Origin of the sequence: Muriicola sp. SD30 (genome assembly GCF_041205185.1) — a bacterium.
GTDB lineage: Bacteria > Bacteroidota > Bacteroidia > Flavobacteriales > Flavobacteriaceae > Muriicola.
On record NZ_JBGEWB010000002.1, the window covers coordinates 692,057 to 749,727 of the forward strand.

Below are 57,671 nucleotides of genomic sequence, written 5' to 3' on the forward strand. Positions count from 1 at the left end.
CCGGAGATCATCTGCAACTTTACCGCTCGGATAATTTATTGGACTGGACGTATATGAGTCGGTTTGGCTCAGAACAGGGTGCCCACGGTGGGGTATGGGAATGCCCGGATCTATTCGAATTGCCGGTTGCAGGGACCGATGAGAGCAGGTGGGTTTTGTTAATCAGTATCAATCCCGGGGCTCCCAATGGAGGAAGCGGCACACAGTACTTTATAGGGGATTTTGACGGAACCAGCTTTACTTCCGATCAAGAAGAAGCGAGATGGCTTGATTGGGGAACCGATAATTATGCGGGGGTTACTTATAATAATGTGCCAGATGACGATCGTATTTTTATAGGGTGGATGAGTAACTGGTCATATGCCAGGGATACGCCTACTGAAGTTTGGCGAAGTGCAATGACCCTGCCCAGGAAATTAAGTCTGGTAAAGATAAATGAGGAGTACACTTTAACGAATTATCCAATTTCAGGAATTGAAGAGCTGTTAAACGAACAGTCGGGCCTGAATATTGAGATCCCTCCGAATACCAGTGAGGCCATCGTTCTCGAAAATGGGAATCAGAGCGCTATTCACTTTGTTAGCCCGCTGACAGATTTTTCGTTATCATTTAAGAATGAGGCAGGGGAGGAATTGCTTTTAGAATTAGACAGTGAGGAAGGCCTGCTTGTGCTCGATCGTTCAAAAAGCGGCGTTGTTGATTTTCAGGAAATGTTTGCCAACATTCAGCAAATGCCCCTGGATAATTTGCCGGAAGGGGATCTAGAATTTGATATTTTCCTCGATGCTTCCTCTGTAGAGGTATTCGTAAATAAAGGACAGTTTGTGATGACCTCCCAACTGTTTCCCACCACAAGTTTTGACGAATTGGTTATCAGCAATGACGGAAACAAAGTGTCACTAGTTCCTGAACTCAGGACGTATAGTGTAAAAAGAATATGGAGGAGTGGTGACTAGGAAATAGTCTTTTTGATTTGCCCAATTTGATAGACAGGGGTTTCTTCCCAGCTGATCATCGCATTGATGCATTTGAACTGATGGAAATTGAATATCTCATTGTCCCTGATAATTCTTTCTTTAATAATACTCGCTTTTAACAATCGGGCTCTTCGTGTTCCTTGCAGCAGGGGGTGTTTAGGTGTTACCCATTGGTCGCCATCAAAGAAAACCAAATTAGCATAGGAAGAATCATTAATTTCTCCATTTCTGCACATGATTATTTCATCCTCTTCCGATTTGTTTAATAAATCCATTATCCATTGCCTGTCCTCAAATTTGTAGGGGTAGTCGGCAGATCCAATGTCAACAAGACAAAAAGTACTTAGCTTTTTAATACGATAAGGGACAAATTCTACTGAAACCTTTCCATGCAAGTCGTAAACAACCCTGCATTTAAAAATACCATTGAGATATTCTTCAGGTACGGAGATGACTTCATCCAGTATGAAGGGATTAAAGTGGCCAAAATGATTAAAGGTTTTGCTCAAACGAAGTTGATGTTCTTCGAGTAAGGGAAATTTGCCATTTTCCAGGCGTATGGATTCAATAAACCGGTACATATACTTTGTCTATCATTTCCTGGTATTCACTTTCCAATGTACTCTGGGCCGTAATCCCCCCTCCGCTTTTAAATATACCATTCTGATCTATAAAGCGTATAAGAACGCAACTATCCAGGGCTGTGCCATCAAAGATACCTGCTACACCTGTATAATAACCCCTGGGCAGTCCTTCAATTTCCTGAATTAGCTCGCAGGTTTTTGGTTTGGGTGCGCCTGAAATGGAGCCTGCAGGCAGCATCTCCTGCAAAAGATCGCCTATGGAAGTCCTGAATTCAGGTAATAGTTTACCCCGTATTTCAGAACTCACCTGCCCTATCTCCTTTCCTTCAGATCGAAGTACTTCGTAATATCTGTATTTAGTAACCTCTACACTTCTTGCAACTTTGCTGAGATCATTTCTCATCAGGTCAACGATGGTGGCGTGTTCCGCTGCTTCCTTGGCATCGGCCAGGATAAGCTGTTTCGCTTGTGGAATATCCGCATTGATGGTGCCCTTCATGGGATAAGTGTAAATATATCCGTCATCTATCTTTATAAAAGTCTCCGGACTGAAGCTAACAAACTCATTTTCGAGGTATACGGCGTATTTTGACCTCGAGCTGTAGAACACGGTTTTCAGGTCTGTATCAGTTTGAACAGGGGTAGAAACTGTCAGGTTGAGAAGATAACTATTACCCAGTCTGAGTTCCTTCTGAACAGCTGAAAATTTTTGCTCGTAGGCTTCAAGGGAAATGGGATATTTTTGAAGGGCAAACATTTCTGAGGCCGGAAAATCAATGCGGTTTGCATTAGACCTTCCATTAAAGTCGTACAACACCTCCCGGGGAAGCCTGTCGAGCGTCCATGCTAAGGGATGCATTTGTTCAAAATCGATTATAAATAAAAAAGGAATGCCTTCCTTACCCCAGGCATTCATCTTTTCCCATATTGATTTCATCAGCATGATTTGAATTCACAAAGAAAAGAAAAGCAATCTAAGGTTAGAGGATGAGTTGTCAAATATTGCTGGCGAAGAACTAATAATTCCTTTAAATTCAGTAAATTAGGGTAATAACCAAAACCAACCATAAAATGAAAAAACTGTCAATACTCATAATTCTATTTGTTGCTATTAACGTCAGTGCTCAGGAGGCGTATTTTACTTCCTATAATTTTATTGTGGAACCCTCTCAGCAAAATACCGTTGTAAAATTGATTTCCGACTATTTCACCGCAAATAAAACGGAAGGAGTTACTGTGTCTTTGTGGGAAAACCATTTTAATGATCCGGGGAATAATTTCACCCATATGATTGTCTTTTCCGGGTCCCTTGATGCCATGGGAAATCAGTATTCCAATGATGGGGGAGCAGAGTGGATGCTATTTATGACTCAGATCAACCAGCATATCAAAGATGGTTTTAGTTCATCCATGGGGAGAAGACTGGCCAGCTGGGGAGATATGGAGGCTTCATATCCTGTTCAGAATTATTATATCATACAGGTTGAAAATTCAAATGCATTCAGATCAGCCTATGAAAAATACCAATCCTCGGCAATGCGGAAAGGTTGGATGAATATGTACGGTGCATTTACTACCGGTGTAGGCCCCGATGGTGGCTCACATTGGGCCATAACCGGGCATAAAGATTTTAAAAGTGCCATGGGAGGCTCCAGTGCAATCCTGACGGAGTCTGAAAAAAAGACAAGAGACAAGGCCTGGAATACTTTTAGGGAAACCAATGGTGGCGCTAAACTGGTCAGATCAGGAACCCGTGTCATGTTAGGCATGTGGTAAAATTAAAAACCCTCTCCAAGAGAGGGTTTTTAATTTTAATTAGTAAAGGGATCGTTCCACTTTGTTTTTAACCGGATCAAGAGATTGAAGGTAGTCATAGATTGCACCGGCTTCCTTATCCGTAAGTTGGGTGTAAGGCATCATGGGATAACTCAGAGCTGGTTCCCCTTCAATTTGCCCGTACTTTACTGCCAGGACAAATTGTTCCTTTGTCCATTTTCCGATTCCGGTTTCATCATCAGGGGTCAGGTTGGCAGTTAGTTTAACACGGCCTTCGAGATCAAGGGGTTTGTTCCCTCCAGCAAAATAGCCTTCACTCAATTCTGGTTTAAGGAAATTATTCGTCTTAAAATCAGCAGAATGACATGAGAAGCAATCCAGGTTATGGGCGAGGTATTTACCCACGGCTATTGAATTGGTTGAATCTGGTAAAGGGATACTCTTATCCGGCATTGGCAGGGGTTTCCATTCCAAACGACTCAGCATTTTAGTGAGAAAGGATGGTTTTGACGGGGTATCAGGAGTAGGATCAGGGTTTACCAATGGATCATCCGACCTTAAAAAAGCGATAATAGCATTCAGGTCCTTGTCAGCCATCACAGGGAGTTTGGCCATATAAGGCGGACTGTATTGTCCGTCTTTTTTAATTCCAGTTCGCAAGAGGTATAGCAATTCGGCATCCGTCCAGTTGTCAATACCTGCATTTTCGTCCTGGGTGATGTTCTGGGAGTAGATTTCCCCAAATTCCGGCGGGGCATCCAGCATTCTTGTACCTGTTAGCTTTCCTGTGCTTTTATTCATATGACAGTTGGCACATAACATAGTGGTTAGCTTTTTACCGCGCTCTAGGGCCTCAGGGGTAGCAACTGCAGTAAATTCAATTTTCTCAATTTCATAGGTGGGAATATCATTGGCACCGATATAGAGGCCAATAGCGATCAGAACCAAAATGAGGATTCCCATGGTCATACCGAAATACTTTAATATTCTTTTCATTTTTTAGTTTGATTTATATGGTTGTTGCAAGTGTGATTAACGGTTTAAACTTTACTTGGTAAAATCCCGAATTTATCCTTAAAGCTTTTTGTGAAATAGGACATATTGGAATAGCCCACAGAGTAAGCAATTTCCGATACGGTTCCCGCCTTATGTTCGAGCATATGATGCGCCTCATTTAACCGAATTTCAGTGATAAGTTGGTTAGCCGATTTGTTGATCAGGGCTTTTAATTTTCTGTGGAGCTGGGATCGACTAAAACCGACTTCCCGACTGAGGTCTTCTACGGAAAAACCCTCATTATCCAGATTTCCTTTGATAGCCTCAACAACTTTGTGCAGAAATGAATCATCCATAGACGTTAATTTCAAATCCTTGATAAGCAATAAATCTGATGCCTTAAAATGCTCCCAGATCTTTTTTCGCGCCTCGATTAGATTCCTCATTTGAAGAAGTAACTCTTTTTCATCAAAGGGTTTTGTTATATAGGCATCCGCACCCTGGGTAAGACCCTCAAGTTTGTTAGTCTGGCCGACTTTGGCAGTAAGCATGATGATGGGAATATGGCTGGTCTTGGTATTATTTTTAAGGCTATGGCAAAGTTCATATCCATCTTTTCCGGGCATCATTACATCACTGAGTATGATATCAGGTATATGTTCAATAGCCATTCGTTCCCCCTGTAATCCATCCTTTGCCGAGAGCAAGGAGAAACTATCTTGTAGTATATCCTTGATGTAAGACCTCAGGTCTTCATTGTCTTCGACTACCAGAGCCACAGGCTTATCATCCTGATTTTGAGATTCTAGAATATTTGTTTCCAGTGGTTCTTTTTGTAACTCTATCTCCTCGTTTTTAATTGAATCTTGGTTTGCAGAAACAGGTAAGAGTTTGAGGGCTACAGGGAGTCTTACCGTAAAGGACGTTCCTTTACCTTTGGTACTCTGAACCCTGATCGTACCATTATGAAGGTCTACCAGTTCTTTGGTTAATGCCAAACCGATTCCGGATCCCTTTTCTTCCGATCCTTCTACCCGGTAAAATCGCTCGAAGATTTTGTGAAGCTCATCGGTTTCTATCCCTTCACCGGTATCCCGAATATCGATTTTAAGGTAGTCATTATCATTCTGAACAGACACAGAAACCGCACCGCCCATAGGGGTGTATTTAAATGCATTGGAAAGTAAATTGGTCATAATTTTTTCCAATTTATCCGCATCATACCAGGCATGGGAAAGATCTTCGGGAAAACTGGTGCTCAGGCTTATGTTCTTCCTTTCTGCAAGGCTTTCAAAAGAATATACCAGGGTGCGTAAAAAGCCAATCAGATTACCTCGTTCAAGCTGAAGCTGGAGCTGGCCACCTTCCAGTCTTGAAAGGTCGAGAAGCTGGTCAACAAGGGTTTGTAATCTTAGGGCATTCTTTTTAAGAAGGTGAAAGTCTTTGTTTTCAAGGGCAGTTTTTGGTTCCTCAGGGGAATTCCTTTCGGCTTTATTCAAGGGCCCAAGGATGAGGGTAAGGGGGGTCCTGAATTCATGGCTGAGGTTGGTGAAAAAACGTGTTTTTATTTCAGCCAGATCTTTAACTCTATTCATCTCATTCCTGGATTCCTGCATGGCGAGTTGCTGTTTCTGTGCTGCTATTGTAAGTTGTTGTTGCCTGTAAGCTATCCCGAAAGAGTAAGCGATGGTCTGGAGCAAAATGCCCACGGTATATGGAGCAAATGAAAGTCTTATATAGCCTTCAGACCAAAGTCCTCCTAAAAGTGTAAAAGAGGTAGCTATTATAGCTCCTATACCAAAATATCGTGCAAACCTATCTTTTTGTAAAGCAAGGATAACAGAAAGTATTAAGCCAAAGAATGAATAAAGGATAATGAACTGAAAATGGAAGGAGATGTTCTTGTTCATTACTGCTGGTGTTCCTACAGCAGCCATTATCAGTGACGCCACTATAGCAATGATCATGATAATGGGCAGTGCCAATATAATCTTATCTAATCGGGGGAATTTCCTTTTGGTATTGGCAAACTCCCGTCCAAAGAACCAGAACGTAAATAGCATGGAATTGGGAATTAGTAACCAGACAGGAAAGCGGAGCGATGGGGCATTGCCCAATAGGTATTCTGTATCCAGGCCGATAGCCATGGCCTGAGTGAGTGTGCACAGTAACAGCCAAAGGGAAAACCAAAAGAAGATCCGCTGACGCAGGTAGAGGAATTGCAGAAAATGGTACAGGAAAATGATAAAGGTTACTCCAAAAACCAAAATGTCGAAGGAAGTAGGAAACGCAAATAAGGGATGATAGTTCTGAAATGCGGGTTTTCTCAGGCTGGGGTTGAAATAAGGAAACCAGCCGAAACTGTTTCCCTGTACCCGTATGTACAGGGTTACTTTTGATTCGGCAGGGATATCTAAATTTACCCTGTTCAGGATCCATTTTTCAGGGATATCCCGCTCTGATTTGGGATAGCCAACTCCGGTCTTTTTATGATATAACAGCTCCCCGTTTACGACAGTATAAACATCCACTTTACCATTGCTGCGAATCTATGCGATGTCGCGGGGTCTGGGATCTTCTAAGTGCAGCTGCCAACCTTCAAGTGCCGCCTGTGTTTCAAACGCAATCTTACCCCAATAAGTAGTGCCAATGTCAAGATTTTTAGGAAAGTTTTCACGGGGTCTGAACTGCAGGGAAGTATCTCTGAGGATTTGGGTTAACTCATAGCTACCATCCTTTTCAGGGAGTACAAAAAGATATGGTTTAAGATCATGTACCGGGTGAATCGTATCCAGTTGATAAAATTTCTGATCTTGTGCCTTTGTGGCAAGACTCAGCAGGAGTATAAGTAGAGGAATAAACGTATGCGCTACTCTCATTTTTGTCTTGGTCAGGTTATTTTAGTTCGGGCCGCACCTCAGGGATGACAGGCAACGGCCCTCGCTAAAAATAAGGTACTAAAATTTTGTCATTTCCTTTAATATGATACTATATATCTCTGTGCTGGCATCATAGCTTATTGTATATCGCTTCGGATAATACCCTGCTTGCTGCCAGGATGCCGGCTGCCTGATTTCCTGATTTACGGAGGCCTGACTTTCCAGGAATTCCATGGTTACCATAGGCTCCAGGAAATTTACCTGGGCATCATATTTACCATAGATGAAGGTGTGAGTGAAAATGTCGGTTCCTGCAATCTCAGGAGAGAGCAGATCAATAATATGCGCGCCCATTCGCGGTACTCCACCGGGAGTTTCCAGGTACATGGGAGGCAGGTAATCTGCAGCTAAAGGAGCATTGAATTGTATACTATCTGTAGGACTGATCAGATTTCTCTCAGCCATCGACATAAAATAAAAGTGTATATCGAAGTGTGGTCGGTCATAAACATTCATTGGCTCATGGCCATGCTCATTCCAGTCGAGGGTGACATGGTCATAAGGAGCGACAGAGATCTCAGATGGAAGGTCGAGCACAAACTCATCTGCATGCATGCTTCCGGTAGGCAGATTCACCAAGGCACTGGCATTAAATTGTACTCCAATTTCCAAGGGATTTTGGCTGGCGTCGGTCCTAATATAGGTCCACGCTTCTCCATTTCCTACAGGAACCCTGCTACCTGTAAACTCGGTTGCTTGAACAGGTTCCTGTAATGAGTTGTCGTCTTTGTCACAGGAAAAGCATAATCCTGCAATTACGAATACTAAAAGTTTTTTTGATGGTTTCATTTAATTGAGGTTTTTGTTTCCTCAAAACTGCCTTTAAATAATTGATAGCAGTTAAAATATTAACTCAATAAATAACATTTTTGTGTCACTGGGAAGTGAGTGCAACAATTGTGTTAGAGGGTGCAAGAATAGTGACAATTGCCTGTGGGCAATGATGGTTTGTACTTTGAACTGATGTGGAGTAGGGGCCGGAGAATTAACCTAATTTTATCGCCAAATAGGCTCTTTTGAAAGCCGATCTTTCTATCGGAGGAAGATCAGGCGTTTAAATGTTTTAAAACGGCCTCTTTAATTTCGGGATACCTTGTTTGTATAAGCCAGTGGCCCGCATCCAATTCCAGGAAGGTATAAGGGCCTTTGCAATATTGATGACCTTCGCCAACCCCATAGGCCCCAATTGCCATATCCTTATTACCCCAAATAAAAAGTGTGGGAACCCCTATTTCTCCTATTTCTCTTGTGTTGGATTTTCCCAAATTGGCCCGGTAGTAATTCAGGGCAGCAGTTAGTACTTTTCTCTTTCTAAAAACAGAAAGATAATCATTGAGCTCTTCTTTAGTGCTGGATTTCCAAAGCTTTCTAAACGCCTCAAAATCATTCTTCCTGATTGCGTATTCTGCTATGAAGGGAACCACGAGTTTTTTGATGTACCGACTTCGATACTGCTGGTCTTTATCAGTTTGTAACGCCTTGTAGAATCCTTTTAAATGAGGAACGGAAAGAGCCGTATAACTAATGAGGCTATCCGAAAACGTATAGGCAAGTTGCCACCCTATGACTGCGCCCCAGTCATGTGCAATTAAGTGAAATTTGCTTTTTCCTAAGGCATTGGCCAAGTCCAGTACATCCTGAACCAGCATTTCAATGTGATAATTCTTTTTCCCTTTTGGACAGGCATTAACACTATAGCCTCGCATATTGGGCGCGAGGCAGTAGAATCCTTCGGAGGAGAGATCAGACATAAGCGATCGCCACATAAAGGAGGTTTCGGGGAATCCATGGAGCAGGACCACCAGATCGTCCTTTTTATTCCCAGCCAACAGGCAGTCGAATCGCAACTTACCCAGGGCAATTTCTTTGTGTTTAATTTTCGGGCCTTGTGGTTTTTCTATTTCCGACATTTACCTGGGTTTAAGATGTAAGGAACCAGTATACATAACCACAGGAATCGCAGATATAATTATCAGCTTCCTTGTTGGCCCAATCGAGTTTAAAGAAGGTCATTCCTTTGGTATTCATAAGGGTTTTTCGCATCCAGAAAGTATCATTTTCACAGACCGGGCATTTAAGCTCTTTCCCCTTTATAGTTCTTTTAGATGCAACAGGTCGGTCTTTCATATTTTTTAAATCTATAGTTTGATCAGCAGGTCTATCCCGCATTTTCATATGCTTCTTTAATCCAGTCTTTTAGTTCTGTATCCACATCGTCGGGCTTTTCCAATCGAACCCTGTGCGTGCACATGGTGCCGAAAGGTCCCGAATTTTCAAGTCGGTCTGTAGTAGGCTTCCCCTTGATCTTCAGGCCGAGGTCGAGGCGGGATTTGGTTGCCGGATTTACCAGGGCGAATTGTTTTTTTCTGATAAAACTTACGGTAGTCTTTTTTGGTGTGATGGTAACATCATCCCCTAAAGAAGTGACAAACACCTTTAACTGGTCGTAAATGGGCAAGAGGTGTTCTTTTCCTTTATACTGAGTAGTTAAAAGGTCGTCAGGGGATGAGCCCTGGTCCTTGGATAGGTGGACAATAGTGTTTGCAAATCCATGGGTGACACCGTGTTCTTTTTTGAGAAAATTAACCGCTTCAGAATGTTTTCCAAAAGATTTGGCTTTCAGTAATTTTATCCATTCTTCCAGCGTTTTGCCTGTCTTTTCGGGCATATTCGCAATCATGGTTTTAAGAGCCGGATCCATAGGAATTAAGTTTGTTTTAATTCGTATTTAACTTAAAAATAAGCTATTTGAAATTAAGCAGGGAAGAGTAATTCCAGAAAGAGCTGAAAAAAAATAGGGACACGGAAGATTGCTCTATCCGTGCCCCATAGGGTAACCAAACTAACTCAAACCAACTATGAAACTCTAAAGAATGGGTCCCCGTTTATTTTAATGCTTTTGCGAGCTTTGATCAGGCTCAGATCATAACCTCCGAAAAGACTCAGATAATCTTCAATGGATGTTCCGTAAGCGTCTTTGACTACGGCTGTACCCTGAGTGCGCAGGTATTTTTTTACGTTTCCCGGACCCGCAAGGTGTGCAGCGGCAAGAAGGCCCGATTCTGTAATTAGTATTCCATTGATCTTTGTGCCCGAAAAATTCTTAATTTCTCTTCTGAGGACCCATTTGTTTCTGGCTAGGTTGGCAGCGAACACTGTTTCCTGTAGTTCAGCCGAATGAAGGAATTTGATGGAATCTCTAATTCCTAAAAGAGCCAGGGTACCCGAACCAAACTGGTATTTTCCCATATACCCAAGGGTATTGATGCTACTGTAATTCCCACGAGACTCTTTAAAGCCAACCGCTTCTTTAAATCCTGTGTATTTCCGCCAAACAAGTGGGGCACCGGAACCCATGTGATCTGTTGTCAAAAGTTGCGGATGGTGTGTGTCCGGACCTATACACTTATCCAATACGCCCAGCTGAAGGGAAAGTGGAATTATTGCCAGTTGAATTTCCGGTCTGACTTCAGTATCAGAATACGAATTGAAGCCATACCCCAATAGGATCACAAACATCAATATACCTACAGAAAATATTTTTCTCAATTTCATAATATCCATCTTAGAAGAATGATAGCACTACCTATGATGCTCAGAATCAGCAATATATTTTCAAAGGTCCTTTTCATTGTAAGATCATTGTGCTTTTGTACTTGCATCGGATTAACGTATTAAGTTTTTGACTAATGATTTTTCAGATTTGGCCTCAGATTTCCTGATATCGCCGCAAAAAGAGGCTCCTATAAATAGTTGTTCATCTTTCTGCGAATTAATTTTTTCAAGCAGAGAAGTTTTACTTTTTTTTCTTCCCCAGAATTCTCTATTCCAGTCATCAATTTTTCTTTTCATTTTCCCGAATGTTGTTATAATAGGTTCAGGGTGCCAAGCAGCCCTCTTTGTTTATTTGAATCAAAAAGAGAGCTAAAAACTTTTTTAAGCTTTCGTTTTAACCTGTGAAACGGTAAATGCCAGTTTTTGACCGACTTGTTGGCTCGTTTCTCCAATCGCCTTGCCTCAATTATTGTTGGTACTATAAGCACCACGGCAAGGAGAAAAACCAGGATACTGATGATAAAGAATATTGGTGCCAGGTTAGTGTATTCCATTCAATTTTGATCTTAATTTATAAAGGGGTATTCCATTTGTTTTTGGAAAACGGTCAAAAATAGAAGCGGAATTGTTCAGGGAAAGTAATTGAAGAAGGAGGTTAAGAAATAACGATAAAACGTTCGATTATATCGATGAAATACACTAAAATCAGAAAAATCCTACAAAATATATAATTGATAAGGTTGGAAACTCAAGGCCAATTCCTATTGACGAAGAAAGGAATAGAGTGTATTAAGCAGCTCCTCTTTGTCAAATGGTTTTGCGAGAACCTGGTTCATTCCGGCTTCTTTGTACGCCCTTAGATGGTCTTCATAGGCAAAGGCGGTAATCCCGATTATGGGAATCTGTTTTACCTTCTTAAATGGAAATTCTCTTATAATACGCGTAAGCTGATCACCCCTTGTATTAGGAAGGTTGATATCCATCAGGATAAGGTCGTACTGATTCTGAATCACTTGTTCAAGGACCTGCGCACCATCGCTGAGAATATCGAGATAAAAATGCCCCGTATCCATCAGCATTTTAAAAAGAACTGTCAGTACTCTCTCATCATCTTCTACCAGTAAAATCCTGTACTTTTTACCCGATCCAACTATTTTTTGGGAAGTTGCCGATGTAGTTGTCCCGGTGGACACTTTCATGTCTGATTCCATGGGGATTCTGAGATCGAGATCAAAGGAAAAAACCGAACCTTTTCCAGTTACAGAGTTCAGTTGCACCTCACTTCCCATCAGAAAAAGCAAGCCTTTGACCAGAGCAAGCCCGAGCCCGGTACCTTGTTCCTTTTCAGGTGATGTGAGTTGCGAAAATGTTTCGAATATAAGCTCGTGTTTGTCTTCGGGAATGCCTCTTCCGGTATCTGAAATTGAAAAGTGCAGATTCGCTTTTCTCGCATATTGCTGATTAAAACTAACTTCCAGGGATACTGAACCTTCATCGGTATATTTTATGGCATTATCAAGGAGATTGGTCAGAATTTGGAACAAGCGCTTTCTGTCTCCTTCCACCCACTTTGGCACACGTTGATCCTGAGTATAGGTGAAGCTCAGGCCTTTTGCCTTTGCCTTTGTTTTATAAGTAAATGAAAGCAACTCCAGCATTTTACCGAGATCAAATATAGCCGCTCGGATTTCAAGCTTTCCGGAAGCGATCATACTCAGGCTTAGGGTATCTTCCAGTAAAAGTTTTAAATGCGTCTGTGAGTCACGCAAAACTTCTACCATTTGTTGTTGTTCATTAGACAGCGAGGTATCTCCCAGTATCTGGGTGATGGCCATACTACTCATAAGGGGATTGCGGAGTTCGTGACTAAAATTCTGTATAAACAGGTTTTTAAAGCGTTCGCGTTCTTCCAGTTCTGCATTTTTAATAAGGATAAGCTCTTCATTGATAATCGACTCATTCCTTGCCTGAGCTACCTCCTGATAACTGTTGTAATGCGTGGTAAGATCCTGGATCAAGATCATACTGCCCTGTTCCAGCCTGGTAACTTTTATGTCAGTGATGAATTCCTGTTCCTCTGCAGAAAGATGAATACAATAAAAATGATGTTCTTTTTCCGGTAGGGATTTCAGACTTTCCAGGCTTTCAAAAAAGGGGTATAGGCTGAAGAGAAGATCTCCTTTTTTAATGGGGAGGAAAGACCGATTACATTCTTGAATTACTCCATCGGTATCGAGAAGGATAAGCTGAAAGTTCGCTTTAAAATATTCTTTTTGATACTGATCAGGCCTCATCGTTCAAAAGAATTGCGAGATCATGAAATGCCTCTTCCACGGAATCTCCTGTTTTGGCGCTCGTAAGATAGTTGTATGATATATCGTTTTGTTCCAAAATGTGTTTGACCTCCTCTTCCTGCATAAGATCCTTCTTATTGCCAATAACGAGCAGGGGTCGTTGAGGAATTTTTTTTGCAACGATCTCAAGGTCTCTGTTCAGATGCTGGAAAGTAGAAGGCCTGCTGATATCAAATACAAAAATCACCCCATGGGTACCCAGGAGGTAAGCATCCCTGATCTGCTCAAGCGTATCTGTCCCTTCCAGGTCCCATAAGATCATCGAGATAGAATCTTCGTCTGATAACTCAATAACTTTCTTGGTGATATGAACTCCAATGGTCACTTTGTATTTATCAGAAAACTGGTCGGAGACAAATCTGCGGATGAGAGAGGTTTTGCCGACTCCGAAATGCCCCAGGATAACTACTTTTTTAGATTTTTGCATTGCCGAAGCTTGCTTCCAGTTCCTTCTCCAATAGAACTTTATCTATGGTTCGTACAGCCTTACCTTCCTTTTTCTGTTCCTTTGACTTAAAGACAAGGTCGAGATTCATGGCCATAAAATTGTAGTAAAAATTAAAGATGATGTCCTGGAGTTTGTTCTTGGAAGTAAGGTGGTAATCTCCGGAGATCACAACGGCGACATAGTGGGTTACAAAGCTTTGCAGGTGAATGTTATACAATTCGTACTGGATGAGTTCGAGGTTTTGATTTTTCTTCTGAAAAGCGTCTTCAACAAAACTTTTGATAGCAGTGAGCATTCCCGAAATCATTTCTTCGTCAATGGAATTGGTAACAGAATAACTGGCTTTTAATATTCCGGTATCCCGTTCAATCAGCAGTACCTGTTCAATAGTTGCGGAAGAAAGCTCGCGCATAAGGAGCTGTTCTTCTGAAGGGCCTCCGAACCAGGAACGCATTTTCCGTTTAAAGCGTTTGATAAAACCAAGCTGATTGTCAATTTTCTCTGAAAGGATCTTTATTTCCTGAGCCACATATTTCTTGACCATCTTTCCCAGAACAGGATATAGGGCATCCACTACCTCATCCTTGTGGTTTTTGATCTCCTTTTTTAAGGTGGCTGTTATTGTAGGTCCGAGAGTATCAGGAATACTTTTCGTAAAAGCATTGATCTTTTTATCTACCAGGGGGTCAACCCGGGCAGCAAGTTCCTTCTGGTCATTGACGATAAGCTCTACTAACTCTATCCTTTTGGCTATATCCTGTACAGCTCCCCTGTCGTCGGGGAAGAGGATATCCTTTAGGATCTCAAGTTTGGCTTGCTCATCCAAGTTAGTGACCATGTGAAATGTTTTATTTTTTCTGAATTTTTTCTCCTAACTCGATAAGCAGTTCTCCCAGTTCTTTTTTCTGGATCTGGTCCTTTTCGATGTCTTCAAAACGCGACTCTAATTTATCTTCGAGTTCGGTAATCCGGATGTTGATATCGGTAGAAACATCGTCTATGGACATCCGCAGGTCAGTCCTTACGGCTTCAATTAGGTCTTCCAGTTGTTTTTTCTTGCTGAGGATATCCTTTTTCAGAAGTTCGAATTCGGATTCGTAGGCCTGTATGTTTTCCCCGAAGATGAGGTTTTTGATCAGTTCTAATTTGGATGCTGTTTCCAGGTCCTTTTTTTTGTTATCGCCCAGAGTTGAAAATTCCTCGTTGGTCATATGGGTTGTGTATTTAGTATAACTATCAGCCTTTCAGATAAATAAAAAGTGACAAAAAACGAAAGGGCCTCAAATATAAAAAAAATAACGGGGACCTTGCCAGTAAAAGGGGCAATAGCTACTTTTAAAAGACAAAATGAAGAATTTGAGCCATGGGTAAGGGTTTAATGATAATGCTGGTAGTATTTCTCATCATAGCAATAATTGGATGGGTTCTAAATGTATTGAGCAAAGTTCCGGAGGAAAAGAAAAAGAAATACCGAAAGTATTTACTTGTATTTTACGGTATCTTCCTGATCATGCAGGGTGCAGTGGCCATCTATGACCAGGCTTAATTTAAGTGGTTGGCGTTCTTACAGCTGGTATTGGGAATTGTATTAATAGGAGCCGTCACCCTGGGGAAGCAAGAAGAAAATTTTGAACCCTGCAGCTAGGCCAATTATTCCTCCAGACTAAACAAATCTTCAACACTGCATTTAAATATCCTCGCTAATTTAAGTCCGAGTTCGAGGGAAGGAAAATATTTATTGTTTTCAATGGCATTGATAGTTTGTCTGGAAACGCCCAGGCGTTGTGCTACATCTTCCTGTGTCATCCCGTGGGTAACCCTTTGGATCTTGATAGTATTCTTCATAATTACGATTTGTAGTGTTTATGAAGGGAAAAACGCAACTTCAGATTAAAGAAGAGGATGATGGTAAACAGATTAAAGATCAACACGTTAAAATACATGATGTCATAGATCAGTAAGGTGGCAAGAATCACTACGGTGTAATTTACATAGAGCGACCAGATCAGGGAGTCGAGGCGCAGTTTGCTGATGAGCTCATCTTCGATTTTTTCCCTGCTGAAACTGTGGATCATTCCCGATATAATGATAAGAACCGTAAAGAGCTCATCCAGGATGCTATTTTTCATCCAGCCGTTGCCGCTGCTGAACATACTGTCTGTTCCGAACAGGTCGGGAACGGAAACTACAAGAACTTCATCAAAACCGTCTGTGATCCAGAGGTAAAAACCGAATATCAGGGCGAGGTAAAATATCCAGCCGGAGATTACTTTTAATCGATTAGGAAAAAGATAATTTTTCATGATTACTGAGATTAGTTAAAACAAATGTATAAAAAATATTACATAATGTAAAAAATATTATACATAAAGTAAAAAAAAATAGACTAATTGATAATTCTTAAGCTGCGTTTACTCTCCATAATTATTATTAATCGCCTATGTCGATATTGGAATAAGCGTAGGTTACACTAATTGATTTTTTGTGAAGTATTTGTAGAGTGCATAGGCCGAAACCGCTGCCCAAACTCCTTCGAGAATAATAAAGGGAATATAATTGATAAGGAAGGAAGCCAGACAGGCCAGACTAGCCCCGATTAAATTCAATAGGATGTAGGAGAGCTGATGCCTGGAAAGTTTACCTGTGATATTCAGGGCAAATGCCAGTAAAATCATTAAGACACCAAATGAACCGATCCAGTCTGCGAAGGTCATTGTAACAATATTTGAATTGGGTTAGCTATGGTAAAGGTACATCATCAGCAAACATCTGTATTGGTCCCCTCCGGTTTCTTATAATCGGGGATCCCCAATTTATAAAGTATCTATAAATCCTGTATTCGAATTTTTTAGAGGAAAAGAAAGTAAATAGTCAGTTTTAAGTAATCTCTGATTTTTGTTCTATATTATCACTACTTTATTTTTTTAAAATTATCTGAATAAAACACAAGCTAGTAAATTGTCATGATCTCTATGAAAGTGTCACTAAGAAATATCAATTATACTTTAATCACATTTAGTCTTTTGATTACAATAGCTTGTAAACAGACAGGAGACAAAGGAAGCAACGAATTACCCCGTATTGCCATTGCAGGATTGGCCATTGAGTCGAGTACCTTTTCTCCGGCCCAATCCCAGGTCGATGCTTTTCACGCACGAAGAGGGGATGAGGTATTTTCATATTATCCCTTTATGCACCAGGATTCAACAACGCGAAAGCGAGCCGAATGGTTTCCTGCATTACGGGGTCATGCCTTACCCGGGGGAATTGTTACCAAAGAAGCTTATGAAGAGTTAGTAGGTGAGATGATAGATAGATTGGAGGAAAATGCCCCATATGACGGACTGTTTTTTGATATCCATGGAGCGATGAGTGTTGTGGGCCTGGACGATCCCGAAGGAGATATGATTAGTCGTATCCGCAAAGCATTGGGCAAAGATTTGTTGATTTCCACATCCATGGATTTGCACGGTAATGTATCCGAACAATTGGCTGAAAAAACCGATTTAATAACCTGTTACCGTATGGCTCCGCACGAAGATGCCATAGAATCAAAAAAGCGCGCTTTGGTAAACTTACTCGATAGAATTGAAAGTGGAAAAGGAAAGCCAGAATACAAAGCCTGGATTCCGGTTCCTATTCTCTTACCCGGTGAGAAAACGAGTACCCGCATTGAACCCGCCAAAAGTTTATACGCAAAAGTACCTCCTTTAGCTAATCAAGAGGGGGTCATTGATGCGGCCATTTGGATTGGTTATGCCTGGGCAGATGCCCCTCGAAATCACGCGGTGGTTATGGTTACCGGCGATGACAAAGAAAAAGTAACCACTGCTGCTGAAGAGTTGGCACAAAGTTTCTGGGCCGTTCGGGAGGAATTTGAATTTGTAGCCCCGGTAGCCACCTTGGAAGAAAGCCTGGATATGGCAATTAAAAGCGAGAAAAAACCTTTTATGATTAGCGACATGGGGGATAATCCTACGGCTGGTGGTGCGGGCGATGTAACATGGACCTTACAGCAGATCCTGGCCCGACCTGAATTTAAAAATGATGATGGCCCATCTTTAATTTACGCTTCCATTCCAGGCCCTGAGTTTGTTGAAAAAGCTATGAACGCAGGAGTAGGCGCTGTAATCAGTGGTAAAGCCGGTGCTGCTGTCGATGCGCGTTATGCTCCACCTGTTCAACTAAGTGGAACCATTAAGGCCATAGAACATGGCGATAAGGATGCAGAAACCGAAGTTGTAGTAAAGGTGGGGAGCGTTCTGGTTATTGTAACCAAGAAGCGCAAACCCTACCATCACGAATCAGATTTTACCCGCTTAGGGCTAAATCCGAGAGAATCTGACATAGTGGTGGTTAAAATTGGCTACCTGGTACCTGAGCTTTACAATATGCGTGGAGATTGGATCATGGCCTTAACCCCGGGCGGCGTTGATCAGGACCTTCATCGATTAGGCTATAAGTATATCAAACGACCTATGTTTCCACTGGATAAGGATATGGATGACCCTGATTTGTCAGCTAGGTTGATTCCGCTTAGCAATCGAATAAAGATGTGAACCCATTTTATAGATGTGAAATTCCGGTCGATATTCACTAGCGTCTTAAGGTAAAATATCCGTTTGCAATTTTTGGTGTATCGTCTTCCTTATATTCAACTTGAAACCAGTAGGTGTCAGAAGGCAGGTCTCTGCCGTTCCATGATCCATTCCATTCTGGCTGATTCTCAGTAAGTACTGTAATTAGAACTCCTAACCGGTTAAAGATATAAACGGTCATATCCGTAATGCCGGGGGCTCGACTTACGCTCCAGGTTTCATTGATATTATCCCCATTTGGAGTAAAAAAGGTAGGATACCCAAGGATGACGAAGGTTGTTGTCAGGACCTCGCATCCGCCTTCAAGGGTTATTTCCAAGCGATGCGATCCGGGGAGAACATTTTCAAAAATCGGGGAGGCCCGAAATGGGCCGCCGTCTAAACTAAAGGAATATATCAAACTTCCACTTGTATTTACAGTCACCTGATAATTACTGCCAAATTGAGTTGGCATCGTAAGGATTTCCAGATCTGATGGCGGAGATGCAAGAACAACCTCCACAGTATTTGTAAAAATGCAACCCGTTCTAAAATCTTCAATCAAGACATCATACCTCCCGATCTGGTCCGTCATAAGAAAGGGTTCATCAGCCGAGCTAATTTGTACATCATTGAATAGCCAACTGAAGGAATAGTCGTTTTCAGACAGCCCGGTTTCCAAAAATACCACTTGATTTGAAGTATTCGGGCAGATATAGTATTCAGACTTTAGGCTGATTTCGGGCTGGGTATAAAAAATAAACGGAATCTCTGCAATAGCAGGACAATCGTTTTCTGCTGAGCTGGCTCGGACGAAAAGGCTGGTACTTTGACCCAGGCTGAGGATATTTGGAATTGGATTTAGCCCCGATTCGGCATCCTCCTGTGAGCTGTGCCAGGTTAGTTGTAGATCTAACTGTCCCTCGGTCAGTTGTTCGCTTATTGAGTTGAGGTCTATTTCAGCAGTTCCATTGCCCGCCCCACAAGCTAAGACTTCTGAGACTGAATTTAGAATTGGAGAAGCGATGACCTGTATTGAAAATTCCCCGATGGAATAAGCTCCTGTCTCTGTATCGATTAGTCGGTAGTAAATTATTTCCGGAACTCCTGTACTGTTATATGTTTCGGAATTCAGGATATTTCGATTGTTGATAGCATCATCTGATGAAGAATAGAACAATACTTCCAGGCTCTCTCTTCCATTAAAAATACTTTCATGACGATCCGACAGACGAAAAGACACTGCGCCATCTGAATCTGAATCACAGGCGATCAAGTCTGAAACCGGAAAGATATCAGGAATTCGATTTACGTAAATTAAAAAATTATCAATTGCACTATACCCGGTCGTTGGATTCTCCAATCGACAATAAATCGGTTGTGGATTTGTCGTATTGGAATGCATGGGATCGAGTGGATTGAAACCGCTTGAGGCATCAGCTTCATTAGAGTAGTAGGTTACCTCAAATTCGAAAGGACTAAGTCCATTGAGAATGGCGCCATCGTTCTCAGTCAAATCAAAGGTTTCAATTTCATCCCCACTGGGGTCGTCGTTTCTAAAAAGATCCTGCGGTTCGCCAGGTTCAATTACAGGGGTAAAGCAACTTACTGAAGCGAACCAGCCCTCGTAGGGGTTGGGTACTGACATCATTATGGAGGTAAAAGTAACGGTAAGACAACCTTGAGGATTCCCTTGAGAAGCCTTTACAAGAGTTCGTTCAAAGTCTAATGCAGTAATGTTATTTATGGTTAGCAAGAGAGGGGCATCAACAGAGTCTCCATCGTAGACTTTTAGAAAATCACCAGATTTTATATCGGCAGCAATAAAGTCGATTCGAATCCGGTCTCCGGCAGTTTCCGGGCAAAAAGTAAGAATACCATTTTCATTATTTCCGTAGGGATTAGGACCGCCACTGTCGAAAAAGTCAGTGCTACATGTTACAAGACTAATTTCGAAGCCCGGACTGTTATTTCGGGGGGGCATGTTGATAGTTTCAGCCTGTCCGAAGAGTGAGGTAGCGTTGAACACAAGTAATATAAGGCAGCATCTAGAAATCAAACCTATTCAGATATTAGTAAAAAGGACGAGACTTTAGCATTCGATTTTGTAAGGATCAAAAGATACATACAAAACCGTATTTTACATCTCGATTGCTGTGAAAATCAAGAATAGTAGCTAAACAGTTGCAGTGGTAACTCTAAAACACTGCAGACCTATGGAAAGGGGCCTTAATTCTTATATTTCCTTGACGTGTGGTTGGATTGTTTTATTCCTAAAGTCCCTTGCCAGAAATCCTGCCTGCCGATAGGCAGGTACCAAAGCTAATTTGCAAGAATAGGCTTTTAGTTTCTAATGTAATAGCTCAAGGGAACTATCTAGGTTAAACTTAATACCGGTAGTATTCTTTTCTTATCGTTATTCTTCACTTTTAGCATTCTTACTTGCCAGACAAATTTCAATTTCCTCTCGTTTCTGTAAAGCCTCTAAGTAGACCTTTTCTAAATTTATACTAACAGGGTTCTCTTTACTTGAAGTTTTAACTAGACGTTCTATCGATGAAGATAATTCATCTATAACCGCATTCAAACTGTCTCTTGCTTGAACTGTACATGGCTCTTCTGTTTTCTTCTCCTCTACTGTCTTACAGGATACAGCTATGACTAAAACAAAAATCAACAGTAATATTCTCTTCATATTGGTTAGGATTTATAGTACAATTATAACCATTACTTATGGTTAAAGAAGTAGTAAAACTATAGAATATCAATGGGTAATTGAAAGCAAAAATGCCACTTATGTTTAATTTTATCAACTACTAATTTTTTATACTGAATAATGAATACAAAATCAATGAAGTACCCTTTGCACTACTTCGGGCTTCCTTTGATCCCGCTGCTGAAAACCTGCCTGCCGATTGGTAGGTACCAAAGCTCATTGCTTTACGGCAAACGCTGGAATCTTATCTAGAGAAGGTAGTTGTAATTTCTTTATCCAGGATTAACTCGCTTCGCTCGTTGTTCCTTTGATCCCGCTGCTGAAAACCTGCCTGCCGATAGGCAGGTACCAAAGCTCATTGCCTTGTGGCAATGCTTTTTCCAATCGAAAAATATGTTGGAGGTAATGGATCCAGGATTAATTCGCTCCGCTCATTGATCCTATGTTTTCGCCAGGATTGCCCGAAGTGCGCTTTGCACTACTTCGGGCTTCCTTTGATCCCGCTGCTGAAAACCTGCCTGCCGTTAGGCAGGTACCAAAGCTCATTGCCTTGCGGCAATGCTTTTTCCGTTACTCCCATCTTTAGAAAGCGAGCTTTCTGCGATGCTCGAAACGAAAAAAGCCCATTCTTGCGAATGAGCTTTTTGTGCTTTAAGTGGTACCTCCAGGAATCGAACCAGGGACACACGGATTTTCAGTCCGTTGCTCTACCAACTGAGCTAAGGTACCAGAATTTCAATTTTTCTTTGATCGCAATTCCCAAACTAAGTAGGGACACACGTCCCGATAGCTATCGGGATCAGTCCGTTGCTCTACCTCCCGATAACTATACGGGAGAGCTAAGGTACCTTCTGCGGGTCTGCACCCGCCGAAGCCTACTGCGTAGGCGGGGGCAAATATAATTTCAAATTTAGGAACTACCAATAAAAAAGGAAAAAAAGGCCCGTCTTTTTTTCCAATTTACAATCTTTGCACTATGAACCTTGTTATCGATGCGGGCAATACCTCCAACAAGCTGGCTGTGTTCAGAAAGAACGACCTGTTGTTTCTAACCAGTTCGGATACACCCGGCTTTCATAAGGCGGTAAAAGATGTGTTCTCAAAATTTCCGGAAATAAACCACGCTCTGGTGGCCTCTGTTGGTTCGCTCACAAAGCGGGAACTCAATGTTTTGGCTATTTTTTGCAAGGTTCAGTTACTGACCTCGGTAGCTTCTGTGCCCTTTAAAAATTCATATGCCAGTCCACAAACCCTTGGGGTAGATCGTATTGCACTGGCCACAGCGGCCTACTTCAATTACCCGAATACCAATACCCTGGTCATAGATGCAGGTACCTGCATCACCTATGATATGGTCAACGATTATGGAGAATATCTTGGCGGGGCCATATCACCCGGTTTGCACATGCGATACAAATCACTTCATGAACACACAGCCAGCCTGCCCCTGCTCGACCCCAGCCCATTTATGGAGCTAATCGGGAATACGACCGAAAATAGTATCCATAGCGGAGTAATTAACGGAATATGCAGGGAGATCGATGGAGTAATTACACAATATCAAAGTCGCTTTGAACATTTAACAGTTATTTTAACAGGAGGGGACGGTCAATTTTTGTCGAATCGGCTAAAAAATACCATATTTGCCAACTCGAATTTTCTTCTGGAGGGCTTGAATTATTTGCTCGAATACAACAAACACTAAATGATCAGAAAACTAGGTTTTGCCATAATATGCCTCGCAGCCAGTGGTCTGTACGCGCAAGATGGAACTGTCTCTCCCTATTCTTATTTCGGGGTTGGTGACCTCAGAGCAGGTAGTACCATCGAAAATCAAATGATGGGAGGATTGAGTCTATACACAGACAGTATCCATATCTCATTAAAAAATCCTGCAGGCTACGGGAAATTAAGACTCACCACCTACACAGCCGGACTGAGTCATAAAGAAATATCCCTTAATAGCTTTTCAGAGCAGGAAAAGACCTCGGTTACTAACCTGGAATACCTGGCAATTGGTTTCCCTCTAAGTCCTAAGATTTCAGCCGGACTCGGACTCAGGCCATTCTCCTCCGTAGGTTATGACGTATTGCAGGAAACCACGAACTCCAATGGCGATGATGTAACCAATCTGTATTCCGGAAGCGGGGGTATCAATCAGGTCTTTTTGTCAATAGGTTTCGAAGCGGCAAAGAATCTCAACCTGGGGGCATCCGTTAACTACAATTTTGGTAGCCTGGAAAATGAAACAGTTCAGCAAATTGATGGCCTTCAGTTTGGTACAAGGGAAACCCAGGAGTCTAAAGTAGGAGGTTACGATTTTGTTTATGGACTTACTTATACTCCGAGGATAGGAAAAAAATATACCCTCTTCACTTCGGCAGTCATTAACACCCAGGTAAACCTGATCTCCGAAAATGAACAAACCATAGGGTCATTCTCTCAGGCAACCGAAGCTACTATCGAAGAACTCGACGTAAACTTACAGGAACAGGGACTAAAAAATACAGAACTTAAGATTCCAACTATTGCTACTTTCGGCCTCGGATTTGGGGAAGATAAAAAATGGTTTCTCGGAGCTGAATATAGCTTTCAGCAACTGAGTAGTTTTGAAAATCGATTCTTAAAAATTCAGAATCAGGAATATACAGATGCCAGCAGTTATGCCCTGGGAGCTTTTTATATTCCAGATTATACCTCCTTTGGGAGCTACTTCAAAAGAGTTACTTATAGAGCCGGACTGAGATATGATTTTTCAGGAGTGGTAGTCAACGAAAAGGAAATTCAAAACTTTGGCATAACTTTTGGTCTTGGTTTACCGTTGGGAGGAAATTTCTCCAACCTGAATCTAGGATTTGAATGGGGAAAAAGAGGCACAACTGCCGCTGATCTGATCGAAGAAAAATACTTCAGGGTCAACATAGGACTCTCATTTAATGATAGATGGTTCCAAAAAAGGAAAATAAATTGATAAAAAATTAGTACATTAACCGCTTTAAAACGTAACACAATGAAAAAGGAACTTTACTTAATGATGTTTGCCATTCTGGGCTTTACAGGCATTAGTTTAGGACAGGCGCAAAATCCTGAATGCATGACCAATCTCTCCATATATGCAGAGCATGCAAAAGTTAAAAATTATGACGCTGCCTACGGACCATGGAAAATGGTTTACGAAGCATGCCCGGACATTAATAAGGCTAATTTCTCCTATGGTGAAAGAATTCTGAATTACAAGATAGAGAACAGCAGTGGTGCTGAAAAGGACGCGTTTATTCAGGATCTATTATCCCTTTATGACAATAGCCGGAAATATTTCCCTGAAAGTTTTTCTCCTGGTGGAGTTGCGATTGATAAAGTACTCTTAATGTACGATAATAAAATGGCTTCCAACGAGCAGATATTTAATATGTTAGATAAGGCTTTCAAGGAAGACAGGGAGAATTTTAAGAATCCAAAAGCCCTTTATCTCTATTTTTCCAGCCTCGTTGACCTTTATGAGGCGAATAAAAAAGATTTGCAGGATGTATTTAACACCTACGACGATGTCACTGAAAAAATTGAAGAAGAAAATGGAGAGCTGACAGACATCATCACAAAATTACTGCCTAAAGAAGACGCAGGTACATTGACGTCTAAAGAAAAGCGCAGGTTAAGGGTGGCAACGACCAATTCAGAGTCTTACGGTAAAATTGCCGGAAGTGTTGACTCCAAATTAGGAGCTCTGGCCGATTGTGAAAACCTGATTCCGCTTTACGAAAGAAGTTTTGAAGCAAAAAAAGATGACGTCATCTGGGTTAAAAGAGCCGTGGGGAGAATGTTTAGCAAGGAATGTACGGACGATCCTATGTTCAGAAAATTATTTGAAGCTCAGCTAGCGCTGGATCCTTCTGCTGATGCCTATGTCTATGGAGGAACGCTCAAAAAGAAATCCGGAGATAATAGCGGGGCAATAGCCGACTTTAACAAGGCATTGGATTTAGAAACTAATCCTAAGAAAAAATCAAATATCGCATATAAGATCGCTACAAGCTATCGAAGAACCAGCAAGTCGACCGCCAGAAATTATGCAATGAAAGCAATTGATGCTAACCCTTCTAACGGTAATGCTTATTTGCTGATAGCTAACTTATACGCTTCAAGTGCGAACGAATGTGGGGATACTCCTTTTGAAAAGCGGGCAGTGTACTGGAAAGCTGCCGATATGGCTCGAAGAGCAGGACGTGTTGATCCATCACTTAGCGGCAGGGCAGGACAAGCTGCTGCCAGTTATGCGGCCAAGGCGCCTTCAAAAACGGACATCTTTAATTCAGGAATGGCCGGTAAAACCCTTAGCTTTAAGTGCTGGGTAGGTGGGAGCATCACAGTCCCGAGCTTGTAAGGAGATGATACCCCTGGGTAAAAAAATAACATATCAGATTGCCATAGTTTGTACTGTGGCAATCTTTTTTTTTGGCTGTCAGGACACCTATAAAAGGGTAGGAGATGAAAAGAAAATCGAAATCTATCCCCAGGGTGTAGCTCAGAATTTCAGACTTACTTATACCGAGACACCAGAAGAATTGGAAAGTGAAGATAAAGGCGATTCCAGGGTGATCGCGGTCCTGAAAAGTCCGGTTAGCGAAGACTTTGACAATATGTTATTTAAGTATCGAACCTTTCCTGAAGGGCTGGAAGTAGAATATTATGACAAAGACAATAACAAAAGTACCATCAAAGCCAATTACGGAATTATCTACTCTCAGACCAATATAATCGATCTGAGGGGTGAAGTTGTGATAGAAACCCACGACGGTAAAAAGCTCGAGACGCCTCAGCTATACTGGGATCGAAAGGAGGAGTGGATTTTTACCCAGGAAAAGTTTACCTATACGAATCCGGAAGACGGAACCGTTATGGACGGAGAAGGAATGGATTTTAACCGCGATTTCAGTTTTTTAAATGCCCATAGAACCGATGGTTTAATGACAATAAACGAAGAAGAATCATGATCAAGATTTTGCGATTTACTGAATACCTTTACCTAATTGTTGCCCTGATCTCCATGTATAAGATCTGGGAATTATGGGAAACAGACCGACAGGGAACTTATATCTTTATCTTTTTTGCCGTAGTTTCTATGGGCATGTTTATTTTTCGAAGAAATTACCGCCGGCGATTTGAAAAAAGAAAGCGTGATAACAACTCTTAGTCTTGGATAGTTCTATTCTAATCATTGTGATTTGCCTGGTGCTGTCTGCTTTCTTTTCCGGAATGGAGATCGCCTTTGTGTCGGCTAACAAGATCCATATAGAGATTGAAAAAAAGCAAACCGGCTTCCTGGCTAAGGTCCTGGCCCGCCTAACCCGAAAACCTTCCAAGTTTATTGCTACCATGCTTATTGGGAATAATATTGCCCTGGTAGTCTACGGCTTTTTTATGGGTGACCTGCTTATGGCGTGGTTCGGTAATATGCTCCCGTCCGATTACCAATTTGTTCAGCTCGCCCTAACCGATTTCAGCCTCCTTACTCAGACACTTATATCAACATTGATCATCCTCATTTCCGCTGAATTCCTGCCCAAAGTGTTTTTTCAGATTTATTCAAATACCTTACTGAAGTTCCTGGCAATACCGGCCTATCTGTTCTATGCGATATTCTCGCTTATATCTGATTTTATTATTAAGGTGTCCGACTTTATACTGCGAACCTTTTTTAAGACAGATGGGGATCAGGTACAGCTCGCATTCAGTAAAATGGAATTGGGAGATTATATAACCGAGCAGATGGAGGCCGTGGAAGCAGAAGACGATGTTGATTCTGAAATTCAGATATTCCAGAATGCCCTCGAATTCTCTGCGGTCAAAGCACGGGAAGTGATGGTGCCCAGGACGGAAATTACAGCCGTGGAATTACACGAAACCCCTAAGTCTCTCGCAAAATTGTTTTCAGAGACAGGCTATTCCAAAATCCTTGTTTACAAAGAAACAATTGACGATATCATTGGTTATATACACTCCTATGAGCTGTTTAAAAAGCCTAAAACGATTAAAAGTATTCTGCTGCCGGTAGAGTTTGTACCCGAGACTATGCTGATCCATGAGATTCTTAAAATCCTTACCAAGAAACGGAAAAGTATGGCCGTTGTTTTAGATGAGTACGGCGGAACTTCGGGGGTGATGACTGTGGAAGATATTGTAGAAGAGCTCTTTGGCGAGATAGAAGACGAACATGATTCTACGGATCTTCTCGAGGAGCAGACCAGTGAAACAACTTTTAAATTCTCTGCCCGTTTGGAAGTAGATTACATAAATGAAACCTATAAACTTGAGCTCCCAGATACTGAGGAATTTGAAACTCTGGGAGGTCTTCTGGTTCATGAAACGGGGGAAATTCCTGAGAAAGACACGGAAATCAGAATCGGAGACTACCTCTTTACCATACTAGAAGTGTCTAGTACCAAGATCGATTTGGTCACCCTCGAAGTGATACAAAACGACTAAGCCCACAACTGAGCTCAGATAGCTTGATATTAACTTTTATTATTTAAGGGAAAATGGTAATTTCGCCCACTGATTTTAAACAATCTAGATAAATGGCAATTTTAGAGAATATTCGGAAACGAACCACTGTTTTGATCCTGATCATAGGAATGGCATTATTTGCATTTGTGATTTCGGGAATTTTCACCAGTGATGGATTTTCCGGAGGAAAGGTTGGGTCTTCAGTAGGTGAGATCAACGGGGAAGAAATATCAATAGACGCTTTCAGGCAAAAACTGGAAAGAGCCACTAGAACCAGTGGGCAATCGGCTTCGTCCATGCAGCTGGTCAATAGTATCTGGAATCAGGTAGAACGGAATACCCTGCTCGATCAACAGATTGAAGCACTGGGAATCGACATAGAACAAGACCAGATTATCGAGGTGATTAAAAGTAGCCCGGGCCTGGCACAGAATCCTCAATTTGCTGATGAAAACGGGCAGTTTGATGAAAGAAAGTTCAGGGATTTTATCCTGGAATTAAAAATTAATGCCCCAAGCCAGTATGAGGATTGGTTACAGGACGAACAAGCCATTGTTGAAAGCGCCAAGCAACAGGTATACTTCAATCTGGTTCGGGCCGGTATGGGCGCAACTTTGAAAGAAGGAGAATTAGATTACAAATTAGCGAACGACAAAGTCGATATCAGATACGTCCGTGTTCCTTATTCTTCTATTCCTGACAGCACTATCACAGTGACGAGAAATGAGATTGAGGCGTATATTAAAGAGAACGAGAAAAAATATACACAGGAAAAATCCCGCGACATTCAGTTTGTATATTTTGAAGAAGGACCTTCTGATGAGGATATAGATGCAACAGAAGCGGCTATTACCGCTTTGTTGGATGATAGTGTGGAATATTTTGAAGACAGGGATACCACTGAAACTATTCCCGGTTTCAGGAATACTAAGGATGTAAATGCATTTCTGGATCGAAATTCGGATGCTAAGTACGACAGTATCTTTAAGGCAAAATCAGAATTACCGACACAATTTGCCGACGCCCTTTTCGAATTAACGCCAGGGGAGTTGTATGGTCCTTACAGAGACGGTGACGTCTTTAAGGTTTCCAGAATGATGGCTAAAAAACCAAACGGATCTGTAAAAGCCAGCCATATTTTAATCACTTATGCAGGTGCTGAACGAGCCAATCCTGAAGTAACACGTTCAAAGGAAGAAGCAAGACAAAAAGCTGAGGATGTTTTAGAGGAAGCCCAGAAACAAGATGCCGTATTTGCCCAGCTGGCACGAGATAACTCGGATGGACCATCCGGACCACGAGGTGGAGATCTCGGATTCTTTCAGGAGGGAGTAATGACTCCTAAGTTCAATGACTTTGCCTTTGGAAATCCGGTAGGCCATATTGGTCTCGTGGAAACCGAATTTGGTTTTCATATTGTAAAGGTTGATGAAAAGCGTGACTTGGTTCAACTGGCCACACTTACAAGAGACATACAGCCTTCGGATGAAACGATAAATGCCTTGTTTACCGACGCCACTAAATTTGAAATGACGGCAGTAGATTCTGATAAAAGCCTAAGTGAGGTTGCTCAGGAGAATGACTATGTGGTGAGACCGGTTAACCGACTCAATGCTATGGATGAAAATCTTCCAGGCCTGGGTGCTCAGAGAAGAATTGTTCAGTGGGCTTTTAGTGAGGATACAGAACTAGGAGACATCAGGCGATTTGATGTGAATAACGGATATGCGGTGGTACAGCTAACCGCGACATACAAAAAAGGCCTGATGGATGTTGAAGATGCTTCAGTAACCGTTCTACCTATCCTTCGCAAAAAGAAAAAGGCAGAGAAAATCAAAGCCGAAAATGCTGGTAAATCCATGTCGGAAATTGCTGCAGCCTATGCTACTACAGTTTCCAATGCCACAGCATTGACCGTAAAATCGCCTACCATACCTGGTGCAGGAAGAGAACCTCTGATAGTGGGTACTGCATTTTCTATGGAAGTTGGAAAAACATCCAGCTTAATTTCAGGGGAATCAGGAGTGTTTATGTTCGAGGTCACGAATAAAGAAGAAGCACCTGCGCTTGACAATTACGTTACCTATGCCAATAACCTTCAGGCTTCCAACGCCGCCAGGGTAACTAACAGTCTGGTTGAAGCCTTAAAAGAAAAAGCAGATATCGAGGATAATCGGTCTGTGTTCTATTAAAAGAAGAAATTAAATGTGAAAAAGCCCCGGTATTTACCGGGGCTTTTTTATGGAACCAGATCGTCAAAGGGTAAAATAGTCTGATACCCCTTTTTATTAAAATACGAAGGAATAGTACCATTTCCGATGGCCAGGACAAAATCACCTCCCCAGGCCCCGAGACTTTTTACAACACCATCAAAATCCGGAAATAGTTGATCCTGAATCCTTTGAATTTGAAGCGCATCCGACAGTAGTTCTTCATGTTCCAGCAATAAGGAACTAAGGGCATCTAACTCTGTACAAGCCGCAACTGCCTTTGTGATTTCGGAGATCTGAGCTATAAATCCCTGTTGATTAGCCACATTCTTTCTATAGTGTGAAATGGCAGCCCTGCTGTTTTGCTTTCGGTTGAGGTGAACAAAATATAGGTTTTTTCTGAAGGGAGGATTGTAATCGATTAGTTCAACTTCCGGATTTTTATTGAGGACTTTATAGATCAGCGGCTTATTGTTTTGCGCACAGGCGATATCATAACCACTCCCTGAAAATGCATTCCATAGCAAGGAATAAGCATCTACTTCGGCCCATTGGGCTATATTATTGATAAGGGTTGAAGAACTGCCCAAGCCCCAATTTCTTGGAAATTCAAGTTTGGTTGTAGCCTGTGTGCCTTTAAGAGCTTCCAGGAATTCAGGTTTAAGGCGGACGGCCTCTCTCAGCAGACTCAATAAAGTATGGCGGATATCAGAACCTTTTGTTACAGGGGCGTCTGCTTCGAATTCTGCAAGTTCGAAAGTGGTTTCAAACCAGATGTTTTGCTCAACATCAATACTTTTCCATTGAAGCCCTTTATTTTTGCCCGGTTCAATCAGCAATTCCTGCCCCTGTCTTGTTGGGAGGCCAAGTGCCAGGGCACCATCGAGAACTGCGTATTCTCCGGTGAGTAAAAGTTTTCCATTACTTCTGTATGCCTTACTCATTTAAGATTTTCCTCTTAGTTGGTCCAAAGCTTCTACAACAGCGTGGTGGGTGGCACTGTGTTTTTTAAAATATTCAACTAATTGTTTTTTCTCTCCTTCAGAAGCGTTCATCTGATTGAGTATATTTAAAAGATGCATCTTCATATGCCCTTGTTGTATTCCGGTTGTTACAAGGGATTGTACCGCCGCAAAATTCTGAGCCAGTCCGGCTACAGCCACAATACCCATAAGTTGTTTTGCATTGGGTTTTTGTAAAATTTCCAGTGCCAGTTTCACCAGGGGATGAAGACTTGTGAGGCCGCCAACCGTACCCAGGGCAAGGGGTATTTCAATCCAAAAATGAAATTCCCCGTTTTCAATGCGGGCCTGTGTAAGGCTTTTATACGATCCTTGTCGGGATGCATATGCGTGAATACCTGCCTCAACTGCTCTGAAATCATTCCCGGTGGCGAGTACCACAGCATCAATTCCGTTCATAATCCCTTTGTTATGAGTTACGGCTCGATGGGGTTCCACATTGGCAATGGAAACGGCTCTTACCATTTTTTCTGCAAATTCCATGGCACTGACACCCATGTCAGACCCAAGGTCGTCTACATTACAGCTTACTTCGGCTCTTACCAGACATTGGGGCACATAGTTGGAGAGAATACTCATAACAACTTCAATATCCTTCTCAGTATTCTGCAGGATAGTGGATGCACCGGCCTCCTTCTGAAGTGTTTTGGCGAATTGTTCCAGACAGGAGTTAATAAAGTTGGCACCCATGGCATCGAGGGTATCAAAAGAGCAGTGCAACTGAAAATAGTCCTTCAGATCAAGGGTTTTGTCTCTTAGTTCAATATTCCTGATACCACCGCCACGGGCGACCATATTTTTGGTAATTGCGGCTGTTTCTTTGTAAAATTTTGGTTTTATGGCGTCGAAAAACTTTTCTAATCGGGCTTTGTTTCCCCGGTACATAAAGTGTACCTGTCCAATTTTTTCTGTACCAAGTACTGAAGTCTTAAAACCCCCTCTGGTTAACCAGAATTTTGCTGCTTTACTTGCGGCAGCCACTACAGAACTTTCCTCTATAGCCATGGGGATCGCATAAAGCTCCCCGTCAATTAGAAAATTGGGGGCGATACCCAATGGTAAGTAGTAATTGGTGAGGGTATTTTCGATAAATTCATCGTGCAGTTGTTGTAATTTCCTGTCGTCATTCCAATACTTTTTGATCAGGGAAATACTCGCTTCGGGGTCCTCGGTATACTGCTCGGCTATCCAGCGTATTTTTTCATCTTTAGACAGCTTGGAAAAACCTTCGATGGGTAAGGGCATTTTAAAAGGGTATATGGCTTCAAAGATAGTAATATTGCCTTAACCTCAGCTGCTCCTCCGGGGGATAAACATTCGGGAAATACAAAGGACTTATAAGCTGTTTTATGACCGATTGAAATAGCAATTGGCGGGCAGAAAGTTATTTTTTTAGGGAAAATATTAGTAAACTTGAGGGTTTGAATCTGAACAAAACTATCGAATGAAAAATTCCCTCCTGCTGTTTATTTTCCTTACAGCATCTACTCTGGTATTTACACAACAACAAAAAATTACTCTCGAAGAGATCTGGGGAGGTAAATTTACTACCCAGGGCCTCCAGGAACTCAGGTCGATGAACGACGGCCAACACTTTAGTATTCTCAATCTGGATAAGGCCAGAGGGGAAAGTAGTATTGAAAAGTACGCTTATGAAACTCTGGAAAGCACAACTACCATTCTCAGCTCTTCGCCGGAAAATGGAGTGCCCTATTTCAGCTCATACACTTTTAGTAAGGACGAGTCTGTCATCCTGCTGGCCACGGAGATAGAAAAAATCTACCGACGCTCACGAAGGGGAATATATTATGTGTATGATACTTCCGCTAAGACAGTTATAAAAATATCGGATAACAAAATCATGTCCCCAGAGCTTTCGCCTGATGGATCAAAGGTCGCCTACGTATTTGAAAATGACCTTCATATTTTTGATCTCTCATCGGGGGCAACCACCCGGATTACAGAGGATGGGAGGGCCAACGCTATCATCAACGGGGTAACAGACTGGGTGTATGAAGAAGAATTTGGTTTTGTACGGGCATTCGACTGGAACTCAGACGGGACCCGAATCGCTTTCCTGCGCTTTGATGAAAGGGCGGTACCTGAATTTTCAATGGATATTTACGGGGAGGAACTTTATCCTTCCCAAAACCGATTTAAATACCCCAAGGCAGGGGAGGAGAACTCCAAGGTCACGCTTCATCTTTATGATCTGGCGAGTACCGACCTGAAGGAAGTCCCCCTTCCGGAGGCATACTACATACCCAGGTTGCTCTGGAAACAGAATCCTGATGAACTGAGCGTACAAACTCTGAACCGTGCGCAGAACCACTTGAGGATGTACACAGTTGAGGCTCCAGACGGGGTGGTATCCCTTTTGCTCGAGGAGCGCGACAAGGCCTATATAGATATCACCAACGACCTCACTTTTCTGGAAGATGACAGTTTTATCTGGACCAGCGAGCAGGACGGATATAACCATATTTATCACTACAAGCCAGAAGCCAGTATCAGGCAGCAACTGACCTCAGGACCATGGGAAGTGACCAGCTATTACGGATACGATCCCAAAAAGAAAGCAATCTTCTATCAGAGTACGGAGAATGGGTCGATCAACCGCGATGTATACAGAATAGGAATTAACGGGAAAAATAAAAGAAAGCTAACCGAAGAAATGGGTACTCATAGTGCAGCATTCAGCACGGATTTCTCCTATTTTATCAACACCTATTCAAGTGTGGAAACACCATACAGGTATACCTTGCACAGGGCTACAGATGGATTGAAAATAAAGGACATTCGGGACAATTCTTCAATCGCCGAACTCTTGAAGAACTACAAAACAAGCCCCAAGGAATTTTCAACGATTAATATCAACGGCTATGACCTAAATATGTGGATGATTAAACCCGCCGATTTTGACCCGGGAAAGAAGTATCCGTTGTTATTGTTCCAGTACAGTGGTCCGGGATCACAACAGGTAGCGAATCGCTGGTGGGGAAGTAATGACTACTGGCATCAAATGCTCGCCCAGGAAGGAATTGTGGTCGCCTGTGTCGACGGACGGGGAACTGGCTACAAAGGAAGAGACTTTAAGAAAATGACCTATAAGGAACTTGGGAAATACGAAGTAGAAGACCAGATCTCCGTAGCGAAAAAGCTGAGTGAATATTCCTGGATAGACGAAGATCGTACCGGGATATGGGGTTGGAGCTATGGCGGATTTATGTCTTCTAATTGTATTTTGCAGGGGAACGATACTTTCGAACTGGCAATTGCCGTAGCACCGGTTACCAGCTGGAGGTTTTATGACACCGTGTATACCGAACGCTATATGAGCACACCCCAGGAAAACCCAAATGGCTACGATGACAACAGTCCTCTTACCTATCCTTCTATGCTTAAAGGAGACTATTTGCTGATCCATGGTTCGGGGGACGACAACGTGCACGTGCAGAATACCATGAGGATGATCGAAGAACTGGTACAGGCAAATAAGCAATTCGACTGGGCCATTTATCCCGATAAAAGTCATGGAATAAGTGGGGGAAATACCCGACTACAACTTTACGGCAAAATGACCAATTTCATAAAAGACAATCTATAAACAAACCGAGCAATCATTATGGCAACGACAACGAAACTACCTACTCAAAAACAGCTTTTCGGTCATCCTGTGGGCCTGTATATCCTGTTCTTCACCGAAATGTGGGAGCGGTTTTCCTACTACGGTATGCGTGCCATCCTAGTCCTCTACCTGGTGGCAAAAACCACAGAGGATAACCCTGGCCTGGGCTGGACGAACGGAGAGGCTCTTGCCCTCTACGGCTGGTACACCATGCTGGTCTACGTTGCCTCCATACCAGGTGGTTGGATCGCCGACAAGTTCCTGGGGCAGAAGAAGTCAGTCCTCTACGGTGGTATCTTGCTGGTGATAGGGCACAGCGTACTGGCCATAGAACAGATGTGGGCTTTTTATGCAGGTCTTGGGTTCATTATTGCAGGTGTGGGAATGCTGAAACCGAATATTTCCACCATGGTAGGCGGCCTCTACAAGCAAGGCGACATCCGCAGAGATAAAGGGTTTACCATTTTCTATATCGGGATCAACATTGGAGCCTTTCTCTCCAGTCTGATCGTGGGAACGGTAGGGGAGGTCTACGGCTGGCATTACGGATTCGGGCTAGCTGGTATCGGGATGGCCCTTGGCCTGCTGCAGTATTTGTTGGGACAGAAATACCTGAAACACGTGGGGAACTTCCTGGGAGCCTCTGAGGATAACGTTGAAAAAGAGGCGATGAAAAGACCGCTGACCAAAGTTGAAAAAGACAGAGTGATCGTCCTCTTTATTTCCTTTGCTCTGGTCATCATTTTCTGGGGTGCCTTTGAACAGGCCGGAGGTCTGATGAATATTTACGCCTCCGAAAAGACAGACCGGATTCTGTCATTTTCCCTGCCCTTTATCGGCAATGAGATCCCGGCCTCCTGGTTCCAGTCGCTCAACGCCATGTTTATCATTTTCCTTGGTACTTCGGTGGCTGGATACTGGGCGCGGAGAAAGCTCAAGGGGAAACTTTCTACCGGTCTCTTTAAAATGATTCTGGGTCTGATCATCATGGGAACTGGTTTCTTTTTTATGTCTGCCGCGGCGGTTGAATTCAACAACGAAGGTGCCTCAGCCATGTACTGGCTGGTACTTGCATACCTTTTTCACACGGTGGGTGAACTGTGCATCTCGCCGGTGGCCCTTTCCTATATCACCAAACTGGCTCCCCTGAAATACGCTTCCTTTATGATGGGAATCTACTTCGCTATGACTGGTTTCGGCAACAAGCTGGCAGGCCTGCTTGGGGAATCGGCCTCTGAATTTGGTGAATTTGCGGTGTTTACCGGGATTGCTGTCTTTTGTATCATATTTGGCTTCCTGGTCATGTTATTCAGGAAGAAGCTGGAGGCACTCACCCATGGGGCTGAGGATGATGAACACGTAATCGGCCCAGAGGAAGCCTAAGTATAACACCCAAATCAGCAGGAATGAACCCTGACATAGCAAATCTATTCAAGGACAATATTGATAATGGTAGTGTAGATTGTATGTTTTGTCTGCCTTTTGAATGATTAAACCTACCATGAATAAAAAATCAGATACTAAAAAAATTTCAGTAAAAAGCTTATCGCATACTTTCCAGGAGGCGTTTGATCTTAGAGAGGGTTGGTGGTTTACATTTAAAGAACTTACCTTAAGACCAGGTTCTAGCTTAAAAAGGTATTTGAGTGGAGAAAGGAAATTGGTCAATCCCATTAAATATTTACTTTTAGCCATTTCTCTTTCATTACTTGCATCTTTTTTGACTGACAAGTTTGGTCCCTCGGAAACAATGTTATCGAGAACTGATCTTGAAGAACAGGTTCTCAACTATTTAGTAGCAATATGTTTTATCCTAGCCTCTGCAATTGTTCTTTTTCTGTTTAATCGAAAAAAAGAATATAATTTCTTAGAATACCTTGTTGTTTCGGTTTACTGGTATGCACATATCACGATTGTTGTAATCATAATAATCGATTTTGGGGGATTGTTCTTCTATTTCCTTAGCGGTCATATTGGATTCATATATAGTGGAATAAAAGTTCTGGTTGGTCTAATATTAGTGTTCTCCTACTTATTTTGGGGAACCAAATCATTGCTCACAAATTCATTTTTAAAAACAAGTTTAACCATGCTGATAGTGTTTATCGCTTTTTTGGTAACCAGCATAGCTCAAGTTGCAATAATGAATTCAATATTTCAAAATCCAGACACCAAAATTGGAATTATACCCGCTATACCTGAGGAAAAGGACATATATAATGAAAGTCTGTTTTCAGCTTCAGAAACTCCGCTACAAGTAGATTCCGTATTGGTTAATGGTCCGGCTTGGTTAGCCGGTATTATGAAGGGTGATACAATACTGAGCGTTAATGGAGAAAAAACCAGCAGGATAAATTTTAAAAGCCAAATAACAAAATTTGAATCCGGAGAAACGATTTTATTGAGTATACAAAGGAACGGCTTGAAACATGATGTTCCGGTCACCTTAACCAATAATGATTCTCTGAATATTAAATCACAAACCCTGATACCTAAATAGTATTTCTAATTTTAAATACAAGGATTAAAAGGATTATATTGTTATTTAAAGTATCCAAAAACAACCATAGTTATTAACCAACAATAGATCAATGAACACCGATATCGAAAACCTGTTTAAGGATAAAGTTTTGGGGCACCCCGCAGGCCTTTTTGTGCTTTTCTTCACCGAGATGTGGGAGCGTTTTTCCTTTTACGGAATGCGTGTACTACTGGTATTGTTTCTTACTGCGCCTATCCTTGACAGTAATCCTGGCTGGGAATGGCCAAGAGAACATGCCCTGGCACTCATTGGTACCTATGCCTCTCTCTTATACCTGACACCTATTCTGGGTGGGTATGTAGCTGATAAGCTTATTGGTTATAAAAAGGCGATCATCATAGGATGTGCAGTAATGACTTTGGGTCACGCCTGTATGGCCCTGGAAACCGTCTGGAGTCTCTACGCAGGTCTGGCTTTGCTGGTAATCGGAACAGGGTTTTTTAAGCCGAATATCACCTCGGTAATTTCAGAAATGTATCGTGGCAAGGAATCCAAAAAGGATGGGGCCTATACAATTTTCTATATGGGTGTTAATGCCGGGGCTTTTTTCGGGATGATGCTTTGTGGATATCTGGCTGAGAACTACGGCTGGGCATGGGGCTTTGGCCTCGCTGGGATATTTATGTTCTTCGGCATGCTGCAATTCTGGCTCGCAGGTAGCCTTTTCGGCAAAATAGGGGATAAGCCATTGAAGGCATCAGAAGTATTCGATCCTTCGGAAATACAGGAACAGGAAATAGAAGAAAAGCTCAATCCTTTTACCAAATTTGATTATGTCCTTATAATACTGTCTTCATTAGGAGGTCTGATGTATTTATTTAATGATCCGCTATCCAAGATTGAAAATATCAACTTCCTCGATTTTACTTTGCAATTGCCGTTTTCAGAAGATGTTTTAGATGGATCTATTGTCACTGTTCTCTTGGCCCTGTTTATTTTTCTGATCCTGATCATTAGTCGGACTTTAAGGTATACCAGGCTTGTACGGAACAGGATTTTCGCTGTGTCTATTTTTGGGATATTTACGGTGATCTTCTTTGCCACCTTTGAGCAAAATCTGGGTACTATGACTATTTTTGCCAGGGACTATACAGACAGGACACTAACCGGTTCTGCATCCCTAATCTTCAAAATCGTCGATGCCCTTCTTACAACGGTACCGATGATGATCATTACCTGGGTGCTGTATTTGCTTTTCAAAAAGACCTACTCCAGGATTCCCTTCTCAAACATTTTTTTAGGCATAGCTTTTATAGGTATCTGGGGGCTTTTAATATTCCGTCTATATGAGAAATTTGCTCAGGAAGGAAATGAAGTAGAGGCCAGCTGGTTTGCCATTTTGAACTCCTTTTTTATTATTACCCTGGCTCCATTATTTTCCCGTTGGTGGGAGAGCAAATACAACCCGAGTGCAGCTCATAAGTACGGTATCGGACTCATACTACAAGGATTGGGGTTTGCAGTACTGGTCTTTGGAACCCTGAGTATCCCTCAGGGGGCAGCCACAGCTTCAGTAAGTATGATCTACTTGATACTTGCCTATCTCCTGATCACCATGGGTGAATTGTGTGTTTCTCCGGTCGGACTGTCCTATCTGAGTAAATTAGTTCCGCCACGGATGATTGGCTTTATGTTCGGAATCTGGTATCTGGCGATAGCTATCGGACAGAAATTGGCAGGAACACTTGGAGGAATGATTGACGAGATCACGGCTACCTACTCCCTGAGTAGTTTCTTCCTGATCTTTACCATTCTCTGTATTGCCCTCGGGGGTATTTCAATTGTATTGAACCGACCTCTGAAACGGATGATGCACGGTATTCGTTAACCATTTTTTACAATTGCCCAAGCGACAGGGCTCCCATCTCTGCAGTGGAATAAAACGGAATTCCATAGATCTGACAGCTACGTCTCCAGCGCCTGATGTCATCAGCATAATTACTGCCATCTGCAATTATTCTGTCAGGACAACTCTGCTCGAGAATTCGTCCCAGGTGAATTCTGGGGGATTGTGTTAAAATTAATCCCTTGATATTTTTCCGTACCGGAGGAAGTATCCCTGAACTGTCTAATAGAATCCATTGATCCTGACCTAAATAAAATGAATTTGGAACAGGAATTGATCTTGTGGATTGTATTCGCCGATTCAACTCAAAATTTTCAACCAGGGTTTTTATTCTCATCGAGTCATTGGTCATCACGTAAAGAACATCTCCATTTTGATAGAGAATGGCTGTGCTGGCCACTTGATGCAGAATCATAACTTCATTTTTTTGCCTGTTCTGATGTAGCAGGTATAAATTCCATACCTGAAATCCGGCAATTGCTATTCCCAGGAAACACAGATAGACAAACTTCTTCTTTTGGAGGCTTAAGACGAGGAGGATAATAATGACAGATAACAGGACCAGTCCGGGTCTGTCCATAGGAATTTGCCGAATAATAAAGTTTTCCTGAGAAGCAATGTATCCGATTAATTCATTCATGGTTCTGATCATTTGGTTATAGACAAGGGCGAGGGAATCGGGCAGTGACTTTAAACTCGCCAGCAGGACGAGCAGTATCCCCAGGCCCAGGAGGATTCCCAGGAAGGGGATAATCAGCATTGAGGAAACAAGAAAAGCTCCCGGGAATTGATGAAAGTAATACAAACAGAGAGGAAGTACACCCAGTTGTGCAGATAGGCTTACCGCAAATAATTTCCATAGACGCTTAATGAATCTATTTCGCGGCCTCCAGAATCGAATGAGCAGGGGATATATCCAACCAATTGTAAATACAGCGGCATAGCTTAACTGGAACCCAACCTGGAACAGGAATTTAGGTTGAATCAATAAAATGGCTAAAAATGAAAGGGCCAGGATATTTATAGCTGAGGTAGGCCTTTTGAGGTACAGGGCATAGGTTATAAAACTAAACATAGCCACAGCCCTGACTACAGAGGGTGAGACACCGGTAAACAAAGCATATACCCATAGAATCAGCAGCGTAACAATCATTGAGGTGCTCCTTCCGAAGTAGGAAGACATCAACGGCTTTAAGAAAAACCGGATAATTAATAATAAAATTCCAATGTGCAAACCCGAAACGGCAAGTATATGAACGGCACCTGCATCTTTGTAGCTCCGGTACACCTCAGGATCGAGATCATTTCTTTGCCCCAGAAGGATGGCTCTGAGAACTCCCTGCTCTTTAACGCCCAAAGGTGTAGAGGATAGTTCTTTTTTAATATGAAGTTGTATTTGAGCTGCCCATCCCTTCAGGCTTTTTCCTGTGGTTTTTAGCTGAATTGAATTTTCCGGATTAAGGTAGATCTGGTCATAAACTCCTTTGCTTTCCATGTACGAATCATAGGCAAATTGGTAAGGATTTAAGGGAGGTGAAATGGGATGTACTTTTCCGTAATACAGCAGGTGGTTGTCCACCTTGAGATCCGAAATCTTGTCTTCTTTTTGAATACTGCCCAGGATCAAACCACTTCTGGCAGAATCGTTTAAAGCATGTACTTGGAAGATATATCGCCTGTTGAAATTCGTAGGCTTGAGCACTTCCCTGAGTTCAAGAATCCAAAATCCATTATCCTGGTTGTAGTCACGTGAATAATGGTGAGCTGAAAGTTTCGGTTGTGCCAATGTAATAGCAACGATCCCAAGTGAAATGAAACTCAGAAATGCGGCAATTCCAAAATATATTCCCTTACGGTAGTTTTCAAATAGAAAAAAGAGCGAAGTAATAACCAAACAAATTGTTGATAGGAGAATGGCCAGTTCTTGAGGAATGGGAAATAACCAGCCACAGCTAATTCCCAGAAGCAGGCCAATGCTAAACTTTACTGAGATAAATTCCAGGGGTTTCATCTCATAAGACACGGGTGGCTTTTACAAAGGCGTAATTCCAATAGCCTTCTTTAAGGGAAGAAACAATCACTCCCCGGGAAGTGGTAGAGTGGATAAATCTGATGTCTTCCCCATCAACAGCCACCACCAATCCCACGTGATTTATTCTTTTCCGGCGCTTAGAAGTGGTAAAAAAAAGGAGGTCGCCCTTACTGACTTCATCGAGCTTAATTTTTTTACCTTCATTTGCCATATAGTATGACACCCTTGGGAGATAGATATCATGTTCGAGAAAAGATACGTACAATAGCCCGGAGCAATCCATACCCTTTCGCGTTGTGCCGCCATACTTGTATTTCACCCCTGTAAAGGTGAGGGCGGTATTGATGATCTCTTCAGATCGATTGAGACTGATCTCGCTTTCAATGACCTTTTCGTCACTTTTGATGTCAGAAATGGAATCGCTATCAATTTCGCCGGGTAATTCTGAAGCTGCCACAGTAACCGTTCTCTTACTGCCGTAGGTAGTTTTCTTTTTAACAACTCCACAGGAAACAACCCCAAGACAGAGAGACGTGATAATGAATTTTTTAAACATGATCTTTGCGATAGGATCGGGCTTCCATCAAAATTAATGATTAATTCTGAAGTCAGGCTTCAGTCTGACGTAGTTCTAAAAGAAGCACCTCATTTCAGGAACGGATTCCCGGAAGGAATATTTTATTCCTGACGGAGAAGACTAACGATTTTTTGAGCCGCTTTTTTACTGGCTCCCGGACCTCCCAGTTTATTTTCAAGCTGCGAGTATTCCGACAGAATCTCATCGCGTTTGGGTCCATCGATGATTTCTTTTAATTCCCTGGTCAGGGCTTTGGTGGTAAGTTGATTTTGAATCAGTTCTTTCACTACTTCTTTGTCCATGATCAGATTTACCAGGGAGATGTACTTTAAGGTGATGATGCGTTTGGCGATCTGATAGGAAATCCAGCTGCCTTTATAACAAACTACCTGAGGAACTTTAAAAAGTGCTGTCTCAAGGGTTGCCGTACCGCTGGTGACCAGAGCAGCATGCGAAGTACTGAGAAGTGAATAGGTTTCACCGGATATCATGTGTACCTGTTTAGCCTTTAAAAATCGGGTATAAAACTCCTTGTCGAGACTGGGTGCAGCTGCAATCACAAATTGAAAATCGGGAAATGAAGGGATAACAGACAGCATAACAGACAGCATCTTTTCTACTTCCTGTTTTCGGCTGCCCGGGAGCAGGGCTATTATTTTACGCTTGGGATCCAGATGGTGTTTGCTTTTAAATGCTTTGGGATCAATTCTCTCCCGGGCTTCAATTGCGTCGAGTAATGGATGGCCTACAAAGTGGACGGGAAAATTGTGCTTTTCCTCATAGTATTCTTTTTCAAAAGGGAGGATGACAAACATATGATCTATGTTCGCTTTTATTTTTTTAATTCTTCCTTCTCTTGAAGCCCATACTTGCGGCGAGATGTAATACGAAGTGCGATAATCTTCGGTTTTGGCCCAGGAGGCAATACGGAGATTAAAACCCGAAAAATCAATAAAAATAATTAAGTCAGGATTAAAATCAGTGATATCCTCTTTACAGAAGGCTATATTCTTAAATATCCGGCGGATATTTGATACCACCTCAATAAAGCCCATAAAGCCGAGTTCCTTATAGTGCTTTACCAAAGTACCTCCAGCATTTTCCATTAGATCTCCACCCCAGCAGCGAATATCAGCTTCTGTATCTTCTGCTTTCAAAGCCTTAATCAGGTTTGAACCGTGTAGATCCCCGGAAGCTTCCCCTGCTATGATATAGTACTTCATTTCAGAAAACCTTATAGTATAAAATAACCATGGCAGTGAGCAGGGTCGCAACCAGAACGCCTTTGGCGCGCTGATCTCTCCGAATCCTCAGAAATGCAAAGAATGCCACAAGATTTAAAATAGCCCCCAGGGCGAGTAAGCTTCCCAGATATCCTTGTTCTTCAGCCGCTTTGAAGGTTTCCACTATCCCCAGGTCTGAGAAAATGAGGATGTATAACAAGGTGCCAAATGTATTGGCAATGAGGCCGACTACAAACCCTGTAATAAGTTCTTTTTTAGTATTCATTTAGATTCCATGTGTTAATGTCCTGGATGGCAAAGTGGGCGGTAAGGTCGAATTGGGTGGGGACTACCGAAACGTATCCCTGTGAAAGTGCCCATTCGTCGGTATCTTCTCCGTTATCCATCAATTGAAATTCACCGGTTAGCCAATAGTAATCTTTGCCTGATGGATTGGTGCGTTTGTCAAACTTTTCTTTCCAGTTGGCCCTGGCCTGCCTGCATATTTTAATCCCCTTTAATTCGGAGGAGTCAACTTTGGGTATATTCACGTTGAGGACAACACCTTTAGGAATTCCATTTTGTAAGGCTTCTGAAACGATTTTTTTTACTGCTTCTTCTGCCGGCTCAAAGTCGGCTTCCCATGAGTAGTCACAAAGTGAAAATCCTATGGCAGGGATGCCTTCAATTCCGGCTTCTATGGCCGCACTCATTGTACCCGAATAGATCACATTTATGGAGGCATTAGAACCGTGGTTAATGCCGGAAACACAAATATCCGGTTTTCTGTGAAGCAATTCCTGCAGCGCCAGTTTTACACAATCTGCGGGTGTTCCGCTACAACTATACTCCTTTGGTGCATCTTTATCATTGTCAAAAACAACCCGCTTTGAATACAGTGTGTTGTCTAAGGTTATAGCATGTCCCATACCGGATTGCGGGCTGTCTGGGGCCACCACCACCACTTCCCCAATTTGGCGCATACATCGCACCAGGGTACGCAAACCAGGGGCTGTGATTCCATCGTCATTTGTCACCAGTATTAAAGGTTTACTCATACTGCATACTTTAAGGCGTAAAAATACGTTTTTACTGAGGATTAGCGGAGATAGCCTTTAACAAAAAATTATCGCCGGGGGCATTTATTGGCATGGTTTTTTCTATATCTTAGGGCATTGAATATATTTTAAAGCCTGGATTTTATGGGCAATGAAAAATGACGTTAAAACCCGAATAAAAAACATTTACATGAAAAAGAATCTGGTTTTAGGCTTTTTAGCGGTGTTAATTGCGGTGGCTTCCTGCAGTTTTACCAACAAATCCTTCGAAAACAACGATAAAGACAAACTCCTCCTCGATATCATCACTTATATCCTGGAAAAAGGACATTATTCTCCAAAAGATATTAACGACGATTTTTCGGTAAGTGTTTTTGAGGATTTTATTGATGTCCTTGATCCTACCAAAAGATATTTTATGGCAGAGGATATCCGTGATTTTGAAAAGTACAAATTTCAGATCGACGACCAAATAAAAAATACAGACATTTCCTTTTTTAATCTGGTTCATGAAAGGTATATCAAACGAATGGACGAGGTAAAGATTCTAATTAAAGAGATCCTCGAGGAGCCATTCGACTACACCATAGAGGAGTCTATAAATTCCGATTATGACAACAGGCCTTTTACGAGTTCCAGGTCAGAATTAAAAGAGCGATGGAGAAAACAGCTCAAATTCTGGACTCTGAATACTTTCGATTCAAAGCTTAAAGACGAGATACAGAAAAAGGAAGAGGACCCAAAATACGTTTCACGAACAATATCAGAAGTAGAGGCAGGATCAAGAGATGTGACCAGAAATACCCTAGAAGAATTCTTTGAATTTGTGGATAATCTCGAGCGTAAAGACCGTTTTGCTCAGTATATCAATTCTATTGTTGACAAATTTGATCCGCATACTTCCTATTTTGCTCCAGAGGACAAAGATTATTTTGACAGGCAAATTTCCGGAAGATTCGAAGGAATTGGTGCCAGATTACAACCCGAGCCGGAAGGAGCTAAAATTGTCGAGATTATATCAGGGGGACCTGTATGGAGAGGACAGTTACTTGAGGTAGGGGACGAGATTATTGAAGTAGCACAGGAAAATGAAACTCCTGTAAATATAGTGGGAATGCCTTTAGATGATGCTGTGAAGCTAATAAAAGGGCCGAAAGGAACCAAGGTATATCTTACTGTCAGAAAAGTTGACGGTACTATTGAGGAGGTCACAGTAACACGGGATATCGTAGAATTAGAGGAACAATACGCTAAATCAGCTCAAATCATCAAAAAAGATGAAAAATTTGGTTTGATTCAACTTCCCGGATTTTACGCAGATTTTAAGGACTATGCCTCGCGAAATGCCGCCAGTGATGTAGCTAAGGAAATTGAACGTCTGAAGGAAGAAGGGATTGAAGGACTTATACTCGATCTTCGGGACAATGGTGGGGGTTCTCTCAGAACAGCCATCGATATGGCCGGACTGTTCATTAAGGACGGGCCTGTAGTTCAGGTGCGGGCTTCGGATAACGATAAAATGGTGTACGAAGACAAGGATGAGAGGATACAATGGGACGGCCCTCTGGTTGTTCTTGTCAATGAATTCTCTGCTTCTGCATCAGAAATCCTGGCTGGGGCTATGCAGGACTATAAAAGGGCTATAATCATAGGTAGTGAACAGACCTTTGGAAAAGGTACCGTTCAAACCATGTATCCATTGGAACAGGTTGTACACGTAAATGAATACGGAGATCTGGGTGCAATTAAAGTTACCATTCAAAAATTTTATAGAGTTAATGGTGAATCTAATCAACGTGAAGGAATTAAGAGTGATGTTGTCATTCCGGATAGATACCGCTATATCGTGCTGGGTGAGAAAGGTCAGGCAAATGCCATGAACTGGGATAAGATAAAGCCTGCTAATTACAAGGTTTGGGATGGGTATATCGACTTTGAAACAACGATTGAAAAGAGCAACAAAAGGATCGCCTCCAACCCGCAGATCAAGCTTATTGAAGAAAATGCAAAATGGCTAAAAGAACAGCAGGACGAAATGTCTGTTCCATTGAATTACGACCTTTACAAATCGAGAGATGAGGAAAGCAGAGCTAAGTCTGAGTATTTTAAGAAATTAGCTGAATATGATTCCAAACTTACCTTTGAATCGGTAAAATACGAACAGGGATTATTTACTCAGGATTCACTGCTTAGGGAGAAAAGAGAGCGCTGGCACAAGAATCTGGCGAAGGATGTATATATTGAAGAGGCAGTAAATGTTCTGAGAGATCTAAAGACCAGTAATATTAAGAATGAAAAACTAGCCCACGTTAAGGGATAGACTTATAATAATCAGTAATAAAAAGGCCCTAAAGAAGGGCCTTTTTTTATGGATCAAATTTTCTTTTTCACTTTACACTCAGCTTATCGGCATGTAATTTTCGCAACTTGTTGAGTTTAGGGGTAATGACATAGCTGCAATATCCCTGTCTCGGATTGTTCTTGTAGTAATCCTGATGATAGTCTTCTGCTTCGTAAAAGGTGTCGAGCTCACTAAGCTCAGTAACTATGGGAGCATCAAAAACATCTTTTAGCGCCTCAAATACTTCTTCAGCTATCTGCTGCTGTTCTTTGTTGTGGTAATAGATCACAGAACGATACATGGTCCCTACGTCTGCACCCTGTCGGTTCATCGTGGTAGGGTCATGGGTGGTCATAAAGATCAGCAACAGGTCTCGATAAGATATGATTTTGGGATCAAAAGTAAGCTGAACTACCTCGGCGTGGCCGGTCAGTCCCGAGCACACCTCCCTGTAAGTGGGTTTGCCGGGAGCATTTCCTCCACTATATCCTGAAACTACCTTTTGTATGCCTTTTACTTCCTGAAATACGGCTTCGGTGCACCAGAAGCATCCACCACCAAAGGTGGCCCTTTCAAGTGCGGAATTAGTCTCTGACATCTACTTTTTTTAATAGTTCCATCGATTCAGAATTAATGCAATAACGCAATCCGCTTGGTTCCGGACCATCCGGGAAAACATGACCTAAATGTGCGTCGCAGGTATTGCACATGACTTCTACCCTGACCATCCCATAGGAGTTGTCTTTTTCATATTTAATCGCATTTTCTTTTATTGGTTGTGTAAAACTGGGCCACCCGGTTCCCGATTCAAATTTGATAGTTGAATCGAACAGAGGAGTACCACAGCAAACACAGGCGTATTTGCCCGCTTCATGTATACTACACAAGGCGCCGGAATGTGGCGCTTCCGTTCCTTTCTTGCGCGTGATCCTGAATTGATCAGGGGTGAGTATTTCTTTCCATTCTGCCTCGGTTTTTTCTACTCTGGCATCGGGAATAGGGTTTTCGTGTACCGCAAAATGTATAATATTCTTCCAGTTAAGCATAGGCTTTAATTAATTATTAAAAATCTTGATCAGATCATATATCTTGTCGTGTCAGGACAAGATTCCTTACACCTTAAAGGTAGCGCTTCCTCTTCAGAATTAATGTAATTTCGCAGCAGAACAGCTCGCGATTTATTCGATATGCGGAAGGCACAGAAAGACAAAATTATCTACACGGTTTTACTCGTACTATGCATAGTCATATTTTGGGCCATAGAACAGTATTTCTGGTCTCCGGAATTTAAGATCAAAGAGCAGGCTGAAGTTGAAATACCAGCATATGTCTATCCGGAAACTCAAAATGCACAAATTGTAAAACACAACCACTATGCCCTTGCTTATAGCGAGGAACATGAGCAGGCGCAGTGGGTGGCCTACGGGTTATTTCGATCACAGCTCACTACAGATATCCGGGAAAGACCCTATTTTATTGAAGATCCAAAGGTGAAGTCGGGTTCTGCAGACTGGCGCAATTATAAAAACTCGGGATATGACCGTGGCCATCTTTGTCCTGCAGGAGACCGGAGATTTTCTGAATCGGCTTACAACGAGACTTTTTACACCAGTAATATCAGTCCGATGAACCGGGAATTTAATGCGGGAATCTGGAACAGGCTGGAGATACAGGTAAGGAACTGGGCCAGGCAATACGATTCGCTCTGGGTGGTTACCGGGGGAGTGCTCACTGATGACCTGGCTGATATTGGGTATGAATCGGTTTCAGTCCCTGAAGCTTTTTACAAAATTGTGATCAGGGGGAATGAGGACCGACTGGAAGCTATAGCTTTTTTAATCCCCCACAGAGAATCTACACTTCCTTTAAATGAGTTCAGGGTAACTGTCGATTCTATTGAAAAGCTAAGCGGAATTGATTTTTTTGAAGCTCTGGACGATAAACTTGAAAGTCGACTGGAGAGCAGTGCAAATGGCTCAGATTGGCGGTATTAAAGCCATTCATTCAAGCGATTCGAATCTAGTTTAAGAAAGATAAACAGCAGGGCTGTAAAACCGAGCAGGGCAGAACCCCCATAACTAAAAAACGGCAGAGGTATTCCGATAGTGGGAAGGATACCGGTAACCATGCCTATGTTGATAAAATAGTGAATGAGGAGAATGGATATAACACCATAGCCATACATCCTGCTAAAGTCACTCTTTTGCCGTTCCGCCAAATATACCAACCGCAACAATAACATAGTAAATAATACAATCACAGTGGATGTTCCCAGGAAGCCCCATTCTTCTCCGACCGTGCTGAAAATATAATCAGTATGCTGTTCGGGGACAAAATCTCCTTTGGTACGAGTTCCCTCTAAAAAGCCTTTTCCCAGGGTTCCGCCCGATTCGATTGCTTTCTCAGATTGATAGGTATTATATCCAATTGTCTTTCTGATCTCCTCCAGTCTTTCCGGATCTTTCTCCAGTCTCAGCCAAAGGCTGAATCTATCCCGGTGACGTTGCTCAAATACATTTTCAAAGACAAAGTTCACCGACAGGGAAAAAATAACGGCTATAAAAAAGAACATTATAAGCGGCAGGAGGGGCACTTTAAAACTTGCTTTTTTAACGAGAAGGAAAACAGCAATTAACAAGGCAAGAATTATGCTAACCCAAATGGTACCGAACATGAGGGTGGTTATAAAAATAAGCACTGCCATCAACGCAATCGCCAGATAGAATAGTGGAAACCCTTCCCTGAACAAGACAAAGACCAGGGCGAGGAAGACCAAAGCACTACCGGGGTCGGGTTGCGGAATGATCAGTAAAACGGGCACAAGGATGATCAACAAAGCAAAAAGCTGATCTTTTACTCGTTTAATATCCGTTTGTATGTCGCTGAGATACTTTGCCAGAGCCAGGGCGGTTGCGAATTTTGCCAGTTCTGAAGGCTGCAGGTTGAAAAAGCCCAGATCGTACCAGGAAGTAGCGCCGGCAATTGTCTTTCCAAAAAGGAATAGACCAAGTAGCATCACCATGGTAATAATGTAGATAAGGCTTGAAAAACGTTCGTAAAAATGGGCTTCAAGGACCAGGAAAATAAATGCAGCAATCAGACTTACCCCTATAAAGAATAATTGTTTGCCATATAACTGACTAAAGTCGAATACGGAAGTACTGTTTTCTGAGAAAGTTGTGGAATAGATATTGACCCAGCCTATGGAAACAAGCATCAGGAAAAGGAAAATGGTTAACCAGTCTACCCTTTTAAGGACGCTTTTACCAGACATATTCATTTATCTTGAACTCCTCCCCACTATAGGGTTTAGCATATTCTGCTTCCAGTGTTTTTTCCAGCATACGTTTCTCAAGGTCGGTACGCGTAATTTCCCCTTTGAGATACTTTTCTATAAGCAGGGAAGCTATATGGCCGGCATATCTCGCACCGTAGTACCCGTGTTCTATATAAACCGCCAGGGCTATTTCAGGATTATCTACCGGGGCAAAAGCGACAAAAATGGAGTGGTCTGTAAGTTGGGTCCGTACGCCATCTATTTTTGTAAAATTCTCTACAGTACCTGTTTTACCTGCGATATCTATCCCGGGGATCTGAAGCCATTTGGCCGTTCCTTTTGTGTACACATCGGCCATTCCCTGAACAACAGGTCCGAAATGTTTTTTGTCAATTGTAGTATAGTTGGGGGTGGTATACCTGGGATCGTTTACCGGCTCACCTGCAATCTTTTTGATGATATGAGGAGTGTAATAATAACCTCTGTTCGCAATAGCTGCGGTCATGTTTGCCAGCTGAATCGGCGTGGCCGCCACCTCTCCTTGCCCAATTGCATTGGAAATAATAAAAGATGAAGCCCATCGGTTGTCTCCATAAACTCTGTCGTAATACGATTTGTCAGGAACCCGGCCTTTCCTTCCTGTTGGGAGATCATATCCGAGGTAATCGCCGAGACCAAAACTTTTAATGTGCTTTTCCCAGACATCCATTCCCTCGTCAGTAGTTGGATATTTGTCGTATAGCTTGCGAAAGGTTCCGGCAAAATAAGCGTTGCAGGATTTATAAATCCCCGAATTCATATTTCGCAGCCCGCCTCCGCAATGACAACCTCTCTTTTTATTGCCTACATAAAAGCCATTATAGCAGCGAATGGTAGTTTCTGGTTTAATGACGTCTTCCTGCAGTGCAATCAGGGCATTTAGTGTTTTAAATGGCGATCCCGGGGAAGGCTGAGCCAGGAGAGCTCTGTCCCATGTAGGTTTGGAAATTGTATCGTAATGCAGTTTACTGTAATTCTTTGATCGCTCCCTCCCAACGAGCAATGCCGGATCATAAGTCGGTCCTGAAATAAGGGCCAGGATTTCTCCTGAGCCCGGCTCAATGGCAACGATCCCACCTCTTTTCCCATTCATTAAACGTTCTCCGTATTCCTGTAATTCTTTGTCGAGGGTAACAAGTATCTCTTTCCCTTGTTCCGGCAGGGTATCGAGGATTCCTTCTTTATAAGGACCAATCAGCCTATTAAAGCGGTCTTTTTGGATGAATTTCACTCCTTTTACCCCACGAAGCACTTCTTCGTACTGTTTCTCTATGCCTGTACGTCCGGTAAGTTCCCCTTGTTTGTAATAAGGATTCTTTCTGATATCACTTTCGTTCACCTCCGAAATATAGCCAAGCACGTTAGCGCCACTATGAGATGCGTAATACCTCAGGGATCTTTTCTGAATATAAAATCCCTCGTATTTCCTCATCTTTTCCTGTAAGCGGGCATAGTCTTCTTTAGACAGTTGTGGAACTAATACCGAGGGAAGACGTGGAGAATACACCCTTGCTTTCCGTAATTGTTCCTTAAATCGGGGTTTGTCTATTCCGAGTAAGGAGCAAAACTCAAGTGTATCAAGGGGCCTTACTTCACGCGGTATGACCATAACATCATAGGCGGGCTGATTGGCCACAAGCAATTCCCCGTTTCGGTCATAAATATAACCACGTTCGGGATAATCGTATATTGCCTTAATAGCAGAATCCTCCAGTATCTGATTAGGTGTTGAACGGAAGATCTGCAAATAGGAAAGCCTGCCAATAAATGTAATCCCTATGATTACGATAATGGAAGAAAGCAAAATCTTTTTCATTCTTTTTCGGCACTAAAAAGTGAAATAATCAAAATACCCAGAATCAGTGTTCCTGCACTGGTAGAAATCGTCTTTTTCAAAAGTAATAGCAAATGCGAAAAACTAAAAATTTCGAGCATAAAGAATATCGCGTGGTGTCCTATTATTAAAAACGCTAAAAATGCGATTTGTTGTGCTCTGGTGGTATTACTCAGTTTGAAACTCTGAAATTCGTAATTCACTCCAAATACAAAGCGCATTATTGCCGGACGAAAATAAGCCATGGTTGCGCAGGCGACAGAATGGAATGCCAGGGTGTCGGAAAAAATATCTACGATGAATCCCAGGATAAAACTTATAATAATAAAAATACTCCTGCGCTGTTTTATTGGATACCAGTAGAGAAACAGGAGGTAGATCATAGGATTGATAAACCCAAGGAAGTTGAGACGATTAAATACCAGAACCTGTGCTAAGATGAGAAGCACAAAACTCAAGCCGTTCTTCAAATACAGGTTATTGGTCATTCTCTATTTTTTCTTCCAGAATTTGAATCTCATCACTATCCCTGTTTTTAATGATATAGACATTTTTAATATTGGTCATATCATTAAAGAGGGCAACATCAATGGTGTAAAAGTTCTCTGATGCCAACAAATCAAACTTTTTTATGGTTCCGATGGGAATATTTTCCGGAAAAATGCTCGACATGGCACCAGTGACTATGGTATCACCTATGTATAGCTCAACAATCCTCGGAATATCCTCGAGTTGCACCACGTCAAATCGATCGGTATTCCATTTGAGAGAGCCAAAATTATTGGTGTTTTTAATTTTGGCATTGATGTTCGATTTAGTGTTGAGCAAGCTCTGAACGGCTGCGAAGCCGTCAGAAGTATGTTCCACTATTCCCAGAATGCCTTTTGAAGTAATGACGCCCATGTCCTGTTCAACGCCATTCACATCTCCTTTATTGATGGTGATATAATTATTTCGTAGGGCATAGCTGTTCTTGATAATTTTTGCAGGAATCACTTCAAAGGGGAATGAGTCTTTGACCACTCCTTCCAGACTATCTATTTCTAGATTAAACAACAGATTGCGCAGACGTGTATTTTCTTCAACCAGCTTTTCATTCTCCTCCCGCAAGTTGAAATAGGAAGAGATATCAGATTGTACCCCGTATAAGCTTCCGCTTAACCAATTGGCAGAATTAAAAAAACGCGCACGGTGATAGGAGTGAGATTGAACACTCATGAAAATTCCAAGAGTGAGTAAAAAGAGGTACAGCAAGGTAGTCTTGTTGCGAAGGATGAAATTTATAATCTGCTGCATTCACTTTACCTATTGGGTGGTCTCATCTCCTTCTTTATACCTGACCTACATAAACTTTCAAAGGTATCTGTCCGGGTACTATTTGATGAGAATACTCTTGTAGCGTTCTAAATTTTTCAGAGCTATACCTGTGCCGCGCACAACGGCTCTGAGCGGATCCTCGGCAATGTATACCGGCAGATCTGTTTTTTGGGAAAGCCTTCTGTCTAAACCTCTTAGCATAGAACCTCCACCAGCCAGGTAGATACCTGTATTGTATATATCTGCTGCCAGTTCCGGAGGTGTCTGAGACAAGGTTTCCATTACGGCATCTTCTACACGAAGGATCGACTTGTCAAGGGCTTTGGCAATCTCTCTGTATGAAATGGATACTTGTTTGGGTTTTCCTGTAAGCAAATCCCGTCCCTGAACAGACATCTCATCAGGAGGTGATTGGAGGTCTTCTGTGGCAGAACCTATTTTTATCTTGATGTTTTCTGCCGTAGTCTCACCTACATAGAGGTTGTGCTGAGTTCGCATATAATATATGATGTCGTTTGTAAAGACATCCCCAGCAATCTTTACTGATTTGTCACAGACGATTCCCCCTAAGGCAATAACAGCAATCTCGGTAGTTCCACCCCCGATATCAACGATCATATTTCCCTTGGGTTGCATGATGTCAAGTCCGATACCTATAGCCGCAGCCATGGGTTCATGAATAAGATAAACCTCTTTCCCATTTACCCTTTCAGCCGATTCCTTTACCGCCCTCATCTCTACCTCAGTAATCCCTGAAGGGATACAAATCACCATTCTCAGGGCAGGTGGAAACCATTTTTTCTTTAGTGCAGGGATGTTTTTAATAAACATATTGATCATCTTTTCAGATGCATCAAAATCTGCAATTACCCCATCTTTAAGTGGCCTGATGGTTTTAATATTTTCATGGGTTTTACCCTGCATCTGGTTGGCTTCCCGTCCCACGGCGATAATCTTTCCGGTAATCCGGTCTCTGGCTACAATAGACGGACTGTCTACCACAACTTTGTCGTTATGGATGATGAGGGTATTGGCGGTACCAAGGTCGATTGCAATCTCCTCAGTTAAAAAGTCAAAAAATCCCATTATGATTGTTTAGTTTGGTTCGGATAAACGGGTGAATTTCATCGACAAAAGTAGTAAAATTAATGTTTAAAATGACGTGTGCCAGTCATTACCATGGCAATTTCATTTTGATCGCAATAATCGATGCTCAACTGGTCTTTTATCGACCCCCCAGGTTGGATCACACTGGTGATACCACTCTTATCAGCGATCTCCACGCAATCCGGAAATGGGAAGAATGCATCGCTGGCCATTACCGCTCCGTTGAGGTCGAACTTAAAAGATGTGGCCTTATGTATTGCCTGATTCAGGGCGTCAACCCTTGAAGTCTGCCCGGTTCCGCTTGCACATAATTGCCTGTTCTTCGCCAGGACAATGGTATTTGATTTAGTATGCTTGCAGAGTTTGGAAGCGAAAATAAGATCCTGTAATTCCCTTTCCGATGGTTTTTTCCTGGTTACATAGGAGAGGTTTTCACGTGTATCTGTCAGATGATCCTTATCCTGTACAAGTACTCCGTTAAGACAGGTTCTTACAATTGTTTTGGGGAGAGGAACTTCTTTCTGTATCAGAATAATCCTGTTTTTCTTGCCTTTTAGAACTTCCAGAGCATCTTTATGATAAGAAGGGGCAATCACAACTTCACAGAACAGCTTGTGGATTTCCTCTGCGGTAGGGAGGTCAATTTCCCTGTTACTGATCAGAATACCTCCAAAGGCAGATACGGGGTCTCCTGCCAGAGCATCTGTGTATGCCTGATGGAGAACTTCCCTGGTGGCAAGTCCGCAGGCATTGTTGTGCTTCAGAATGGCAAAAGTTGGATCGTCATCCTGGAATTCGGCCATGAGATTAACTGCAGCATCAACATCGAGCAGGTTATTATAGGAAAGTTCCTTCCCGTGTAATTTAGTAAACATGGCATCGAAATTTCCGAAGAAAAATCCCTTCTGATGTGGATTTTCCCCATAGCGCAAGATCTTTCCATTTAATTCACTGATCTTCAGAGCAGCAATTTCATGAGACTGATTAAAGTAGTTAAAGATAGCCGTGTCGTAATGTGAAGAAATATTAAAAGCTTTTGCTGCAAAGGATTTCCGTTGTTCCAGGGTAGTAACTCCTTCCCCTGAGCTTAATACTTCCAGCAAATTACCGTAATCCTCCATAGAGGATACGCAAAGCACATCTTTGTAATTTTTGGCCGCTGCCCGGATAAGTGAGATTCCTCCTATATCTATCTTTTCGATAATTTCCTGCTCACTGGCTCCTGAAGCTACCGTTTTTTCAAAGGGATAAAGGTCTACGATGACTATGTCGAGTTGGGGGATATCAAATTCCTGTAATTGGGCTACGTCTCCTTCGTGATCCTGTCGGTTCAATATGCCTCCGAAAACTTTTGGATGTAGTGTTTTCACCCTTCCTCCCAGGATAGAGGGGTAACTGGTTACTTCCTCAACCGGAATTACATCAACGCCCAGAGAACGGATGAAGGATTCTGTTCCTCCCGTGGAATAAATGGTAATTCCCAGTTCGGATAATTTCTTTACAATTGGTTCCAGGCCGTCCTTGTGAAAGACGGAAATCAGCGCAGATTTAGCTTTTTTAGCTGTGCCCATGTGATGAGATTTAAGTGATGATGTGAGAAAATCAAAGGTAGGTTTTTAGGTCCTATTCCACGAGCAGTCTTATTAACAAAAGAGGGAAAGTTTTAAAGAATTCTGGCTACTTCCCGGTTCACGAATTCCAGAAATCGCTCATCGGCCTCTGAGAACGGATCAGGCGTTTCTGAATCGATATCGATCTGACCAATATTCTTTCCATTTACAAATAAGGGAACCACAATTTCAGATTTCACAGAAATACTGCAGGCGATATAATTATCCTGTGCCGCCACATCCGGAACTACAAAGTTAGCATTGGTAAGAGCTACCTGCCCGCAAATCCCTTTTCCGAAGGGGATAATGGTATGATCTGTCGGGGCGCCGGCATACGGGCCTAATTTTAATTCTTCTTTCTCCCCGTTTCTGAAATAAAAGCCAACCCAATCATAGTAATGGATTTTTTCCTTGAGGTATTCACACAGGGTCTGGAGTTTTTCCTCTGTCGTCCGATTCTCAGCCTTTAAAATGGACGGAATCTTTGCCTGAAGTTGTTCGAACATCTTTTTTTTGTAAAAATAGGAATTAGTGAAATGAAAAAAGCTTTGTCCTTAAAAGAAAACACCACCTTAAAAAGAGGTGGTGTTTTATAAAATATATTCTGGTAATGATTACATCATACCTGGCATCCCGCCGCCACCCATTGGAGGTGCAGGGGGATTATCCTCCTTAATATCAGTTAGTGCACATTCAGTAGTAAGAATCATTCCTGCCACAGAAGCTGCATTTTCAAGGGCGATACGTGTAACTTTCTTGGGATCGATAATTCCCGCCTTCATCATATCCACATATGTTTCCGTTTTAGCATCGTATCCAAAGTCGCCTTTTCCATCGTAAACCTTAGCTACAACAACAGATCCTTCACCTCCGGCATTTTCAACAATTGTCCTCAGCGGAGATTCAATCGCTCTTGCCACAATCTGTAATCCGGTTTCTTCATCGGGATTTTCAACGCTAACTTTGGCCAGGGCCGCTTTTGACCTGATAAAGGCCACACCTCCACCAGCTACAATTCCTTCTTCCACAGCTGCTCTGGTAGCATGTAGGGCGTCGTCAACACGGTCTTTCTTTTCCTTCATTTCTACCTCTGAGGCAGCTCCTACATATAATACAGCTACACCGCCGGCCAGCTTAGCCAACCGCTCCTGCAACTTTTCTTTGTCGTAGTCTGAAGTGGTCGTCTCAATCTGAGATTTGATCTGGTTTACCCGGGTCTTGATATCCTTGGCATTTCCTGATCCGTTGACGATTGTAGTGTTATCCTTGTCGATGGTAACCTTCTCGCAACTTCCCAGCATGTCCATGGTGGTATTCTCCAGTGAGAAGCCTCTTTCTTCCGAAATTACGGTTCCGTTTGTCAGGATCGCAATATCTTCGAGCATGGCTTTTCTGCGATCTCCGAATCCTGGAGCTTTTACCGCTGCAATTTTCAGGGATCCTCGCAATTTATTAACCACTAAAGTGGCCAGGGCTTCCCCATCTACATCTTCAGCAATGATCAATAAAGGTTTTCCGGATTGTGCTACTGGTTCGAGCACAGGGAGAAGATCCTTCATTGTTGAAATTTTCTTGTCATATAGCAGGATATAGGGCGTATCCAGATCTGCGATCATCTTTTCGGAGTCTGTTACAAAATAGGGGGAAAGATAGCCCCTGTCGAACTGCATCCCTTCAACTACATCTACATAGGTATCTGTACCCTTGGCCTCTTCTACAGTAATGACCCCTTCTTTCCCTACTTTGTTAAAAGCCTGGGCGATGAGATCTCCTATAGTCTCGTCATTATTAGCTGAGATAGCAGCAACCTGCTTAATTTTTTCAGAAGAGTCTCCAACTTTCTTGGCTTGTTTTGTAAGATGGGCAACAATTGCCTCCACTGCCTTGTCGATTCCTCTTTTGAGGTCCATAGGATTTGCTCCCGCTGCCACGTTTTTTAAGCCTTCTTTTACGATAGACTGGGCTAAAACAGTAGCTGTAGTAGTACCGTCCCCGGCCAGGTCATTTGTTTTTGATGCCACTTCCTTTACCATCTGGGCACCCATATTTTCAAGAGCATCTGCCAGTTCAATTTCCTTGGCCACTGTTACCCCATCCTTAGTTACTGCAGGAGCGCCAAAGGATTTGCTAACGATAACATTCCTTCCCTTAGGTCCCAGAGTTACCTTAACAGCATTGGCAAGGGCATCCACTCCTCGCTTTAAGCCATCTCTTGCTTCTATATCAAACTTTATATCTTTTGCCATAATTCTAAATTGTTTTTTGTTTTATTTCTATAGGGGAATGTTCTCAATAAGTATTACCCTAATGATTTGTTTAAATGATCGCTAATATGTCACTTTCCCGCATCATCAAATAATCGGAGCCGTCCAGTTTTAATTCGGTACCGGCATATTTTCCGTAGAGGACCGTGTCCCCAACTTTTACCGTCACTTTTTCATCCTTGGTGCCAGGTCCGACTGCTACTACTTTTCCTTTCTGTGGTTTTTCTTTTGCAGTATCGGGAATGTACAACCCGGAGGCAGTTTTAGTTTCTGCTGCCATAGGTTCAATAAGAACTCTGTCTGCCAATGGTTTGATGT

General features: G+C 42.2%; 56 protein-coding genes and 1 tRNA gene (2 of these 57 running past the window's edge). 17 read left to right on the top strand and 40 right to left on the bottom strand.

All coding sequences use genetic code 11. From position 1 onward, the window contains the following. A protein-coding gene (locus AB8P51_RS08175) for a glycoside hydrolase family 32 protein (RefSeq protein ID WP_369748314.1) crosses the window boundary here: on the top strand, positions 1-956 show its 3' portion. Its footprint begins 610 nt before the window's first position; only the last 956 of its 1,566 coding nucleotides appear in the window; its start codon lies off the left edge, out of view; the stop codon is at positions 954-956. Here AB8P51_RS08175 and AB8P51_RS08180 read toward each other — a convergent pair. Both AB8P51_RS08180 and AB8P51_RS08185 read right to left on the bottom strand, forming a co-directional pair. Further along, positions 953-1,558, bottom strand: a complete 606-nt coding sequence (locus tag AB8P51_RS08180; protein WP_369748315.1) for an aminotransferase class IV — start codon at positions 1,556-1,558, stop codon at positions 953-955. The genes AB8P51_RS08175 and AB8P51_RS08180 overlap by 4 nt on opposite strands. After that, a complete protein-coding gene (locus tag AB8P51_RS08185) occupies positions 1,542-2,498 on the bottom strand; it encodes an aminodeoxychorismate synthase component I (protein ID WP_369748316.1) in 957 nt (318 codons plus the stop codon). The genes AB8P51_RS08180 and AB8P51_RS08185 overlap by 17 nt, the downstream gene beginning before the upstream one ends. Before the next feature lie 134 nt (positions 2,499-2,632). Here AB8P51_RS08185 and AB8P51_RS08190 point away from each other — a divergent pair, with 134 nt between their 5' ends. After that, positions 2,633-3,337 (top strand): hypothetical protein, encoded by a 705-nt coding sequence (locus AB8P51_RS08190; RefSeq protein WP_369748317.1) that lies wholly within the window; start codon positions 2,633-2,635, stop codon positions 3,335-3,337. Positions 3,338-3,376: 39 nt separating this feature from the next. On the opposite strand, the gene AB8P51_RS08195 is transcribed toward AB8P51_RS08190, so the two are convergent. From AB8P51_RS08195 to AB8P51_RS08260, 14 genes are all read right to left on the bottom strand, one after another. Further along, positions 3,377-4,333, bottom strand: a complete 957-nt coding sequence (locus AB8P51_RS08195; protein ID WP_369748318.1) for a c-type cytochrome — start codon at positions 4,331-4,333, stop codon at positions 3,377-3,379. Between the two features lie 44 nt (positions 4,334-4,377). Continuing rightward, entirely contained in the window at positions 4,378-6,864 is a 2,487-nt protein-coding gene (locus AB8P51_RS08200; protein WP_369748319.1) for an ATP-binding protein, read from the bottom strand. Between the two features lie 18 nt (positions 6,865-6,882). After that, entirely contained in the window at positions 6,883-7,212 is a 330-nt protein-coding gene (locus AB8P51_RS08205) for a hypothetical protein (protein WP_369748320.1), read from the bottom strand. Positions 7,213-7,290: 78 nt separating this feature from the next. Further along, complete coding sequence (locus AB8P51_RS08210; RefSeq protein ID WP_369748321.1) at positions 7,291-8,061, bottom strand: DUF5602 domain-containing protein; 771 nt, start codon at positions 8,059-8,061, stop codon at positions 7,291-7,293. Positions 8,062-8,318: 257 nt separating this feature from the next. Continuing rightward, positions 8,319-9,182, bottom strand: a complete 864-nt coding sequence (locus AB8P51_RS08215) for an alpha/beta hydrolase (RefSeq protein ID WP_369748322.1) — start codon at positions 9,180-9,182, stop codon at positions 8,319-8,321. Between the two features lie 10 nt (positions 9,183-9,192). Then, a complete protein-coding gene (locus AB8P51_RS08220; protein WP_369748323.1) occupies positions 9,193-9,399 on the bottom strand; it encodes a hypothetical protein in 207 nt (68 codons plus the stop codon). A gap of 31 nt (positions 9,400-9,430) precedes the next feature. Next, on the bottom strand, positions 9,431-9,973 hold the full coding sequence (locus AB8P51_RS08225) for a DUF4287 domain-containing protein (protein WP_369748324.1): 543 nt from the start codon (positions 9,971-9,973) through the stop codon (positions 9,431-9,433). A gap of 155 nt (positions 9,974-10,128) precedes the next feature. Continuing rightward, a complete protein-coding gene (locus AB8P51_RS08230; protein ID WP_369748325.1) occupies positions 10,129-10,827 on the bottom strand; it encodes a peptidoglycan-binding protein LysM in 699 nt (232 codons plus the stop codon). 111 nt (positions 10,828-10,938) lie between these two features. Further along, on the bottom strand, positions 10,939-11,124 hold the full coding sequence (locus tag AB8P51_RS08235; protein ID WP_369748326.1) for a hypothetical protein: 186 nt from the start codon (positions 11,122-11,124) through the stop codon (positions 10,939-10,941). A 14-nt stretch (positions 11,125-11,138) separates the two neighbouring features. Beyond that, positions 11,139-11,381, bottom strand: coding sequence for a hypothetical protein (locus tag AB8P51_RS08240; protein ID WP_369748327.1), 243 nt, complete (start codon positions 11,379-11,381; stop codon positions 11,139-11,141). 207 nt (positions 11,382-11,588) lie between these two features. Further along, complete coding sequence (locus tag AB8P51_RS08245) at positions 11,589-13,121, bottom strand: hybrid sensor histidine kinase/response regulator (protein WP_369748328.1); 1,533 nt, start codon at positions 13,119-13,121, stop codon at positions 11,589-11,591. Further along, positions 13,111-13,608 (bottom strand): Rab family GTPase, encoded by a 498-nt coding sequence (locus tag AB8P51_RS08250; RefSeq protein ID WP_369748329.1) that lies wholly within the window; start codon positions 13,606-13,608, stop codon positions 13,111-13,113. The genes AB8P51_RS08245 and AB8P51_RS08250 overlap by 11 nt, the downstream gene beginning before the upstream one ends. Beyond that, positions 13,595-14,467: a cell envelope biogenesis protein OmpA gene (locus AB8P51_RS08255; protein ID WP_369748330.1), complete on the bottom strand. Its 873-nt coding sequence runs from the start codon at positions 14,465-14,467 to the stop codon at positions 13,595-13,597. Before AB8P51_RS08255 ends, AB8P51_RS08250 begins: the two co-directional genes overlap by 14 nt. Positions 14,468-14,477: 10 nt before the next feature. Next, the gene (locus tag AB8P51_RS08260; RefSeq protein ID WP_369748331.1) at positions 14,478-14,840 is read right to left on the bottom strand and encodes a fructose 1,6-bisphosphatase; all 363 of its coding nucleotides are present in this window, start codon (positions 14,838-14,840) and stop codon (positions 14,478-14,480) included. A gap of 152 nt (positions 14,841-14,992) precedes the next feature. Between AB8P51_RS08260 and AB8P51_RS08265 the strand changes: the two genes are divergently transcribed. Beyond that, a complete protein-coding gene (locus AB8P51_RS08265) occupies positions 14,993-15,175 on the top strand; it encodes a hypothetical protein (RefSeq protein WP_369748332.1) in 183 nt (60 codons plus the stop codon). Between the two features lie 104 nt (positions 15,176-15,279). On the opposite strand, the gene AB8P51_RS08270 is transcribed toward AB8P51_RS08265, so the two are convergent. The 3 genes from AB8P51_RS08270 to AB8P51_RS08280 form a co-directional block, all read right to left on the bottom strand. Next, entirely contained in the window at positions 15,280-15,474 is a 195-nt protein-coding gene (locus AB8P51_RS08270; protein WP_369748333.1) for a helix-turn-helix transcriptional regulator, read from the bottom strand. Positions 15,475-15,476: 2 nt separating this feature from the next. Continuing rightward, the gene (locus AB8P51_RS08275; protein WP_369748334.1) at positions 15,477-15,932 is read right to left on the bottom strand and encodes a hypothetical protein; all 456 of its coding nucleotides are present in this window, start codon (positions 15,930-15,932) and stop codon (positions 15,477-15,479) included. Positions 15,933-16,094: 162 nt separating this feature from the next. Next, positions 16,095-16,343 (bottom strand): hypothetical protein, encoded by a 249-nt coding sequence (locus AB8P51_RS08280; protein WP_369748335.1) that lies wholly within the window; start codon positions 16,341-16,343, stop codon positions 16,095-16,097. Between the two features lie 258 nt (positions 16,344-16,601). On the opposite strand from AB8P51_RS08280, the gene AB8P51_RS08285 reads away from it, so the two are divergent. Then, positions 16,602-18,188, top strand: a complete 1,587-nt coding sequence (locus AB8P51_RS08285) for a M81 family metallopeptidase (RefSeq protein WP_369748336.1) — start codon at positions 16,602-16,604, stop codon at positions 18,186-18,188. 37 nt (positions 18,189-18,225) lie between these two features. Here AB8P51_RS08285 and AB8P51_RS08290 read toward each other — a convergent pair whose 3' ends face one another. The 3 genes from AB8P51_RS08290 to AB8P51_RS08300 form a co-directional block, all read right to left on the bottom strand. Further along, positions 18,226-20,190, bottom strand: a complete 1,965-nt coding sequence (locus AB8P51_RS08290) for a T9SS type B sorting domain-containing protein (RefSeq protein WP_369748337.1) — start codon at positions 20,188-20,190, stop codon at positions 18,226-18,228. Between the two features lie 432 nt (positions 20,191-20,622). Then, positions 20,623-20,901 (bottom strand): hypothetical protein, encoded by a 279-nt coding sequence (locus AB8P51_RS08295; protein WP_369748338.1) that lies wholly within the window; start codon positions 20,899-20,901, stop codon positions 20,623-20,625. 677 nt (positions 20,902-21,578) lie between these two features. After that, positions 21,579-21,651 (bottom strand) — tRNA-Phe (locus AB8P51_RS08300). Positions 21,652-21,898: 247 nt separating this feature from the next. Here AB8P51_RS08300 and AB8P51_RS08305 point away from each other — a divergent pair. From AB8P51_RS08305 to AB8P51_RS08335, 7 genes are all read left to right on the top strand, one after another. Beyond that, complete coding sequence (locus tag AB8P51_RS08305; protein WP_369748339.1) at positions 21,899-22,627, top strand: type III pantothenate kinase; 729 nt, start codon at positions 21,899-21,901, stop codon at positions 22,625-22,627. Continuing rightward, positions 22,628-23,893, top strand: coding sequence for a hypothetical protein (locus tag AB8P51_RS08310; protein WP_369748340.1), 1,266 nt, complete (start codon positions 22,628-22,630; stop codon positions 23,891-23,893). A gap of 39 nt (positions 23,894-23,932) precedes the next feature. Continuing rightward, positions 23,933-25,303, top strand: coding sequence for a tetratricopeptide repeat protein (locus AB8P51_RS08315; protein ID WP_369748341.1), 1,371 nt, complete (start codon positions 23,933-23,935; stop codon positions 25,301-25,303). A 55-nt stretch (positions 25,304-25,358) separates the two neighbouring features. Then, on the top strand, positions 25,359-25,913 hold the full coding sequence (gene lptC, locus AB8P51_RS08320; protein ID WP_369748342.1) for an LPS export ABC transporter periplasmic protein LptC: 555 nt from the start codon (positions 25,359-25,361) through the stop codon (positions 25,911-25,913). After that, on the top strand, positions 25,910-26,113 hold the full coding sequence (locus tag AB8P51_RS08325; protein ID WP_369748343.1) for a hypothetical protein: 204 nt from the start codon (positions 25,910-25,912) through the stop codon (positions 26,111-26,113). The genes lptC and AB8P51_RS08325 overlap by 4 nt, the downstream gene beginning before the upstream one ends. A gap of 62 nt (positions 26,114-26,175) precedes the next feature. Continuing rightward, complete coding sequence (locus tag AB8P51_RS08330) at positions 26,176-27,405, top strand: hemolysin family protein (protein WP_369748486.1); 1,230 nt, start codon at positions 26,176-26,178, stop codon at positions 27,403-27,405. A gap of 92 nt (positions 27,406-27,497) precedes the next feature. Then, complete coding sequence (locus AB8P51_RS08335) at positions 27,498-29,618, top strand: peptidylprolyl isomerase (protein ID WP_369748344.1); 2,121 nt, start codon at positions 27,498-27,500, stop codon at positions 29,616-29,618. Between the two features lie 47 nt (positions 29,619-29,665). Here the strand turns inward: AB8P51_RS08335 and AB8P51_RS08340 are convergent, their stop codons facing one another. Both AB8P51_RS08340 and AB8P51_RS08345 read right to left on the bottom strand, forming a co-directional pair. Beyond that, a complete protein-coding gene (locus AB8P51_RS08340) occupies positions 29,666-30,580 on the bottom strand; it encodes a GYDIA family GHMP kinase (protein WP_369748345.1) in 915 nt (304 codons plus the stop codon). Further along, positions 30,581-31,903: a hydroxymethylglutaryl-CoA reductase, degradative gene (locus AB8P51_RS08345; protein ID WP_369748346.1), complete on the bottom strand. Its 1,323-nt coding sequence runs from the start codon at positions 31,901-31,903 to the stop codon at positions 30,581-30,583. A 199-nt stretch (positions 31,904-32,102) separates the two neighbouring features. On the opposite strand from AB8P51_RS08345, the gene AB8P51_RS08350 reads away from it, so the two are divergent. The 4 genes from AB8P51_RS08350 (at position 32,103) to AB8P51_RS08365 (ending at position 38,656) form a co-directional block, all read left to right on the top strand. Then, positions 32,103-34,265, top strand: coding sequence for a S9 family peptidase (locus tag AB8P51_RS08350; protein WP_369748347.1), 2,163 nt, complete (start codon positions 32,103-32,105; stop codon positions 34,263-34,265). An 18-nt stretch (positions 34,266-34,283) separates the two neighbouring features. Beyond that, positions 34,284-35,669: a peptide MFS transporter gene (locus AB8P51_RS08355; RefSeq protein WP_369748348.1), complete on the top strand. Its 1,386-nt coding sequence runs from the start codon at positions 34,284-34,286 to the stop codon at positions 35,667-35,669. Positions 35,670-35,787: 118 nt separating this feature from the next. Next, entirely contained in the window at positions 35,788-36,786 is a 999-nt protein-coding gene (locus AB8P51_RS08360; protein ID WP_369748349.1) for a DUF3667 domain-containing protein, read from the top strand. 91 nt (positions 36,787-36,877) lie between these two features. Beyond that, the gene (locus AB8P51_RS08365) at positions 36,878-38,656 is read left to right on the top strand and encodes a peptide MFS transporter (RefSeq protein WP_369748350.1); all 1,779 of its coding nucleotides are present in this window, start codon (positions 36,878-36,880) and stop codon (positions 38,654-38,656) included. Between the two features lie 7 nt (positions 38,657-38,663). Here the strand turns inward: AB8P51_RS08365 and AB8P51_RS08370 are convergent, their stop codons facing one another. The 5 genes from AB8P51_RS08370 to surE all read right to left on the bottom strand — a co-directional run bounded on the left by AB8P51_RS08370 (position 38,664) and on the right by surE (position 43,564). Next, a complete protein-coding gene (locus AB8P51_RS08370; RefSeq protein WP_369748351.1) occupies positions 38,664-40,697 on the bottom strand; it encodes a ComEC/Rec2 family competence protein in 2,034 nt (677 codons plus the stop codon). Continuing rightward, positions 40,687-41,262 (bottom strand): C40 family peptidase, encoded by a 576-nt coding sequence (locus AB8P51_RS08375; RefSeq protein WP_369748352.1) that lies wholly within the window; start codon positions 41,260-41,262, stop codon positions 40,687-40,689. The genes AB8P51_RS08370 and AB8P51_RS08375 overlap by 11 nt, the downstream gene beginning before the upstream one ends. 122 nt (positions 41,263-41,384) lie before the next feature. Then, complete coding sequence (lpxB, locus tag AB8P51_RS08380; RefSeq protein ID WP_369748353.1) at positions 41,385-42,506, bottom strand: lipid-A-disaccharide synthase; 1,122 nt, start codon at positions 42,504-42,506, stop codon at positions 41,385-41,387. A 1-nt stretch (position 42,507) separates the two neighbouring features. Next, positions 42,508-42,792: a hypothetical protein gene (locus AB8P51_RS08385; RefSeq protein WP_369748354.1), complete on the bottom strand. Its 285-nt coding sequence runs from the start codon at positions 42,790-42,792 to the stop codon at positions 42,508-42,510. Then, a complete protein-coding gene (gene surE / locus AB8P51_RS08390; RefSeq protein ID WP_369748355.1) occupies positions 42,782-43,564 on the bottom strand; it encodes a 5'/3'-nucleotidase SurE in 783 nt (260 codons plus the stop codon). The genes AB8P51_RS08385 and surE overlap by 11 nt, the downstream gene beginning before the upstream one ends. Before the next feature lie 190 nt (positions 43,565-43,754). Between surE and AB8P51_RS08395 the strand changes: the two genes are divergently transcribed. Beyond that, the gene (locus AB8P51_RS08395; RefSeq protein ID WP_369748356.1) at positions 43,755-45,884 is read left to right on the top strand and encodes a carboxy terminal-processing peptidase; all 2,130 of its coding nucleotides are present in this window, start codon (positions 43,755-43,757) and stop codon (positions 45,882-45,884) included. 67 nt (positions 45,885-45,951) lie between these two features. Here the strand turns inward: AB8P51_RS08395 and msrA are convergent, their stop codons facing one another. Together msrA and msrB are read right to left on the bottom strand one after the other, a co-directional pair. Next, on the bottom strand, positions 45,952-46,503 hold the full coding sequence (gene msrA, locus AB8P51_RS08400; RefSeq protein ID WP_369748357.1) for a peptide-methionine (S)-S-oxide reductase MsrA: 552 nt from the start codon (positions 46,501-46,503) through the stop codon (positions 45,952-45,954). Further along, a complete protein-coding gene (gene msrB / locus AB8P51_RS08405) occupies positions 46,490-46,951 on the bottom strand; it encodes a peptide-methionine (R)-S-oxide reductase MsrB (RefSeq protein WP_369748358.1) in 462 nt (153 codons plus the stop codon). The genes msrA and msrB overlap by 14 nt, the downstream gene beginning before the upstream one ends. Before the next feature lie 141 nt (positions 46,952-47,092). Here msrB and AB8P51_RS08410 point away from each other — a divergent pair, with 141 nt between their 5' ends. After that, the gene (locus AB8P51_RS08410; protein WP_369748359.1) at positions 47,093-47,899 is read left to right on the top strand and encodes a DNA/RNA non-specific endonuclease; all 807 of its coding nucleotides are present in this window, start codon (positions 47,093-47,095) and stop codon (positions 47,897-47,899) included. Here AB8P51_RS08410 and rodA read toward each other — a convergent pair. The 9 genes from rodA to groES form a co-directional block, all read right to left on the bottom strand. Beyond that, on the bottom strand, positions 47,896-49,179 hold the full coding sequence (gene rodA, locus AB8P51_RS08415; protein WP_369748360.1) for a rod shape-determining protein RodA: 1,284 nt from the start codon (positions 49,177-49,179) through the stop codon (positions 47,896-47,898). The two genes, AB8P51_RS08410 and rodA, sit on opposite strands and share 4 nt — an antisense overlap. After that, on the bottom strand, positions 49,169-51,037 hold the full coding sequence (locus tag AB8P51_RS08420; RefSeq protein ID WP_369748361.1) for a peptidoglycan D,D-transpeptidase FtsI family protein: 1,869 nt from the start codon (positions 51,035-51,037) through the stop codon (positions 49,169-49,171). The genes rodA and AB8P51_RS08420 overlap by 11 nt, the downstream gene beginning before the upstream one ends. Beyond that, positions 51,034-51,543 carry a rod shape-determining protein MreD gene (mreD, locus tag AB8P51_RS08425; RefSeq protein ID WP_369748363.1) on the bottom strand — a complete coding sequence of 170 codons (510 nt, stop codon included), beginning with the start codon at positions 51,541-51,543 and terminating at the stop codon, positions 51,034-51,036. Before mreD ends, AB8P51_RS08420 begins: the two co-directional genes overlap by 4 nt. Further along, on the bottom strand, positions 51,533-52,351 hold the full coding sequence (gene mreC / locus AB8P51_RS08430) for a rod shape-determining protein MreC (protein WP_369748364.1): 819 nt from the start codon (positions 52,349-52,351) through the stop codon (positions 51,533-51,535). The genes mreD and mreC overlap by 11 nt, the downstream gene beginning before the upstream one ends. 78 nt (positions 52,352-52,429) lie before the next feature. Continuing rightward, on the bottom strand, positions 52,430-53,458 hold the full coding sequence (locus AB8P51_RS08435; protein ID WP_369748365.1) for a rod shape-determining protein: 1,029 nt from the start codon (positions 53,456-53,458) through the stop codon (positions 52,430-52,432). 59 nt (positions 53,459-53,517) lie between these two features. Further along, positions 53,518-55,050 (bottom strand): bifunctional phosphoribosylaminoimidazolecarboxamide formyltransferase/IMP cyclohydrolase, encoded by a 1,533-nt coding sequence (purH, locus tag AB8P51_RS08440; RefSeq protein WP_369748366.1) that lies wholly within the window; start codon positions 55,048-55,050, stop codon positions 53,518-53,520. Between the two features lie 92 nt (positions 55,051-55,142). Continuing rightward, positions 55,143-55,595 (bottom strand): GAF domain-containing protein, encoded by a 453-nt coding sequence (locus tag AB8P51_RS08445; RefSeq protein WP_369748367.1) that lies wholly within the window; start codon positions 55,593-55,595, stop codon positions 55,143-55,145. A gap of 108 nt (positions 55,596-55,703) precedes the next feature. Next, a complete protein-coding gene (gene groL / locus AB8P51_RS08450; protein ID WP_369748368.1) occupies positions 55,704-57,335 on the bottom strand; it encodes a chaperonin GroEL in 1,632 nt (543 codons plus the stop codon). Between the two features lie 70 nt (positions 57,336-57,405). Further along, a protein-coding gene (gene groES, locus AB8P51_RS08455) for a co-chaperone GroES (protein WP_369748369.1) crosses the window boundary here: on the bottom strand, positions 57,406-57,671 show its 3' portion. The gene runs 13 nt beyond the window's last position; only the last 266 of its 279 coding nucleotides appear in the window; the start codon falls outside the window, past its right edge — the gene reads right to left on this strand; the stop codon is at positions 57,406-57,408.

Bases quoted from the DNA above. Each gene is read 5' to 3' on its own strand.
- AB8P51_RS08230 (WP_369748325.1), bottom strand. From the start codon at position 10,827: ATGAAATTGAGAAAAATATTTTCTGTAGGTATATTGATGTTTGTGATC.
- AB8P51_RS08305 (WP_369748339.1), top strand. From the start codon at position 21,899: ATGAACCTTGTTATCGATGCGGGCAATACCTCCAACAAGCTGGCTGTG.
- AB8P51_RS08210 (WP_369748321.1), bottom strand. From the start codon at position 8,061: ATGAAACCATCAAAAAAACTTTTAGTATTCGTAATTGCAGGATTATGC.
- AB8P51_RS08365 (WP_369748350.1), top strand. From the start codon at position 36,878: ATGAACACCGATATCGAAAACCTGTTTAAGGATAAAGTTTTGGGGCAC.
- AB8P51_RS08325 (WP_369748343.1), top strand. From the start codon at position 25,910: ATGATCAAGATTTTGCGATTTACTGAATACCTTTACCTAATTGTTGCC.
- AB8P51_RS08310 (WP_369748340.1), top strand. From the start codon at position 22,628: ATGATCAGAAAACTAGGTTTTGCCATAATATGCCTCGCAGCCAGTGGT.
- AB8P51_RS08205 (WP_369748320.1), bottom strand. From the start codon at position 7,212: ATGAGAGTAGCGCATACGTTTATTCCTCTACTTATACTCCTGCTGAGT.
- AB8P51_RS08260 (WP_369748331.1), bottom strand. From the start codon at position 14,840: ATGACCAACGAGGAATTTTCAACTCTGGGCGATAACAAAAAAAAGGAC.
- AB8P51_RS08265 (WP_369748332.1), top strand. From the start codon at position 14,993: ATGGGTAAGGGTTTAATGATAATGCTGGTAGTATTTCTCATCATAGCA.
- AB8P51_RS08355 (WP_369748348.1), top strand. From the start codon at position 34,284: ATGGCAACGACAACGAAACTACCTACTCAAAAACAGCTTTTCGGTCAT.
- AB8P51_RS08190 (WP_369748317.1), top strand. From the start codon at position 2,633: ATGAAAAAACTGTCAATACTCATAATTCTATTTGTTGCTATTAACGTC.
- AB8P51_RS08385 (WP_369748354.1), bottom strand. From the start codon at position 42,792: ATGAATACTAAAAAAGAACTTATTACAGGGTTTGTAGTCGGCCTCATT.
- AB8P51_RS08375 (WP_369748352.1), bottom strand. From the start codon at position 41,262: ATGTTTAAAAAATTCATTATCACGTCTCTCTGTCTTGGGGTTGTTTCC.
- mreD (WP_369748363.1), bottom strand. From the start codon at position 51,543: ATGACCAATAACCTGTATTTGAAGAACGGCTTGAGTTTTGTGCTTCTC.
- AB8P51_RS08410 (WP_369748359.1), top strand. From the start codon at position 47,093: ATGCGGAAGGCACAGAAAGACAAAATTATCTACACGGTTTTACTCGTA.
- purH (WP_369748366.1), bottom strand. From the start codon at position 55,050: ATGGGCACAGCTAAAAAAGCTAAATCTGCGCTGATTTCCGTCTTTCAC.
- AB8P51_RS08330 (WP_369748486.1), top strand. From the start codon at position 26,176: ATGGAGATCGCCTTTGTGTCGGCTAACAAGATCCATATAGAGATTGAA.
- lpxB (WP_369748353.1), bottom strand. From the start codon at position 42,506: ATGAAGTACTATATCATAGCAGGGGAAGCTTCCGGGGATCTACACGGT.
- AB8P51_RS08420 (WP_369748361.1), bottom strand. From the start codon at position 51,037: ATGAAAAAGATTTTGCTTTCTTCCATTATCGTAATCATAGGGATTACA.
- msrB (WP_369748358.1), bottom strand. From the start codon at position 46,951: ATGCTTAACTGGAAGAATATTATACATTTTGCGGTACACGAAAACCCT.
- AB8P51_RS08315 (WP_369748341.1), top strand. From the start codon at position 23,933: ATGAAAAAGGAACTTTACTTAATGATGTTTGCCATTCTGGGCTTTACA.
- AB8P51_RS08345 (WP_369748346.1), bottom strand. From the start codon at position 31,903: ATGCCCTTACCCATCGAAGGTTTTTCCAAGCTGTCTAAAGATGAAAAA.
- AB8P51_RS08350 (WP_369748347.1), top strand. From the start codon at position 32,103: ATGAAAAATTCCCTCCTGCTGTTTATTTTCCTTACAGCATCTACTCTG.
- AB8P51_RS08280 (WP_369748335.1), bottom strand. From the start codon at position 16,343: ATGACCTTCGCAGACTGGATCGGTTCATTTGGTGTCTTAATGATTTTA.
- AB8P51_RS08250 (WP_369748329.1), bottom strand. From the start codon at position 13,608: ATGCAAAAATCTAAAAAAGTAGTTATCCTGGGGCATTTCGGAGTCGGC.
- surE (WP_369748355.1), bottom strand. From the start codon at position 43,564: ATGAGTAAACCTTTAATACTGGTGACAAATGACGATGGAATCACAGCC.
- AB8P51_RS08235 (WP_369748326.1), bottom strand. From the start codon at position 11,124: ATGAAAAGAAAAATTGATGACTGGAATAGAGAATTCTGGGGAAGAAAA.
- AB8P51_RS08180 (WP_369748315.1), bottom strand. From the start codon at position 1,558: ATGTACCGGTTTATTGAATCCATACGCCTGGAAAATGGCAAATTTCCC.
- AB8P51_RS08340 (WP_369748345.1), bottom strand. From the start codon at position 30,580: ATGAGTAAGGCATACAGAAGTAATGGAAAACTTTTACTCACCGGAGAA.
- AB8P51_RS08215 (WP_369748322.1), bottom strand. From the start codon at position 9,182: ATGTCGGAAATAGAAAAACCACAAGGCCCGAAAATTAAACACAAAGAA.
- AB8P51_RS08435 (WP_369748365.1), bottom strand. From the start codon at position 53,458: ATGGGATTTTTTGACTTTTTAACTGAGGAGATTGCAATCGACCTTGGT.
- AB8P51_RS08185 (WP_369748316.1), bottom strand. From the start codon at position 2,498: ATGAAATCAATATGGGAAAAGATGAATGCCTGGGGTAAGGAAGGCATT.
- AB8P51_RS08335 (WP_369748344.1), top strand. From the start codon at position 27,498: ATGGCAATTTTAGAGAATATTCGGAAACGAACCACTGTTTTGATCCTG.
- AB8P51_RS08225 (WP_369748324.1), bottom strand. From the start codon at position 9,973: ATGGATCCGGCTCTTAAAACCATGATTGCGAATATGCCCGAAAAGACA.
- AB8P51_RS08295 (WP_369748338.1), bottom strand. From the start codon at position 20,901: ATGAAGAGAATATTACTGTTGATTTTTGTTTTAGTCATAGCTGTATCC.
- msrA (WP_369748357.1), bottom strand. From the start codon at position 46,503: ATGTCAGAGACTAATTCCGCACTTGAAAGGGCCACCTTTGGTGGTGGA.
- AB8P51_RS08240 (WP_369748327.1), bottom strand. From the start codon at position 11,381: ATGGAATACACTAACCTGGCACCAATATTCTTTATCATCAGTATCCTG.
- AB8P51_RS08285 (WP_369748336.1), top strand. From the start codon at position 16,602: ATGAAAGTGTCACTAAGAAATATCAATTATACTTTAATCACATTTAGT.
- AB8P51_RS08445 (WP_369748367.1), bottom strand. From the start codon at position 55,595: ATGTTCGAACAACTTCAGGCAAAGATTCCGTCCATTTTAAAGGCTGAG.
- AB8P51_RS08195 (WP_369748318.1), bottom strand. From the start codon at position 4,333: ATGAAAAGAATATTAAAGTATTTCGGTATGACCATGGGAATCCTCATT.
- AB8P51_RS08270 (WP_369748333.1), bottom strand. From the start codon at position 15,474: ATGAAGAATACTATCAAGATCCAAAGGGTTACCCACGGGATGACACAG.
- AB8P51_RS08360 (WP_369748349.1), top strand. From the start codon at position 35,788: ATGAATAAAAAATCAGATACTAAAAAAATTTCAGTAAAAAGCTTATCG.
- mreC (WP_369748364.1), bottom strand. From the start codon at position 52,351: ATGCAGCAGATTATAAATTTCATCCTTCGCAACAAGACTACCTTGCTG.
- rodA (WP_369748360.1), bottom strand. From the start codon at position 49,179: ATGTCTGGTAAAAGCGTCCTTAAAAGGGTAGACTGGTTAACCATTTTC.
- AB8P51_RS08275 (WP_369748334.1), bottom strand. From the start codon at position 15,932: ATGAAAAATTATCTTTTTCCTAATCGATTAAAAGTAATCTCCGGCTGG.
- AB8P51_RS08255 (WP_369748330.1), bottom strand. From the start codon at position 14,467: ATGGTCACTAACTTGGATGAGCAAGCCAAACTTGAGATCCTAAAGGAT.
- groL (WP_369748368.1), bottom strand. From the start codon at position 57,335: ATGGCAAAAGATATAAAGTTTGATATAGAAGCAAGAGATGGCTTAAAG.
- AB8P51_RS08220 (WP_369748323.1), bottom strand. From the start codon at position 9,399: ATGAAAGACCGACCTGTTGCATCTAAAAGAACTATAAAGGGGAAAGAG.
- AB8P51_RS08290 (WP_369748337.1), bottom strand. From the start codon at position 20,190: ATGCCCCCCCGAAATAACAGTCCGGGCTTCGAAATTAGTCTTGTAACA.
- AB8P51_RS08395 (WP_369748356.1), top strand. From the start codon at position 43,755: ATGAAAAAGAATCTGGTTTTAGGCTTTTTAGCGGTGTTAATTGCGGTG.
- AB8P51_RS08245 (WP_369748328.1), bottom strand. From the start codon at position 13,121: ATGAGGCCTGATCAGTATCAAAAAGAATATTTTAAAGCGAACTTTCAG.